The organism is Bacillus sp. CCB-MMP212 (assembly GCF_022748145.1).
GTDB lineage: Bacteria > Bacillota > Bacilli > Bacillales > Bacillaceae_G > Bacillus_A > Bacillus_A cereus.
Genome location: NZ_JALDQE010000017.1, coordinates 1 through 57,671, shown reverse-complemented (window position 1 = coordinate 57,671; position 57,671 = coordinate 1). Strand labels below are relative to the sequence as shown.

Genomic DNA, 57,671 nt, shown 5'->3' with positions numbered 1-57,671 from the left:
CCATGCATAGTTTCCTGCAAACTCAAATAATTTACATTCATCAATCCAGTACGTCTTTTCAAATAACTTATTTAAAAAATAACGATCATGTGAAACAGCTAGGATTGTTCCATTATATTGCTCAAGGGCTTCCTCTAAAACTTCCCTTGATTCAATATCAAGATGGTTTGTCGGCTCATCTAGAATTAGAAAATTGATGTCTTGATACATAAGTTGCGCAAGTCTTAACCTCATTTTTTCTCCACCGCTCAGTTGCGTTACTTTCTTAAATACTGCTGGACCATAAAATAAAAACTTAGCCAATATATGTCTTGCTTCTCCTTCGGTTACAGCTACATACTCTCTAAACGCTTCTAATACATTACTCTTCACATTTCCATACGTATGCTGTGATAAATAACCAATTTTGACACTACTACCAATTCGAATTTCACCAACGTCTGGATTTATTTCTTCTAATAGTAGTTTTAATAATGTAGTCTTTCCTGTACCATTACGACCAACGATAGCCGCACGCTCTTGAAAACGAACATGTAAATTCGCTTGTTCAAATAAAGGTCGTCCAGCAAAACCTTTACTCACTTCTTTCATTACAACAACATCTTTCCCGCTTCTCTCTTGCCCTTCAAACTGAAGACCCATCTGTTTTCGTTCTAAAATTGGCCTCTTTAATTTCTCTATACGTTCTAACGCACGTTCCATATTTCTCGCTCTTTTATGCAATCCTTCATTCGGAGGGTTCGCTTGATTTGCCCATTCACGTAGACGCTTAATTGCTTCTTTCATTTTCTTTATTTTCTTTTGTTGCTCCTGATAAGCTTGAAACTCTTGAAGTAATCTTTCTTCCTTCTCCTCAACGAACTGAGAATAATTCGTATGGTACACGTGAATCTCTCCATCTTCCAAATCAAAAATTTTCGTTACAACTTCATCAAGGAAATAACGATCATGTGAAATAACCATAACTGTTCCAGTGTATTCTTTTAAAAATTGCTCTAACCATTCAACTGCAAATAAATCTAAATGATTTGTTGGTTCATCTAATAGAAGTAAATCTGGTTTCTGCAATAGCATATATGCAAGGCTTACTTTCGTCTGTTCTCCTCCACTTAATTCCGTAAATACTCTTGAAAATAAGTCTGTCACTTGTAAGCCATTTGCTACCTTCATTATATTTGCCTCGATTTCATAACCACCGAGAAACGCAAATTTTTCTTGAATGACTCCGTACCTCTCCATTAGCTTTTCCAAAGCAGATTGTTCCTGTTCCACCGCCATATTTTTTTCTAAAGCATGCATTTCTTTTTCTAATTCCTTTTCTACTTTAAAAGCAGAACTCAATACATCATATACAGTCATAGCCTCATCAAACTTCGGAATTTGTGCGACATGACCAATACGTGTACCTTTCTTCATATGAATGGCTCCTGCATCCAAACTCTCCATTCCCGTTAGAAGCCCAAAGATTGTTGTCTTCCCACTACCGTTACGACCAACTAATCCAACACGTTCACCATTCTTTATTTCAAGCGATATATTTTCAAATATAGTGTTTCCACCAAAAGATTTCGTTACATTATTTACACTACAAATAGTCATTTTCCGTACTCCTTTCAATATAAAAAACCATGAGAAAGAAACATTCCCCATGGTTTTCGGCATAGAAAAAGGAAGCCAAATAGCTCCCTTTTCACACGTTTATTAAAAATGGGTGAAGAGATTTCTATCGTTCAATAGTCACTATGCAATTGTTAAAAAAGGGCATACGTATCCCGTTAACAACTACATCATGAAAAATCGCACGACAAAAATAGATAAAATCTAAAAATTTGGCACGTGCAGCTAAAGAACGTTTCATCTCATTCACCCCTTTCGTACGGAATTTAATACTTACTTCTTTATTATACTTTCCAATTTCATGTTTGAATAGTCATTTTTCTGAAAATAATGAAGATAGACTAAACATTTCAATAAGTGACATCAAATCTTACAAAACTGTTATGTTCACGTAATGGAAAGCAATAGTACGAAAAGATGCCTCCCTATACAATAAAGATGTAAACAAGAGAGACAAACAAAAGGAGGAAACAAACATGATGAAAGAAATCGTAAAAGCAATCTTTGAGGTATTAGTGAACGGACAAGCAGTTGTAAAAGAACTAAATGAACTATAAAAAGGAGTGAAGAAATATGATGAACATGGTGAAAATGATTTTACACGCTTTAGTCGATGCAAAAGCAGTTAGCCAAGAATTAAACCAACAATAAAAAGGGGTATATGAATATGAAGAAAGCCATTATTATCATTGCAAGCACAGCAATTACTTTATACACAATAAAAAATAGAAAAAAGAGAAATAATGAAAATGTTCTATATTATCCATACACACTATTAGAGAAAAAATAAAAGACAAGGTACCCTATCGTAATGAGGATATCTTGTCTTTTATTTTTTCTATATTGCCTTTAGAGGATTTCCTTCTCCTTTTCCCGAATGTATTAAGCGGGATTTTTACACATATTTTAAAGGGGCATATATATAAATGGATACACAACAACTATATTTTTTAAACGATATCGGTAAACAAAAACCAGAAAGTATTCGGAATAGAAGCGCTGCATGTCCATTTTGCGATAAAGAACATTTAACGGATATTTTAGCAACTGATGGTTCTATTATTTGGTTAAAAAATAAATTTCCTACATTACAAGATACATTTCAAACAGTGTTAATTGAAACCGATAATTGCGAAGATCATATCGCAACATATACAGAAGAACATATGCGGAAATTAATGCAATTTTCTATTCAACATTGGTTACACTTACAGAAGAAAGAAGAGTTCGCGTCTGTGATTTTATACAAAAATCACGGTCCATTTTCAGGTGGAAGTTTGCATCATGCACACATGCAAATTATCGGAATGAAACATGTAGATTATCTTGAAAATATTGAAGAAGAAAATTTCCAAGGGGTAATTGTTCAAAAAAACGAACGCATTGAGCTTAACATTTCAGAGCGTCCCATTATTGGCTTCACTGAATTCAATATAATCATTGATAATATTTCATATATAGATGATATGGCAAATTACATTCAGCAAACTGTACGTTACATACTGACAGATTTCCATAAAGGATGCAGTAGTTATAACTTATTCTTCTATTACTTAAATGGAAAAATTATTTGTAAAGTTGTTCCTAGGTTTGTCGTTTCACCGCTGTATGTAGGATATAAAATACCTCAAGTTTCTACAAAACTAGAAGACGTAAAAATACAACTAGCGGAGTATTTCACAAAATGACACGATTATCAAAAAAAATAGAGTAGGTTAAAACCTACTCTTTTATTACACCTTTATTTCGATAGTACACATCTTCTAATCCGATGTTATACTTCATGTTATTATCCGTCCACTCTGGCCCTAAATTCCCTGGCCATCCAGATGTATTCGCTATATATTTCAGTAATGCAAAATCAGTCAAACCTTTTTGCACCCCGCGCTTATATCCTTTCAGTAAATGCGGCATTGCAATTTGTGCATTTGTACGTGGATCTTTTAGCTCATCATCAGTTAAATGTTCTGGTGCAAGCCCGCCGCCGCGGTGCAGTTGAAACAATCCGAATGAAGTTCCATTATCTCCAACACTCCTTGGATTTAATCGACTTTCATGCTCAGCAATTGCAAGAGGTATCCATTCCGGAAGATTTACTTTCTTCGCTTCCTCTATAATGATTTGTTTCACCTGTTTTGCTTCTTCTGAATCAACATAGCTTGTTCCATTCACTAGCTTATCCATTCCTTCAGACTTTCCTTGGAAATATAAATATACTCCAAGAACAACTAAAAATCCTACAAAGAATTTCTTCACTACCTCTACCTCTTTCTCCGCTGAAATTTTTCCCCTTTCAGCCTTCCCTTTACAATTACCTACATTCTATTACTCTTTTATCATAGCAAATAACTATACATATTATCATCATGCTTTAGACCGATTTTGTGAAAAAACAGCTGGTAAATACGTGCAAAAATGTAACTTTCATAGACTATAACGCATTTATTGTATATAATTGTAAATTGAATTCTAAATATAAACTAGGAGAATAATAATATGAAAAAATGGCTGTTACTCTTATTTAGTTTACTACTATTAATTCCTGTCCCTATTTCCGCACAAAAAACTGAACAACCAAAAACCCTTATTTTATATAGTTCAAACGATGATCAAATTACAAGCGATATCCAAATACTTAATACACAAGTAGGGCATTTCACTAATAATATAACAATTAAAAACATAAAACAGTTAGCTGAAATAACTGATAAATCTTCGTATACACATGTTATTTACATGGGTGAAAAACAAGAAGAACTTTCTACTGAAGCAAAGGAATTTCTAGAAGGCTTCCCAGGACCATTACTAGTTTTAGGTCAAAATATAGAACAGTTATCTACTCGTTTTTCATTTATCACACTTAAAAATGAAGATATAAACTCTGATACAATTGAATATCCAACACGTAAACTAAAGAATATATTAGAAGAAGAAAGATCAATTAAACAACTTGATACAAACGGAACAATTCTCGCACATGCTTTAAGAGGAAATAATACTTATCCATTAATTGTACAGCAAAATAATTCTTATTATGTAGCTACTTCTAACCTCTTTGATTGGATATCTTATTATATTGGCGAAAGCCTATTTTCTTATTTTCAGCAAAAACCCGAAACCAATAAAAAATTAGCTTATTTACGTCTTGAGGATGTTCACCCAGCAGCAGATATAAATCAATTGAAAGAAATTGCTGAATTACTAAAAGAGAAGAAGATCCCTTACATGATCACTGTTATTCCTGTATATACAGATCCAGATACAGGTAAAACACTACATTTAAAAGATAAATCCGAACTAGTCGATCTTTTACGCTCTATGCAAGATGATGGCGCAGCGATTATTATGCATGGTTACACTCACCAATTTTATGATAGTGAAACTGGGGAAGGTTTTGAATTTTGGGACGTAAAGACGGATCAACCAATTCGCCAATCGAAACATGAAAAACCGAAGAGAAAAGATGAATTTCCAAATATAGAGTCATATAACCAATATGTAAAAAAAGGGGAAGAGTTTGAGGAAAAATATACGACAGATCATATCGAAAAGGGGATTCAAGAACTTGTAGATGCTAAACTATATCCTGTCGCCTTTGAAGCACCTCATTACACAATGTCTCAAAAAGGGTATGAAATATTATCAAGATACTTTTCAACTTATGTAGGACAACTACAGTTAAGTGATACAACTTGGAAATCCATGCACTCTCCAGCATATAGAAGTACACCATCATTTCTACATGGAATGAAATTAATGCCTGAAACAGTCGGTTTTATTGAAGAAGATAAGCCACAAGCTATTGCTAAAATGAAAGCAAATGCTTTATCTGTTGCTAAATTATCCGATGGGATTATTGGAGCATTCTATCATCCTTACTTAGGTGTGAAACCATTAAAAGAAGTGTTAAAGGATCTAGAGAGTATTCCAAATATAGAATGGATTGATTTACAAAAGGAAAAGAATGAAATAAAAATGAAAGATATTCATATTACTACGAATAAAGACGGCATTCACGTTAAAAAACCAACAAGTGCAAATGACATAATTGATTATATAAAGCAATATGGCTTCTTCCTTATACTAGGATTCGTTATCATTGTCTTTCTTTTATTATTAAAACGTGCGAAAAAATTAGAATCCTAATACAAAACCACCGAGCGGAACGCTTGGTGTTTTTTTGTCATATATCAAACCGTGGCATTTTACTAAATAAATTCAACTTTTACTTTTTCCGTTACATGATTAAAACTATAATTCCCCTATCCTTTCAAATAAAATTGACTTGTATTTTCATATATTGTTTTTGCGACCTTATCAATGGATATGTTTTTTATAGAACTAATTTCCTTTAATACCTCTCGAATCATTCTTGGGTGCGTTATAACATCCTCTTGAAATTCCCACGGACCATCTGTTTCTACCATCATATATTCAAGCGGATAATACGAAACGATTTTTCTAATCTTCTCCTTATGTAAAACATCCGGTGTAATCGAAATATAATAACCATTTCTCATCATCCGTTTCATTGTTTCATCGCTTCCTTTAAACCAATGGAAGTGTGCACGTGAAACTTTATATTTCTCTAGCAAATCACATACAATGTCAGCATCTTCATAAACTGCGTGTAATACAATCGGCAAATTATACTTACTAGCTAGTTCTATAAATTTTTTCAATACAGCTATGTATGGATCTGCAGCAATTCTTTCATCTTCTTTTCTCAAATAATAGGGCAAACCTACTTCACCAATCGCAACAATTTCCTCTGCGTTCTGTTCAATAAGTTGATAAATCTGTTCACACTCTTCTTTATGAATCTGTTGCTCTGGATGAAACCCTATCGCTGGATATATAAAGGAATACTTCTTCGCTAAAGATAACGTTTCCTTACAAGATTGATAATTCATAGATACCGCAATAAGCCCCTTTATTTCTTTACTATTTTCCACCTCTTTTAGTAATCTGCTCTTCTCTTCATCCTTATATTGATCAACATGTATATGACTATCAATCCATTTCATCTTTATGCCCCCATAAAAAAAACAAGAAAGGACTTCCTTTCTTGTTTTAGCATCTATATTATTTAACAATTAAGTTTGTTATGATATCAAATAATCCAATACACACTACGGCAACAGTAAAGTAGCTACAGAAATCTTTAATTGGTAACTTCACTACTTCTTCTTTACGCATCCCATTTTTCTCCCTTCTTACTAGATCCCTAATTATTTTTCTATCTGTATCTATTATGCAAAAAATATGACAAATTTACTATCGAATTAACTTACGTAAACCTTACAATGTTGTAAGGTTTAAAAAAGATCCCCATCTTTATTCAGATGAGGATTATTAAAAATTAGTTGGTTTTTCATTCTTCATTACAAACAGAAAGTAATACATTGATACTTTCTAGTTACACTATATGAAAATTACTATCTTTTAACTATCGAATTACATTACAGAAGGCTTACATGTTTGTAAGTTATGTGTAATGTAATTCGATAGTTCTCCTTACTTATATTTCGTACAATAAAGTTAGAAAGTAAGCCAAATAAGAAGAACAATCACATAACCAAATTACATTGCTAGTAGCTACTCTTCTTATACCTTTCACCCATGCTACTACAATGTACCCCCTTCCCCTTTATATAACAAAAAAGCCTTAGTCTATATGGACTAAGGCTTTTTTGTTAACCTTAAAAATACCCTTACCCAGTATTTTTATTTTCGACAAAAAATAGCTGGGGGTATATTTCGCTATCTCACCGTTAAAAGTTTACTCTTCGCATTTATAGGAATATTTGCAACCTCAATCTCTTCAATGGACTCACCGTAACGCCCTTTTGCAAAAACCTTTAATGCTTCATCTCTCTTTAACATATGCTTAACCGTTTTCTTTATTTTCTGCTCTCTACCACGTTCATCGAATGCAATAAATTCATATTCATACCACTCATCACCGATATGCTGACCAATTGTATTCACAACCGTATAGTATTCTTTCGTCTTATAAAATGGATTATATTTATCGATAACCGGTCCAAGTTTCGTAGGCAGTAACATTACTACTATCACTATCATCGCTATTATAGTAGTGATCATTTTTTTCTTCATAATAAACATTCCTCCTCTGCAGGATATATATACATCCATTTTAAAAAGGGGGAATAAAATCTACTATTGAATCTCATTACATTACACTTACATTTTTGTAAGAATTAAAAAAGGTGAACGAATTTACTCGTTCACCTTTTAGCTTGCTTTAAAGCCACCGCCAAGTACATCACGTACATCATGTATAACAACGAAAGCATCTTCATCTACCCGGCTAATAACTTGTTTTAACTTAACAAGCTCTTGTTTATTAATAACAACATATAAAACTTCTTTATTTTTACCAGTATATCCGCCGCGCCCTTCTAATACAGTAACACCGCGTGTCATATTTTTCGTAATAGCTTCACGAATTAAATCTGGTTGATTCGAAATAATCGTAACAGCCGTTTTTGTGTCCATTCCTTCTACAATGAAATCAATCACCTTCGCTCCAATGAACACAGCCACAAGTGTATACATCGCCTTTTCTTGCCCTATTATAAATACAGAACCAGCAATTACAACAATATCAATAATTAGTACGCCTTTACCTACACTCCAACCTAAATATTGATTTGCTAACTGAGCTAAGATTGCTGATCCTCCCGATGTACCTCCGGCTTTGAACATACAGCCTAATCCAATGCCCACAAATAAACCAGCAAATAAAGCTGCTAATAATGTATCACTATTTACATGATACTCAATATGTTCTGTAACGTATAAAAACAAAGATGTTTCTACAATCCCTAAAATTGTATAAATCATTGTTTTCTTATCAAAAAATTTATAACCAACAGCTAGTAAAATTGCATTTATAGCAAAGTTCACAATTCCTGGTGACCAATCAAATAAGTAGTACGTAACAACCGTTAAACCAATAATTCCACCTTCCGATAAACGGTTTGGAATTGCAAAGTAATTAATACCAATTGCGAATAATAATGAACCAATTGTAATTAGTGTTATTTCCTTTATACGTTGATTAACCATAGTTCATACCCTCCCCCCATTTGACATTGTATCACTATCTCCTAGAGGTTTAGAAGTGGTTTTTATTCCGCATTTTCCCTCTTAAAAATTGAAATATTATGTTTAAACAGAGGGTTGATTAATTATTCATATTTGCTCTAACTGCACGGACAAATCGCTCCACATTCCCTTTCTGAATATACTTAGCGCGAATGGTTTCATGACTACAAGTAAATTCAAAATACGGATGAAAATCTATGCTATCTATATGCAAATATGAATACTCTTTAAATGTTGAAGAATAGTACGGAAATTTCCCGTAAAAAAGGAGACGTCTAGTAGTGGCAACAAAAACCCCATGTTGATACGATAATATAAAATTATCCTTCTCAAATATCCCTACCACAAAAGCCAGAATCTTTTCATCATCATCTACATACTTTTTCATACTCGATAAAAGTTCATTCATGCATATTCCTCCAAATTCTATTCACTGCATTAACACTTGAAAAGAATCCATGGATTATTACAGACCGGTTTAACTCCTTTATAAAGTATGAAACGCGTTTCCTGTCAAAGATATTTCAAAAAAATAATCCGTTATGCGATTATACACATAACGGATTACGATTAAACTGTAGAGCGTTCCACAAGTTCGTATGGAATTTCCAGCTTTTCTTGTTCAGAACTCTCGTCATTCACTTTTCTATGCAACATTTCAAAAGCAGTTTTCCCTATCTCCTTTAAATTTTGATCAATAGTTGTCAATTGTAACACTTGCGAGATAGGTTGATTATCAAAGCCAATAATCGCTAAATCCTCAGGAACTTGAATCCCTAATTTTTCAACCTCTGTCATAACCCCAATCGCAACTTCATCACCTGCTACTATTAATGCTTCAGGAAGATCCTGCATCTCTTTTAACTTATGAGCCACTTTTACACCATCTTCTAGTGTAAAACATTCTGTAAAGATCCATTCTTCATTAACCTCTTCGTCTATAGATTGCAATTGCTGTTTATAAACATCAAAACGTTTTTGGCTACTTGGCCCTAATTTCCTTCCCGTGCAATAACCAATTTTTTTATAACCTTTCTCAATCAAATAATCCATTCCTAATTGAAAGGCCGCTGAATGATTCGTATATACACTTGAGATGTTTGAAATATCATTGTCTTCACAAGCAATTATTGCGCCGTAAGAAGCATACGGTTCTATCGTTTCCCAATCATTTGCACGTGAACAAATAATAAGACCATCCAATTGTTTTGTTTTTAACATATGTAAACTTTTCATTTCTTCTTTTTTATTATAATTCGTTTGGCAAAGTAGCACCCTGTAATTATGCGCTAACGCAGTCTCCATCATTCCGCTCACCATCGCATCAAAACACGGATGATTAATATACGGTAAAATCACACCAACAATATTCGTTTTTCCTTTTGATAAATGAACAGCATTTGCGTTTTGCGAGTAATTCAATTTCTCAACTATCTCTATAACCGCTTTCCTTTTTTCTTCACTTACATATGGGTGATCATTCAACACTCTCGAAACAGTCGTAACTGAAACTCCCGCCATCTTTGCAATATCTTTAATATTAGCCATACACTCACCTCTACCTTTAACTTAATGAATCTCATGAACATATGTCAAATCTTCTTATCATTACACCTTCATTCGTTTCTCTTACAAAAGTGTAATTTTTCTGTAAGCTAATTCGATAGTTACTTTCCGCAACATTTCATACAATGGAGTCAGAAACAGGGTAACAACTATTCGAAAAGGAGCGGATTAATATGCTGAACAAAATGAAAACGAACAATTTCTTAAATACAATGGGCATGTTATTTTCCGCTCTTATCGACGCAAAAGCTGTTGCTTCTACATTAAACAAGTAAGGAGAATATATTATGAATAACATCACTTTTAACAAATTAGATTTTTTAGGACTAGCTAGTGGCTCGCTTCTTCTTACTGCTTTTATTTACGCCGCTACGCTTGTATAACTTTGTGTCCCCTTTCCCCTTTATTATAAATAGTAATAGAAAAGACGACCGTCTATGCCCGGTCGTCTTTTCTTATTTTTGATTTGATTGCAAAGCTTCTTTTAACTCCTCAAACTTCTCATTTAATTGATCTGTCATCATTTTCATAGCGGTTTTTCGATCTATTTGTTCTCCAGCCTCAATTTGAATTGGATCTCCAAAAATCAATTGTGCCTTTTTCCCCTTTATTAATTCTTTTACACTTGATGGACCAACATAAGCTGCCGGCACTAAAGGTACATTAGAACGCATCGCAATTGTCACAGCACCCGCTTTTAATGAAACATCTTCCGCTGATCTTGTTCCACTCGGAAAAATCCCTACTACCTTTCCTTCTTTTAATAAACGTGATGGAATTTTAAGTGTACTTGGTCCTGGATTCGCACGATCTACAGGGAATGCATTTACATTTTTAAAGAACCAATTTTTGAATTTCCCTTCAAATAATTCTTTTTTGGCCATGTAATGAATTTGAGTTGGATACATCCCTGTAGCTAACATTAATACATCCATAAAACTTGTATGTGTACATGCAACAACATACGGTCCACCTTCTGGTAGCTTTTCTCTTCCTTGTACTTCTACTTTCCCAGCTGTTTTAAATATATATTTCAACAAAAATGTAATTGGTTTATACATTTATTTCGTTCCTTTCTAAACATCCGAAGTATAATCATATTCTTATAATAATTATAACACTAAGTTTTAGGAGTTGGTAATAAAATTAAGGATGAATTGTTAAATTTCAATTCTTACAAAAGTGTAATTTTCTTGTAAGCTAATTCGATAGTTACTTCTTACTATATTTCATACAATTAAGTCAGAAACAGGGCAACAATTATTCGAAAAGGAGTGGATCAATATGATGAACAAAATGAAAACGAACAATTTCTTAAATACAATGGGCATGGTATTATCGGCTCTTTTCGATGCAAAAGCTGTTGCTTCTACATTAAACAAGTAAGGAGAATGTATTATGAATAACATTGCTTTTAACAAATTAGATTTTTTAGGATTAGCTAGCGGCTCTCTTCTTCTTACTGCTTTCATTTACGCTGCTACGCTTGTATAACTTTGTGTCCCCTTTCCCCTTTATATAGAAAAAGACGACCGTCTATGCCCGGTCGTCTTTTTAATTTTTTCTTTCTTTCAATTCTTTTAAAAGCTGTATCAGCTCAGCTTGTTGTTTTATCTTTTTACGACCATTTCGATTAATTGCTGCAAGCTCACAGGCAACTCCGACGGCGAAGAAAAACAATAAACTTTCTAACATGTGAAATCCTCCATTTGCCTATTAAACAGCTTGACGTAATTGCTCTTCTTGTAAAACTCTCTTATTTATATTTTCTTCTTTTCTCTGACAAACGTTATTGCGAATAAGCGCTGCAATAACAAGTACAGTCCCTATAATATCAAACATTGTGATCTGATACCCTTGCATCATCATAATAACTAAAGTCGTAATTGGTACAAAATTAATAAATAAAATCCCATTAATGGATGATAAAATTTTCACACCATAGTTCCAAGCAAGTAGCGCTACAATACCTGGCAATGTCATCATAAATAACAAATCGTACTTCACAATAGAAATCGTTCCCATACTAGGAACTGAAACATATCCAAGCGACGTAATAATTACCGTTATAATTCCTGTAACAGTCGTACCGAATACACACGTCAACGTAGAATAACGTAATGTTGACCAATCACTACACGTTTGACCACCCATCGTATAAATAACCCAGCCTACAACACCAATAAATATAAATGCTAATGAGAACATATTATCTTTCAATGTTACAAAGAAACTCATGTCACCTTTTGTAATAACAAACACAGCTCCTACAAAAGCAATAACCATACTCGTTATCATATACTTCTTCGGTTTTATATGCTTATATCCCCATAAAATACAAATAGAAATCATCGGCATAAGTGATTCCATAATGGAAGCTACCATTACACCCGACTTACCCATTAACATTTGCCCTAAAAATATGAGGACATTATATACTGTAAATGCCATCGTTCCAAAAAAGACGAGTAACTTTCCTCTTCCCTCTAAACGAAATGCCTGTTTTCCTTCTTTCATTAACAACAATACAATCAGCATTATCGCCACTGCTCCATAACGAATAAGCGAAAAATAAAATGGATCTATGTATTCTAGCGCATGATCAGCAACTGGAAACATCGCTCCCCATGACATACTCGCAATTAAACACGCTAAAGCCCCTATTATCATTTGACCTCTTCTCACCGCAATCCCCCGTTTCTTTCTATTTGCACAAAAAGAATTGTAAAAGAAAAAATATATCACGTAAAATGATTCAAAATGATGTTAACTATCATTTATAATGATAGTTAACATCAAGGGGGATTACAAAATGGAATTACGAGACTTACAAATCTTTAAAAGCGTTGCCGACCAGGGTAGTGTAAGTAGCGCAGCAAAGGAATTAAATTATGTACAATCAAATGTAACTGCACGTATTAAACAACTAGAAAACGAATTAAAAACCCCACTCTTTTACCGCCATAAACGAGGAATGACTTTAACAGCTGAAGGAAGAAAAATGCTCGTTTATGTTAGTAAAATTTTGCAAGATGTCGACGAACTAAAACAAGTATTTTTAGATAGCGAAACACCCTGCGGTATATTAAAAATCGGTACAGTCGAAACAGTAAGTACACTGCCTACCATTTTATCTTCTTACTATAAAAGCTATCCGAATGTCGATTTATCATTACAAGCGGGTCTAACAGAAGAATTAATTAGAGAAGTACTTGATCATCAATTAGATGGCGCCTTTATATCAGGTCCTATTAAACATCCACTAATCGAACAATACGATGTTAGTACAGAGAAATTAATGCTTATAACACAAAATAAAGCCTTTCATATAGAAGAATTTACAACAACGCCTCTACTCGTTTTTAACCAAGGATGCGGATACCGTTCCAAACTAGAACGTTGGCTTAAAGACGAAGGTTTGCTACCAAAAAGAATTATGGAATTCAATATATTAGAGACAATATTAAACAGCGTTGCACTCGGCCTCGGAATTACACTCGTACCACAGTCTGCTGTCCATCATCTTTCTAAAGCAGGTAAGGTACATTGTCATGCAATCCCTGAAAAATACGGCAGTATTTCAACGGTTTTCATACGCCGTAAAGATAGCTATATGACGAATTCAATGCGTAGTTTTTTAAAAACAATTGAAGAACATCATCATATCAATATGCTGTGAAAGACATTCTTACATGAATGTCTTTTTTTCTTACAAAAGTGTAAGTCTTTCGTAAGCTAATTCGATAGTTGCAAGTGGACATATTTCCTATAATTAAGACATAAGCAGGGCAACAACAATTCGAAAAGGAGCGGATACGCATGATGAACAATATGAAATCAAATAAATTTTTAAATACAATGGGCATGGTGCTATCCGCACTTGTCGATGCAAAAGCTGTTGCAACTACATTAAACAAATAAGGAGAGATTATAATGAACAACATTACTTTCAACAAATCAGACTTTATCGGACTTGCAAGTGGAGCTACTCTTCTTACGGCTTTCATTTATACACTTGCTCAAGGTCTTGTTTAACACTTTGTTTCCCCAAACCCCTTTATATATAGAAAAAGCTGCTCGTCTTATAGACAAGCAGCTTTTTAGTTTGTTTCATATATAATTTGACCTGTTTTCGTAATATCATATCCGCCAATCGCATTTAATTCATTATGAAATTCTTCCGATTGCAGAATGTCTTTCACGACTTCAATCAGCTCTTCATTTTCTTTATTCTTCAAAATTACTAAATCATACTGTTCTTTCATGATTGGAATAAAGTCCACATTTACAATTTGCGAAAACTTTTCTGAACCTACTCCTACATCAGCTTTTCCATTTGCAACTTGCGTGGCAACACCCAGATGATTCGATTCTTCCCATTCATATCCACTAATATCAGTTTTATTTAATTTTCGGATTCGTAATTGTTCATCCACTAACACTCTAATACCAGAACCCTTTTCTCGATTTACAAACTTTATAGTGGATCTGGATATGTCGGCCCATGTCTTTATTTTCTTCGGATTTCCTTTTTGGACATAAAATCCTACATTTCTGGACAATAAATTAATCATAATACATGGCTGGCCTACTAAAATGCGTTTTACATAAGGAACATTATATGTACCCGTTTCACCATCAAACAAATGCAAACTAACGATACTTCCTTCTCCTTGATACATTTTCACTAAACTTGTTAAGCTACCTTGATACGCCCTTAAAACATTAGAACTCGGCAAACGATTTTCTATACGTTTAGCTAACATATCTAACGTTAGTTCTTGACCACTAATAATACACGTGTTCAAGATACTACTACCATCGTTTTTTACAGGAGTAACTTGTACCTTTCCTGTTTTCATTTGTTTTATATATTGATCTAAATCTGCTGCATCAATGCGCATCTGTCTACCAACTCTATAAGAAGGAAGTTCTCCTTTTTTAATTAAGTCGTATACAGTTAATTTTGATACTTTTAATCGCTTTGCTACTTCTTCCGTTGTGTAGGAATGATGATCCATAGACGATTCCTCACTTTCTTCTTTCATTGTAACAAAGAAAAGAATATTTCTCCTATTTTTTAAAAATAGATATATGTTCAAATTATATTCAATTATAACTAGTTATAATTAGTTATATTTAGTTATAATTAGATGTGTCAAAACGAAAGGGGATTTTTTTATGAATAAATTTACATTACGTTCGATTGGGGCACTTATACTTTCTTTTCTTCTTATATTTAGTGTTGCATGTACAAACGGAGATAAGAAAGAGAAATCAACTGCTAAAGAAGGAAAAGCAGTTGAACTTACTATCTCAGCTGCTGCAAGCTTACAAGATGCATTAAAAGAAATTGAAAAACAATATAAAGAAAAAGAACCAAATATTAAACTTTCTTTTAACTTCGGTGCTTCTGGAGCACTTCAACAACAAATTGAACAAGGTGCACCTGCTGATTTATTCTTCTCTGCTGCAGAAGATAAATTCCAAATCCTTGTAAAAAAAGGATTCATTAATGAAAAAGAAGGGAAAAATCTTCTTGGAAATGAACTAGTTCTAGTCATCCCTAAAGATAGTTCTCTTACAAAATTTCAAGATTTAAAAGATGAGAAAATCAAAAAAATCGCACTTGGTACACCTGAATCTGTACCTGCTGGCAAATATGCAAAGGCCTCTCTAACACACGAAAACCTTTGGAATGATGTTCAAAATAAAGTCGTATTTACAAAAGATGTTCGCCAAGTGTTAACATATGTAGAAACAGGAAATGTCAATGCTGGTATCGTATACAAAACAGATGCTCTCATTTCAGATAAAGTAAAAATTGGTGAAACAGCAGCAGCTACTTCTCATGAGCCAATCCAGTATCCTTTAGGTGTTATAAAGGAATCTAAACATAAGAAAGAGGCGACTTCATTTTATGAGTATTTGCAGTCAAAAGATGCACAATCTATCTTTAAGAAATATGGATTTACAGTCCTGTCGTAATTACTATGAGCATTGATGCTATTATATCGCCTGTCTTTCTATCTTTAAGAGTAGCTGCGTGTGCCACTATTCTCGTTACAATTTTAGGGACGATTGTCGGGCGAGCACTAGCTCGCTCCTCATGGCGATATAAAGTACTATTAGAAACCATATTTTTATTACCAATGGTACTTCCACCAACTGTTATCGGCTTCTTTCTCATTATCATCTTTGGAAACAACAGCCCGATCGGAAGGTGGGTTGAATCATTATTTCAGCAGTCTATTATGTTCACATCTACCGCTGCGATCATCGCTTCTACAGTTGTTGCATTTCCACTTATGTACCAATCAGCGAAAACGGGATTTTCTATCGCAAATGTACAAATTGAAGAAAGTGCTCGTGACCTTGGCGCAAGTGAATATCAAGTTTTTCTGCACGTTACACTTCCGCTCGCATTTCCTGCATTACTAAGCGGGATGATTTTGAGCTTTGTCCGCGCGCTCGGTGAGTTTGGTGCTACACTCATGTTTGCCGGGAATATCCCTGGTAAAACACAGACAATCCCGACTGCAATTTACATGGCCATTGACGCAAGTAATATGCAACTCGCCTGGACACTTGTGGTTATCACTATTAGTATGTCACTCCTATTTCTGCTATGTATTCAGCTTATTAACAAAAGAATTACTAACCCTTAAAGCAGCTTTTTTGGAAGCTGCTTCTTTATTTCTTAGGAAATAAAATATACCACCGGGAAATAACTGAATTTTACCTCTTATTTAAATATACATTTTATTTGAATTCACTTTCTAAAATAGGCAATTTCCTGTTATTATATGGAGGTGTTTCAAAAAATGAAGAAATGAAAACGCATTTATATCGTGAATTCTTCATCCTGTTTTAGCGATCGGTAATCTTCTACTCTATTAGTGGGGCATTACCGATCGTTAGAACGATATGTAACTATATTGGTATAGCAAACCGAAGGGAGTCTTGTAATGGACATTTTATTAGCGCTTCTTCCTGCAATTGCATGGGGAAACATCTTATTAGTAAGCGTAAAAATGGGCGGTGGTGCATATAGCCAAACGGTAGGTATGACAATCGGTGCTCTATTCTTCGCAACAATTATGTATGTATTTACTCAACCAGCTTTAACAATGACAGTCTTAATTGTTGGGTTTATTTCAGGTTTATTCTGGGCTTTAGGACAAGTAAACCAATTAAAAACAGTTGAAAAACTAGGTGTTTCAACTACCGTAACAATTTCTACTGGTATGCAACTTGTTGCAACTTCTATCTTTGGGGTTATCGCTTTCCGTGAGTGGACTACTACTACAACGATTATTCTGGGAACGATTGCAATCCTATTAATCGTAGTTGGTGTTGTATTCACATCACTAGATGATAAAGAAAATGCTCAGCCACCAGGACAATTGAAAAAAGGACTTCTTACTTTAATTGTTTCTACTTTCGGCTATCTTGTATATGTAATTATTATTCGTTGGTATAATATCGATGGTTGGTCTGCTATTTTACCACAAGCAGTTGGTATGTTTGTTGGTGCGGTTGTACTGACATCTAAACATAAACCATTTAACAAATATGCAATCCGTAATGCTTTATCTGGTTTACTATGGGGAACTGGAAACTTATTCTTACTTCTTTCATTACCACGTGTTGGAGTAGCAACAAGCTTCCCATTATCTCAAACTGGAATCGTTATCTCAACATTCGGTGCGATTGTATTCTTAGGTGAAAAGAAAACAAAACGGCAATTGATCTTTATTGCACTAGGTAGTGTTTTAATTATCGGCGGCGCTGTATTACTTGGTATGACAAAAGCATAATCTTATATTCTATTAGTAAACCCCTGAAGCATATGTACTTCAGGGGTTTTTTAATTCTAATTATTTTCTAGATATAATTATTTGTATGTTCTTGCCCCTTATAATTGCTCTTCCACTCTAGCAAACCAGCTACACATATAAAGAGATTAATAATAGCTAATATTAGCATGACGTATAAACCAGTAGAAATATAAATTACAATGCTAACTACGTTATATAAAATCCATAAATGCCAGTTTTCTAATATTTTTCGACTTAACATAAATTGAGCCACTAGTCCCAATACGGCATTTAAAGCGTCTAAATAAGGACTTGTTGACTCTAAATAACGGACTTGATAATAACCCCAGCCAATCCAAGCAACTAAAATAAAACTTATATAAAAAGTCCACCCTTTCAAATCTAAACGAACTGTTGCTTTTACTTCTCCCTCCCCACTTTGTGCAATCCAATAATACCAACCATATACATTAAATATAAATTGAAAAGCGGCTAATACTGCCATTGCATATAAACCTTGTGTAATAAAAATGTATAGAAATACCGCAACAGTAATCATGCCAAATAAAAAGTTGGATACTTTTTCTCTCGCTAATAACCAAACATTAATGATTCCCATAATTGATGCGAAAATTTCAATATAACTCGATTGAATATACAATCCAACTAATACACAAATAATACTAGAAACAAGTAAAAAAAGTGGACTTCTAACCATATTTATCTCTCCCCAGATGTGTAATAAATTCCCTATCACCAGTATAAGGAATAGCCCTTTCCTTTACCATGAATTTCCTCCTTCTCATTATCCATTCCATCTACGGTAAGTCTTTTCTTTTTACAAAATTCTCTTAAAGATGATATCGTTTTTATAACATATCTCTACTAGAAAGGAATAAAGGATATGCCTAACAAACATCGAATTTTATTTATTGGTGCTGGTCGTATGGCAGAAGCTATATTTTCCGGATTACTTAAAACAAGCAAAGAATACATCGAAGAAATTATCATCTCTAACCGAAGCAACGTAGAAAAGTTAGAACAATTACAAAGGCGATATAATGTGTCTATTACAACGGATTGGAAGCAGCATATTACATCTGTCGATACGGTTGTTTTAGCAATGCCACCTTCTGCTCATGAAGAATTATTAGCTGAGCTATCTCCGTTAATATCAAATCAACTTGTCGTAACAGTAGCAGCTGGCATTGGACCATCTTATTTAGAAGCTAGACTCCCAAAAGGCACACCTGTTGCTTGGATTATGCCTAATACAGCTGCTGAAATTGGAAAGTCTATCTCCTTATATACAATAGGACAATCAGTAACCGAGATGCATCAAGAAACCCTGCAACTGCTTTTAAGAGGTATTGGTACTTCGCAACTTTGTACTGAGGAAGAAGTTCATCAGCTTACTGCAGTTACTGGAAGTGCACCAGCCTTCCTTTATTACTTTGCTGAAAGCTTAATTGAAGCAACAAAAAGTTATGGAGTCGATGAAGAAACCGCAAAACATCTTGTCATTCAAATGATTTCTGGCTCTGCTTCTATGCTCGAGCAAACGCAAAATCCAGCTAACCTCCGCGAACAAGTAACAACGCCAGGTGGTTCTACAGCTGAGGGTCTCAAAACTTTATACGAATATAATTTTTCAGAGACAATTCAAAAAGCAGTAGAAGCAACAAACAAAAAAGCTAGGGGGAAATAATATGATTTTAACAAGTTTAAAAGATTATACAACATTACATAACGGTGTAAAAATGCCTTGGTTTGGTTTAGGTGTTTTTAAAGTAGAAGATGGTTCAGAAGTAATTGATTCTGTAAAAGCAGCAATTAAAAATGGCTACCGCAGCATCGATACTGCAGCAATCTATCAAAATGAAGAAGGCGTTGGACAAGCGATTCGTGAATCCGGTGTTTCACGTGAAGAATTATTTATTACCTCAAAAGTATGGAATAGCGATCAAGGATATGAAACAACACTTCAAGCATTTGAAACTACATTAGAGAAATTAGGTCTAGAATATTTAGATTTATATTTAGTACATTGGCCTGTAAAAGGGAAATATACTGAATCATGGAAAGCATTAGAAAAACTTTATAAAGATGGCCGTGTTCGCGCTATCGGTGTGAGTAATTTCCACATTCACCACTTACAAGACGTATTTGAAATTGCTGAAATTAAGCCAATGGTCAACCAAGTGGAATATCACCCACGTTTAGCACAAGAAGAGCTACATGCATTCTGTAAAGAACATAATATCCAGCTTGAAGCTTGGTCACCATTAATGCAAGGACAACTACTAGATAATCCAACGTTACAAGAAATTGCGACAAAATATAATAAATCAACTGCGCAAATTATTTTACGCTGGGATTTACAAAACGAAGTTGTAACAATCCCTAAATCAATTAAAGAACATCGCATTATTGAAAATGCAAACATCTTCGACTTTGAATTAAGTGCTGATGATATGAAAGCAATTCAAGCTTTAAATGAAGATCGTCGCGTTGGTCCAGATCCAGATAACTTTAACTTCTAGTAGAAAAACCACTGCCATATGCAGTGGTTTTTTTGTTTAAGAAAACTGAAAATTTAAACTATATTTCATTTGGTTGACACTTCATTATTCAAGGTGTAAGATTTTGAATTATCAAAGAAACACAAAAATTAATAAAATTTATTCGTTTACTCATTGTATCAAGAGAGGTGGAGGGACTGGCCCTTTGAAACCTCGGCAGCAGGTTCATTTTGAATACTGTGCCACTTCCTGCAAGCTTTATGCTTGAAAGATAGAATGAGGGACTTCGTTTATATACGGGTGCATAACTTGTACGTAAAAATCCCTCTTTCTCAATATGAAAAGAGGGATTTTTTATTTTTCATTTCCCTCATCATCATCCAAACTTAATTATTTAGGAGGAAAATCAAATGAAAAAGAAGTTTGTACCCGGTATTGCATCAGTTGTAGGAGTAAGTATTTTATTAACTGGTTGCGGTAGTTATAAAAACGAAGCAAGCGGAGCAAATGCAAAAGACGAGGCACCTAGTAAACAGGTTTTAAACTTATCTTCACCTACTGAAATACGAACAATGGATACGGCTCGTGCTACAGATACTGATTCTGGTCAAGTAATGAGAAACGTATTTGAAGGTTTGTATAATCTTGGTGAAGGTAACAAACCTGTTCCTGGTGTTGCAAAATCTCATGAAGTAAGTGGCGATAAAACGAAATACACATTCCATTTGCGAGATTCAAAATGGTCAAACGGCACTCCTGTTACAGCGAAAGATTTTGTGTTCGCTTGGCAACGTGCCGTAGATCCAGCAATAGCCTCTGAATATGCATTTCTATTCTTTGATATTAAAAATGCAACAAAAATTAACAACAAAGAACTTCCAGCCGACCAACTTGGTGTAAAAGCAGTTGATGACCATACGTTTGAGGTAGAATTGGAGCGTCCTGTTCCGTATTTTATTAGCTTAACAGCGTTCCCAACATTTCTACCAATTAACGAGGAATTCTTTAAAGCACAAGGTGATAAGTACGCTTTAGAAGATAATACAATCTTGTACAATGGAGCTTTTACACTAAGCGATTGGAAGCACGAACAAAGCTTTAAATTTAAGAAGAACCCTACCTATTGGGATAAAGATACTGTCAAACTAGAAGAAATCAATTTTAACGTCGTAAAAGAAAAATCAACAGAAGTCAATTTATTCGAGTCAAAACAATTAGACCGTATAAAACTAACATCTGACTTCGTTGATAAATATAAAAAAGATGCCAACTTTAAAGAACGTCCAAACGTAGGCGTACAATTTTTACGTATGAATCAACAAAACAAAGTACTTCAAAACGTTTCTGCACGCCAAGCAATTGATCAAACAATTGATAGAAAATCCTTTGTAAATACGTTATTAAATGATGGCTCTACACCAACATTTGGTCTCGTTCCAAAAAACTTTGCAAAAGGACCTGAAGGAAAAGACTTCCGTACTGCAAACGGCGATTTAACAAAAGTTGATACAAAATCTGCACAAGAATTATGGAAAAAAGCTAAACAAGAGCTTGGTTCTGAAAAGATAACATTAGAATTATTAACGAGTGATGCTGACCTTGATAAGAAAACTGGTGAATTCTTAAAAGGGCAACTAGAAAAGAATCTAGATGGATTAACAGTAAATATAAAACCGCAACCGCGTAAGCAACAAGTTTCGCTTTTATTAAAAGGTGACTACGAAATCGGAATTGACGGCTGGAGCCCTGACTTTGCGGATCCAATTACATTCCTTGAGCTATTTACAACGAATAACCCTTATAACTTAGATCATTACTCTAATAAGGAATTCGATGAAACAATAGCAAAAGTGAAAACAACTTTAGCTGGTGATGAAAAAGCTCGCTGGGAAGCATTACTAGAATCCGAGAAAATATTATTTAAAGACTCTGTTATCGCTCCTCTTTACCAAAAAGGCGAATCTTATTTAGAACGTTCTTATGTGAAAGGAATTGTGCAAGTAGACTTTGCGGGTCAATTAAACTTCAAGTGGGCAAAAATTGAAAAATAAAGTAAAACCGTAATAAGTGGGGGTTCTTCATCCCCACTTATTATTAGCCCACACCAATTGTTTTTTTAGCAAAATATATTAAAAGTAGGTTCTCTCACACAAAAGAATCTACTTTTTTAATATATTATTCTAAGAAATTAACATTCTATTTTTATTATTGACATATAGTTCTTTCCAGTGTTAATATTCTAAATAATCAAAGAAACAAAATATTTCACCATCAAAATATAATGTCTACTAAGTTGAAACATATAACGATAGATTATAGCTCAACATGTATATACATATAGAACACCTGATTACCTATAAACAAATATTTATAATAGGTTCTATCTCCTTCTATAGCTACTTCAAGACATGGACATTATGACGTTACGAACAACACATTTAGGGAGGAACGAACAATGAAGAAAAAAGTTGTACCTGTTGTTGCATCTGTTTTAGGGACAAGTCTATTACTAACTGCTTGCGGGGGAAATAAAGATAATGCCGGCGGAGCGAAAGCAAACGATAAAGTACCTGATAAACAAGCAATTAACTTATCATTCGCTTCAGAAATTCCAACAATGGATGTTGCAAAAGCAACGGATGGGGAATCCATGAATGTAATGCGCAATGTTTTTGAAGGCTTATATGCAATGGGAGAAGATAATAAACCGATTCCTGGTGTTGCTGAGTCGGTTGACATTAGTCCCGATAAAACAAAATATACATTCCATCTGCGTGATTCAAAATGGTCAAACGGTACTCCTGTTACAGCAAAGGACTTCGTCTTTGCTTGGCAACGTGCCGTAAATCCTGATACAGCAGCTGAATACGCATTCTTATTCTTCGATGTACAGAATGCGAAACAAATAAACCAAAAACAATTACCAATTGATCAACTAGGGGTCAAAGCTGTTGATGACAAAACGTTAGAAGTACAACTAGACCGTCCTGTTCCTTACTTCTTAAGCTTAACGACATTCTCAACATTCTTGCCAATTAATGAAGAGTACTTAAAGTCTCAGGGCGATAAATACGGTTTAGAAACAAATCATTTAATTTACAACGGTGCTTTCACATTAGATAACTGGAAACACGAACAAAGTTTCCAATTGAAGAAAAACCCTAACTATTGGGATGCTAAAACGGTAAAATTAGAAGAAATCAACTTCAATGTCGTTAAAGATAAGTCTACAGAAGTGAACTTATATGATTCAGGACAAATTGATCGCGTTGCTTTAACTGCAGAGTTTGTTGATAAATATAAGAGCGATCCAAACTTCAAGGAACGCGCTGAAGTCGGCATTCAATTCTTACGACTAAATCAGAAAAATGAAACATTAAAAAATCAACATGCACGCCTTGCTATTAACGGCGCAATGAATAAAAAGGCTTACGTAGAAACAATTTTAAATAACGGTGCTATTCCAGCTGAAGGAATGATTCCTGCGAAATTTGCAAAGAGTCCAGAAGGCAATGACTTCCGTAAAGAAAATGGAAATCTAGTCAAGGATGATGTGAAAACAGCGAAAGAAAACTGGAAAAAGGCAAAACAAGAACTTGGTACTGACAAAGTAACAATCGAACTATTAACAAGTGACAATGCTTTAGCTAAAAAGACTGGTGAATATTTAAAAGGTGAATTAGAAAAAAACCTAGATGGATTAACAGTGAATTTAAAACCACAACCACGTAAACAACAGTTGAAACTACTATTAAGTGGTGACTATGAAATTGGTATTGACGGCTGGGGCCCTGACTTCGCTGATCCAATTACATTCTTAGATTTATTTACAACAGATAGTGCTTATAACTTCGATAAATACTCTAACAAAGAGTACGATGAGCTAATTCATAAAGTGAAAACAGATTTAGCTGGCGATGAAAAAGCACGCTTTGAAGCAATGAAGCAAGCTGAAAAAATTCTATTACAAGACGGCGCTGTCGCTCCTTTATACCAACAAGGTCGTTCTTACTTACAACGCTCTTTCATTAAAGGACTTGTAACGACTGACTTCGGCGGTGAATTTAACTACAAGTGGACAGAAGTTGCAAAATAACAAAAGTAAAAAGGTATCCTACGAAGGATACCTTTTTACTTTTATACAACTTTAACTACAGAGCTTCTTCTTCCCTTTATCATTCCTTTTATAGCTAAAGTCTTCACTGCTACTAATTGTGTAACCAATACAATGACTAATAATGAAATAATATTTCTCTCTAAACTAACTCCTCCGAATATTATTGTATAATAGCCATTTGCTGCATATGTTACTTGAAATGGTTTGATACGTTTTAGAAAGCATTTCAGTACCTCCCTCACAACTTCAATTTACCATATACATACAAATCATTTTTGATTTAAATTGCGGATTAATCCTTGAAGCTACAAGTCAAAATTTTATTTTCAACACATACATAATTACATGATTTTAGGAAAAACTTGTATAGAACAAATTTACATAAGGAGGAATTTATAATGAGAATTTTACTATCAGTTTTATTAGCTCTTATGCTAGTACCTGCATTAACAGGATGTAAAGCTCCTGCAAAGGAAGACACGACTTCTAATAAAAAGACTACAGAAGAGGCGAAGAATGAAGCCCCTGCTGATTTAAAACTAAATTTCAATGAATTCGATTTAAAGGCAGACTACCAAGATACTAAGAAAGACTACGAAGCAGACTATAAAAATGTAGCAGCTGATAAAAAAATGGAAGCAAAAATTGAAGATCATAAAGCAGATGTAAAATTAACAGGAGATGAGGCTGTCACAAAATTAAGCCCACTTCTACAAGAATTAAAATTTGATAAAGATACTGCTGACCAAGAAGTAATCGATCAAGTAGTGAACGTGTTCAAACTTGATAAAGACTACCAAAAATTCGATTTAGAAGTTGTCTTCTCTGATGGAACGAAAAAAGAATATAAAAGAGAAATAAAATAAAGAAGTAGGCAATTGCCTACTTCTTTATTTTTTAATTTTTGCGTATCTTAGTTCTGGACTAGAACCGATAATGAACTGAACACCAGATACTGATGGTTTTTGTAAATATGAAGCACTTGGGAAAATAATTGGGATTAATGGTGAATCTGTAAACATAATATCTTCCGCTTTATGCAATAAGTCAAAACGCTTATCTTCGTTTTGTTCAACTTTTGCTTCTTTTACTAAAGCGTCAAATTCTTTATTATGCCATTTTGCATAGTTATTCGGACCATCACCTGCATATAAATCTAGTTTAGTAATTGGATCTAATAAAGAGCCGCCCCATCCCATATAAGCTAATTGGAAATCACTTTGCTTGTATGTGTCGATGTAACTCTTCCACTCTTTATTTTCTAATTTAATATCTACGCCAAGATTTTTCTTAAACATTTCTTGCATTGCTTCTGCTACTTTTTTATGTTGTGTATCTGTAGTGAATTTTAATGTTACTTCAGGTAATGTAGACCACCCTTGTTCTTTCATACCTTCTTCTAATAATTTTTTCGCTTCTGATGGATCAAATTTAACGTAACCACCTTTTTCTTTACGGAAATCACGCCCACTTTGTGTTTTTGCTCCTTCTGGAACGAATGCATTTGCTTCTTGTGCATTGTTTTTATACAGTTTTTCAACGATAAATTTACGATCAACCGCTAATGAAAATGCTTTACGTACCTTCGCATTTGTGAAAGGCTCTTTTTCTACGTTAAACGAATAAATATAAGATGAAAATCCTGCAACACGTTTATATTCTTTATTTCCTTTTTCTTTTTCAATCATCTCTTGTGGTAAACCACTTAGTAAATCTAATTCTTTTGATTTAAATAATTGATACGCTGTTTTAGAGTCTGGAATAATACGAAACTCAATTTCTTTTAATGTTACCTTTTTATCGTAGTATTCTTTATTTTTTTGTACTGTAATAGCCTGGTTATGCTTCCACTCTTTTAACTTGAATGGTCCATTCGTAATTAACTCTTTTGGATCTGTTTTTAATTTATTATTATCATCAATCGACTTTTTAGCTAATGGAATAAATAATGAGCTTGCTAATTTCTGTTTAATAGAAGCAACTGGATGTTCAAGAGTTACCTTTAATGTTTGAGGATCAACGACTTGAATACCAACTTGTCCCTCTTCACCTTTTCCAGTATTATATGCCTCTGCCCCTTTAATGAAATACATTTCTGTCGCATTCATAGAACCCGTTTTTGGATTTAATAATCGCTTCCATGCAAATTCAAAATCATTTGCCGTAACAGGAGAACCATCTGACCATTTAATATCTTTCTTCAAATGGATTGTATATTCAGTTCCATCAGCATTTACTTCTTCTTTCTCTGCTAATTCATTTTGATATTTCCCATCACTATCTTGCGTATATAAACTTGAAAACAACTGCCCAATGATATAACCTGACGTGCTATCTGTTGCAATAGCAGAATCAAGTGTGTATGGATCACTACTAATATTCGTTACTAATCGATCTCCTTCTCCCTTACCAGCACTCGCCTTTTGCGTCTCTTTCTTACCGCAAGCGACAGAAGTAATTGCTAAAACAGTCATAATGACAAACAGTAAAAACTTCTTCATCCTACATTCTCCTTTAACCCGAAATTTTTGGTGTTGATGCTAATAATGTTTTTGTATAAGAATGTTGTGGATTACGGAAGACTTCGTCCGTATTTCCAAATTCAACAAGTTCTCCTTTGTATAAGACAGCTACTTTTTCACATAAATAGTGAACCATCGGTAAATCGTGCGCGATGAATAAATATGTATAACCTTGTTCTTTTTGGATTTTTTGCAGCAGATGTACAATTTGAATTTGCAATGAAACATCTAATGCTGAAATTGGTTCATCAAGAATTAATACTTCTGGCTCACACAATAACGCTCTTGCAATAGCAATTCGTTGACGTTGTCCTCCGCTAAATTCGTGCGGATAGCGATCAATATATCGTCTATCTAATCCCACACGTTCTAGCGCATCACCTGCTACTTTATCCTTTAATCCTTTATCACCTAAACCGAATGAAATATAACCTTCCGTTACGCTATCGTGTACTTTCCAGCGCGGATTTAATGCTGCTGTGGAATCTTGAAAAATAAACTGTACTTTCTGTAAGAAATCACGTTTATGAGCTGCCTTCAACTTGTGAACGACTTGACCGTTATAATCAATTTCACCAGACGTTGGGCTCTCAATCCCAGCTATGAGCTTACCAAGTGTTGTTTTTCCTGAACCACTTTCACCAATAATGCCAAGTGTTGTTCCTTTCGGAATAGAAAGTGATATGTCTTTTAACGCTGTGATTTCTTTACTTTTACTTCCGTACGTTTTCATTACTTGCTTTACAGTAATTAAATCTGTCGTCATGAGGCATTCACCTTCTCTTTTGATTTCGCTTTATTATGCTCTAGAACATGTTGCCAACAATGTGAACTATGCTCCTTAGAATATGTTGTTCTCTCTGGGAAACGATGAATACATTCTTTTATCGCTACTGGACAACGATTTACAAAAGGACAACCAAAGCTATTTAATGTTTCAATGGAAGGTGTCGTTCCTTCTATAGCACGTAATACCTTTTCGGAATCATCCATATTCGGAATTGCTTGTAATAAACTTTTCGTATATGGATGTTTAGGAGAACCTATTACCTCCTGTATCGTTCCTTTTTCAACGACACGTCCCCCATACATAACAACTACTCGATCAGCTACTTCACGTACAAGTGCCAAATCATGTGTAATTAATAAAATACTCGTATTTTGTTTTTCTTTTCTTTCTTTTAATAGCCCCATAATTTGTTTCTGAATCGTTACATCTAACGCTGTTGTCGGCTCGTCTGCAATTACAAGCTTTGGATGACAAGCAAACGCAATTGCTAAACAAATACGCTGCCTCATACCTCCGCTTAATTGATGTGGGTACTGTTCAAAGCGTTTCTCTGCTTCATGTATCCCTAAATCTGTTAACAAGTTAATCGCAATTTCCTTTGCTTCTCTTTTCGATTTTTTCTCATGTTGCAAAACTACTTCTGTAATTTGTTTGCCTACCTTCATCGTTGGGTTTAAAGATGAAAGCGGATCTTGAAATATAAAGGAAATATCTTTTCCGCGAATTTGATTCCATTCTGACTCTTGTAAATTCGTTAATTCCTTTGCTTGGAAAGCTATATTTCCATCATCGATATGAATTGATTCTTGATTCAAGCCGATAATGGATTGTGCTGTGACACTTTTTCCTGAACCACTTTCTCCTACAAGTGCAACTATTTCACCTTCGTTAATAGAAAAGGAAACATGTTTCACAATCGCTTGCTTACTATTCTCTTTTTCAACGGCTAACGTTACGTTTTCTAAAGATAAGATTTGTGCCATGTTTTTTCTCCTTTCGATTCCGTTTGACGATTTTTGGATCAATCGCATCTTGCAAACCATCACCAATTGCATTAAATGCGAACATAATGAGTGCAATCATGATTGCCGGGAAAAATAGCTGCCACCATTCTCCGCTCAATAATGTCCCGAGTGCATCATTCGTCATCGTCCCCCAACTTGCCGCTGGTGATTGTACTCCAAGTCCTATAAAGCTTAAAAATGATTCTGAAAAAATAGCTGCTGGAATTGTAAATGATAAATTTACGATAATAATCCCTGTTAAATTCGGAATTAAATGCCCATATATAATTTTCATATGTGATGTACCTAATCGCTCTGCTGCAATAACAAACTCTCGTTGTTTTAAAGACAATACTTGTGCTCGAATGAGACGAGCCATTCCAATCCATCCCGTTAATGCAAGAGCGATAATAATGGTGAAAAGACCTGGTTTCATAACAATTAATAGTAAAATAACAATTAATAAATATGGGATGCCGTATAATACTTCAATTCCTCTTATAATCCACTCATCAATTAACGTTCCAAGGCGATTACGTCCTCTCACATATCCACTAAATCCACCAATCAGTACACCAAGACCTATATCGAGGGCAGCTGCTACTAATCCAACTGTTAGTGAAATCTTCCCACCAGCCCAAGTACGTGCCCAAATATCTCTCCCTAGATCATCTGTTCCAAACCAATGTTCACTACTCGGCGGTAAATTTGTTGCCTCTTTTACTTGTTCACTCGCAGTAAATGAAGTTAAACTTTCGCCAATAAGCGAGAAAACAATAATTAGCAATAACGTCACTGTTCCTAAAACTGCGATTGGATTCGATATAAACTTACGAAACACTTCTTTCTTTCTGCTAATCTTTTGCTGATCTTTATTTATCGTTAATTCTTTTTTCTCTTCTTTCGTTAATAACTGTTCATTAATCTCATAAGCCCCCATTTAAATATCCCCCCTCCTTATGTAATAGAACGAATACGCGGATCAACAATGCGATGAATAATATCTGTAATGAAAATACAAGCAATTAATAATGCACTATAGAAAATCGTTGTTCCCATAATCACCGGATAGTCTCGGTTAAAAATACTATCTACAAAATATTTTCCTAGGCCAGGAATTGAAAAGATTTTTTCAATAACGAAAGTCCCTGTTAAGAGTCCAGCCATTAACGGTCCAACAAATGTAAGTACTGGAACAATCGCATTTCGAAGAGCGTGCCTTATAATAATCTTCTTAATTGGTATACCTTTTGCTCTTGCTAGCTTAATATAATCACTCTGCAGTACTTCGATCATATTAGAACGAACAAACCTTGTAATAACTGCGATTGGCCCTAACGCTAACGCAAAGGATGGCAATACCGTATGTTCGAATGTTCCCCAAGAGGCTACTGGTAAAAACTCAAATTGGATAGCGAATACTTGTATAAATAGTGGCGCTAAAATAAAACTTGGAATAGAAATACCTAAAATTGCGAGCAAACTCACACTATAGTCAATTACTCTCCCATGATAGAGAGCAGCAAATGTCCCTGCCGCAATTCCTACTAACAATGAAATAACAAGTGCTTGTAGACCAATAATTGCTGATGGACCAAAGCCAGTTGTTATAATTTCTGATACACCTTGCCCGGTTGATTGAACAGATTCACCAAAATCAAAATGAACTACACCGTCTAAATAAGCAACATATTGATTCCATAACGGTTCATCAAGGTGATACTTCGCTCTCATGTTTTGGATCACTTCTTCAGGAAAGATTTTTGCATCTGATGAAAATGGATCTCCCGGAATAATATGCATAATTAGAAATGTCACTGTCGTAATAACCCATAGTGTAAACACCATAACCGATAATTTTTTAATTACATACACTTCAATAACCCCCTAAACGCATGAATTTACTTTGTTTTATGGATGTACTTTTCCATTACTTCCTTTTCTCTTTTTAGAATACAAAAAGCCTTGATCTTAAAAAATAAGATCAAGGCTTAACAAACAAAGGCCCATCACTTATCTTTCAAGACTTGCTTGCTGGAATTAGCACGGTGTTCCTATTACAGAACCCGCTGCTGAGGTGTCATAGGGCCAGTCCCTCTACCTCTCTGGATAAGTAAATTGCTATATTATTATTTGGTTCAAATTGTATATTTCGAATTATAATTCTGAAAAATTGAAAAGTCAATCAAATTGGATAAATTTAGAAAAATCAGTTTTTAATTCATTTATCGAAATTACAGTTTTCGGCTTATAATAAAAAGAAATAATGTTAAAGGAGTTATAAGATGGACCCCTTACTTCTTGGTACTATAGGATTACCCTTAACAATCGTTATACTTGTCATCATCGGCTCCTATAAACTCTTTATTAAAAAGAAACGTATTACTTCTTTTTATACTCCTTTCGATAATATTACCGGGCAAACTATTTCCGAATTTCACGAAGAACAGAAAATATTAGTATCTGAGGATGAAGACGGAGATGGCAAGAAGAAAAAATAACCCTGCACAGGCAAGGTTATTTTTTCGTTTCTGCTTGAAAACGTTTATAGTATGTCGATGCTGTTGCAAAATTAATTTCTATATCACGAATCAACGATGAATCTTCTTCTTTAGCTAACTTCTGTAATTTTTTCATCGCTTGTTCTGATTCATTCAAGAAACCAATATATACCTCATGTTCTTGCTCTTTCGACTTCGGAACACGAATTTCTTTACGTATATGATCAATATCTTCTAACATGCTCGTTGTTACCTTTTGCACGTCTTCTTTATATGTAGCATTCGTTATTTCCTTACCGCCCTTTTCTTTTGCCACTTCAAATAACTGCAGTGCTTTATTAATTTCTTTATTCATTTTTATATCGTATTTTTCATGTACTGCAAGGTATTCTTTCATCTCTTCTGTTTGTTCAGTAGATTGCTCTACCTTTTCTTTCGGTTCTTTCGTATCTTTATTTCCATTACATCCTGCTAGAAGGATCATACTTCCCATTACAGCAATACCCAAAACCTTCTTCATCTCTTCTTCTCCTTTTATCTACAGCTATTACTCATTATAGTTTCTTTTATCTCCACTTGTTATTATACCGAGAACGCCCTACTTTTTACACTTAAGACGACATCGTAATATATATACCAACATGTTTGTCACAGTATCGTCACTTTATACAAATAACTTTTGCAATGCTTTACTACATCACCTTACAAAACTGTAAGCACACATAAAGAACAAACCATGCTAGACTTACATATGCATAACGCAAACATATGTAAGGTTTTAAGGAGAATCATCTATGTACAACACAATGCCTTTTATGGGAGAAGATATTCGTGTCCTTATTCGCGAAAAATCACTTCATATCGAAAATACAGAGAGCCTTCGCCGCGTATTAAAGAAGAAGCATGCTCCATTTAAGTTAGCTCAATATTTAAAACAACAACATACAAATCAATTTCATACCGTGCTAAATATATCGGATAAATCATTAACAATCGAAATCATCGGTCATGTCTACATTGGAAACTTTGCAGATACCTTAAAGGAAATCCCACGTATACCGAAGATTGCTCCTATTATCGTTAAAAAAGCGTATAAAATTACTGACCATACCGATATTATCGACTGTGGGGAAAAAGAAGTCGATAGTAATCGCTGGGTGTGGGATAAACTTGCTGTTTTATATGATACGATCATGAATAATATGTATGAGGTATTTCAAAGAAATGAAAAAAAGAACTGATTCAAACATTCCCTTTGAATCAGTTCTTTTTTGTTAAGCCTCTAAATTTTGTCTTTGTTGCAGTTCAAACTGCTTCTCACTTCTTCTGGCCATAAATAGATAACATAATACTGCTCCTACTTCACAAAGCGCAATAACAACACCCATCGGTAACGCTGTATTACTCCCACCAATACCTACTAGCGGAGCGACAAGCGCTCCTGAAATGAACTGTAATAAGCCTAATAAAGCTGACGCTGTTCCTGCAGCTTGCTTCTGATTTCTCATCGCTAATGAGAACCCAGTTGTTGATACAACCCCGACACTTGATACAACAAGGAATAACGAACATAAAACACCGATTAAACCTATTCCTAGTACGATTGTCAGTAGTAAAGATAGGCCACCAACAGCTGCGATAATAATACCAGCAACAAATAATGTCTTCTCATTTACTTTCCCCGCTAAACGACCCGTTACCTGACTAGCAATAATAATACCGATGCCGTTAATCGCAAAGAATAAACTAAATTGCTGTGGTGATGCTCCGTATATGTTCTGCAACACAAATGGTGAGCCCGAAATGTATGCAAACATTGCCGCTGTTACTAATCCTTGTGACAACGCATATCCCATAAACAGACGGTCCTTTAACAATTTTCCGTACGTCGCCAAAGTCCCTGACAAACCACCCGTTTCTCTTTCTTCAGGAGGTAATGTTTCACGCAATACAAAAGTAGCTGAGATTAACATGAATACGCTAATTGCTCCAAGAACGATGAAAACACCGCGCCACGTTGTAAACTGTAATAATTGCCCCCCAATAATCGGTGCCAAAATAGGTGCTGCTCCGTTTACTAACATAAGCAGTGAGAAAAACTTCGTCATTTCAGAACCTGAGTACATATCACGTACCATTGCACGTGATATAACAATCCCGGCTGATCCTGAAGCTCCTTGTAGGAAGCGCAATAATACTAATGTCCAAATAGATGGCGCAACAGCACAAAGTAAAGAAGAAGCAACATAAATAATAAGAGCAATAATAAGTGGTTTGCGTCTTCCGTAAATATCGCTAATTGAGCCAACAAATAATTGTCCTACTGACAGCCCAAGCAAACAAGCTGTTAATGTAAGCTGCGCTAGGGATGCACCTGTTTGCAAATCATCCGTTAACTTCGGTAATGAAGGCAAATACATATCAATAGATAATGGCCCAATCGCCGTAAGTGTTCCTAATACAAGAATCATCCATAACCTGTTTGCCTTTACAGGTTTATATATTTCGTGATTAACTTCATTCACTTTTTCAATTCACCCTTTCCTATACACACTGAATCGTAACAATTATAGTTACATCATAAACATACGTCAAGTACAGCGCATTTTCCTCTTTCATAATGTAAAAAAAAGCGATAGAAATTCTATCGCTTTACTTTTTCACATTGCTATTCGCAAATTTAGATACCGAGGCCATCGTCTCTCCTGTATCTAAATATGTAATTTGAATTGGGTCTCCTACTTCTGTAAACATAGCATACGGGAATTTCTTCACTGGTATCATAAATACCTTTTGTTCATTCTCTAAAAGTACGTACACGATTGTATTTTCACCTGATTTCTCTTTATATACACGTTGTACAATACCTTCTTTTTGCGCTTCTTTTCCTGTTGAGGTTGGTCTAAAGGTATCACCATTACCGCTCATTACGTTTTTATAATTCTCAAGCGCTTCTTTCTGCGTCGAACCTGTCGCAAATATTTTTGCATTAGCAGCATATACAACTGTATGTGCACGTACTAGGCCTCCGTCATCAACAACCGGAATAATCCAAGCTGGTTTTCCGTATACGTTATAAATGACAGGCATTGTCCCATGCCATTTCTCTCTCTTAAAGGAATTATCCACTACTTCTGTAGCTGCTGAACCATCCATAATCCCCTTCACTTCTTTTCCATTATAGTAATATAGCTTGCCTGTGCGTGCATCTACTAATGAATAGCCTAGGGCTGAATCTACTCCTTCTTTTGGAGAAGTAAAGTCTGTAAAATAATACAGTGTTCCATCTTTACCAAAGATCGGGGTCACGCCTTCTTTCGTTCCCCACTCAGTCGGAATTTTCATATCTGTTTGTGAGAATTTCGTATTCCAAAATCCGTGAATATATTTACCAAAGTACGTATTTAACGTAGATGCAGTCTCATGATTTAATACACCATCAACAAATTTAGGTGCCTTTCCTTTATCATATCTTTTCACTTCACCTGTTTGTGCATCTACTACGACAACACCTTCTACCTCAAATCCAGATCTTCCTGAAATAAATTCACCATACGTCATTGTATAATATGGTTTTCCTTTATCATCAACCTCAAATTTAGGTTTTCCTTTAAAGATTAAATTTGGTTCTGCTTGCCTTACCACACGCTCTAAATTATTACCAAAAAACATGCTTGGCACATATTTCATTTTATAACCGAGGTGCAGTTTCGCTTCCGCATCAGGATTCGTACCTGACATCGTTACATACCCTGGAATTGTCTCAGCTTTACGCGCTTTAAAAAATCCTGAAACTTCAATCGGCGCTACATATAAAGCTTCACCGTTTACCATTTGTGGCGTTAATTCTCCTAGCTCAAAATAAGCTACTTTCGGAATATCACCAAATACTTTTTTCATCTTATTCTCCGCTGTCTTTGGCGGCACTGTAAACGGCTGATCATTTTCAGTAAATGGCTCTGAAATATCTTTCTCTATCTTAACAACAGAATCATATTTCTTTTGCGAGATTACTATATCGTGCAAATAACCAAAGTAGCCGTAACTTGCGAGTAAAATAAACATTAGAAGTCCTTTTAATGTACCTTCTAATTTCCCTATTTGATCTTGTGAAAATAAAACAAGCCCAATTAAAATTGCTACTGCAACAGAATAATGAGTAAGAATCGAGTCTACTCGATCATCAATTAGCCAAAAGTATTCATAGATTGCAATACCTATCCAAAATAAAACAGGAATAACTAAAATAGATGATTTCTTACCCTTTATAACCTTCTTATCTCCCTTCTTATCCACTGCTCGAAGCTTACTACTACTTCTTGTCCATGGAATCAAAAACAAAGTAAGAATAGCTAAAACTACAAATTTCATCAAAGGCACTGTCCCCTTTTCTTTTGTATTCCCTTTTAGTATAACAAATAAAGGGTATTAAGGTGAAAATAGGAATAGTTATATTTTTTTACTACTTAATACAATCCCGCTCACTACATATAGAATAGATGCAATATAAAAAATTGTACCGATCGTAAAGAAATCTACTAAATATCCCGTGGCAATAACCGCTACTGCTCCGCCAATGGATGTCCACACATGGTATTTTCCAATCTCATAACCAGCCTTTTCCTGCGCAACCTTTCGTGCTAATGAAGTCTTCTCAGTATTACGCTGCACAGCACCTAAAACTCCCATTACAATTTGAAGAATATACACATGCCATACTTCCGTGGCAATCGGAAAGCAAAGCATTAAGATTGCCATGGACCAAGCGTATATGATTAATAATTTTTTATCACCTACTTGATCAGATACCTTTCCCACTAGTGGATATACAAGTGCTGATGTTAAAGCAAATAAGCCATACGCCCAGCCAAATTGCGAGAAGCTATTTCCAACGTTTCGAAGTAATAATATATAAAAAGGAAATACCATACTTCCTGCCATCATGATAATACTTTGCGAAGCCACAAATCTTCTATATGTCATTTCGTATACTCCCTATAAAATAAATTAACAAATCTCTCTTCTGAATCTACTTCCTTCTTTTTCTTGAGAAATCCTTCAATACGAGGATATGCCCTTTTTAACTGCTCTTTCGTTGGATAAGAATAGTACGGCAAATAGTAACTACCGTTATGCTTTAAAGTAACATCAATCATCTTCCGAATGACATCCTCTGTTTTCTTTATCTCACTCTCTGAGCGTCCCTGGTTAATCAAAAGAACCAGCGCAAACATATCATCTTTCGCATAGGACAAAACTGCATTTTCATTCTTTTCCACGTAACGAATCGTAATGTTGAGTAAATTAAACTCTTCTTCATTTAATGCGTTACGTAAATCATCTATATACTCCGTGAAAGCATCTATAGGCACAAAGTATTCTTGTAACACTTCGGTCCTATTTGGATTTTCATATTCCATAAAAGCACTATCTGATCTCATAACATTATTACGCGTCTCATACTTTCCATCTGTACGTTCAAAATAACCTCTTTGTATATCCCAAAATGTATTCTTTCCCCAATCACTATAACGTGATAACCCAAGTAAAAATTTAGGTGCAGCTATAATATTTTCTTCCTTTAATTCACTGTACTCTTCTCTCATATTTTGATTTTGTGCCAAAGTATAATCCGTCACATACATCTCTTTTAAAAATGAATTTGGAGCAACAGAAATACGCGCTAAGTGCATACGAACATTCTCATCTCTTTTCACTTTCTCTTTGAAATAAGATGCGTATTCTTTATAATCTATCATTCTCGTGTGCATTTCATATAATTCATCATCTGTTAACTTCAGCGTCACATCTAAAATAACTCCAAATAAACCGTAACCCCCAATGACATATGGAAATAACTCTGCATTTTCTTCTCTACTTACATTACGTACCGTGCCATCTGCCATTAACAATCTAAATGAATCTACTGTATCAATTAGTGCCTCATGACGAATATCACGCCCATGTACATTTACACTTAATGAACCACCAACAGTAAAAATATTTTGAGACTGCATGACCTGTACCGCAAGGCCATATGGATTTATTTTCTTCTGAATATCATTCCACGTGACACCACTTTGAACTGTAATACGCTTCTTCTCTGGATCGAATTCTAATATTTTATTATATCCTTTCATATCGAGCATCGTGCCATTCGGATAATATGTCTGTCCTCCTTGGCTATGTTGCATGCCTGCAATGGAAATTTTCTCTCCTGAAACTTTTGCATCTCGCACTAATTTTATTAACGAGTGCTCTTCCGTAGCACTTTCAACACGTTTTATTTTTGTCGGAAGCAATTTACCTACATCACTCATAATAGGATGATCAATTTGTTTTTTATACGTATGTACAGACGTTGCAAGCAAAACCGTATATGCGACAATGACCACTACTATCTTTCTTTTTTTCAAAGGACACTCTCCTTATTAGCAACAAAAAGAGATACCCGTTCTTTCAGGTACCTCTCTTGACAGTGATTACTTTGCTGCTGGCAATTGTATTGGATCAAATTTATCATACGATGTAAACTTCGCATCCGTAATAATGTGCGCTTTATCCTCACCATTGCTACTCATAACCATATCTATCTTTGCTGATTCATATTTAAAATCTTTTGTAATAATATATTCTCCATCTATTTCTTCTATCTTTGCATTTTGGCCTTGTAGCATTTGTTTCTGCTTTTCATCCATACTAGCTAACATACTATCTGTCTCTTGCCCTTTTAATGCAAACTTCAGCTTATAATTATCTCCACTTTTCTCCATCTTCACTTTATTTAAAATTTCCGATGGAATCTCTAAATTATCTACCATTCCTTGAGTTGCATTCATTCCGTTAGCATTTAATTGTTCCTCTGGTACAGACATCACTTCACCCGTATTAGGATTTTTCAACTGACCAGCAATTTTGCCACCCACATCATAAACAACAACCTCTGTACCAGAAACATTCATTTCAGAACGAGAATTTTTTTGCTTCGGCTCTAATTGCATTTTGGCCTTTATTACATTCATCTCTGTTCCTTCAGCCTTTATTCCCACATCATATGTCATCGTTACATTTTCTTCGTTTTTAAAAGCTTCATTCGCTTTATTGAAAACATCCTTCGCTGTTAATTCCTTTTCTTTCTGCACAGCTTCTTTTTTCGGCTCATCAGTCTTTTTTGTTTTCTCATTACTACACCCTACTCCTAGACCGACTGCAAGTACTAAACTTGAAATTAAAATAAATTTTTTCATAACGTCCCCTCCTTCCCAAAAATAATATCATCTCTTTTCCTATGAAATCTATATAATTCGTAATATTCTTCTTTAAATTTATTTCCTATATAGCAACATGTTTGAGAAAAAGTTTAAATATGATGTAAATAATAACAACTCATTTCAGGAGGTCATTATGAAAGCTATTATTTGCACAAAGTATGGACCACCTAATGTTCTCCAGCTTCAAAATATAGAAAAGCCTAAACCTAAGAAAAATGAAGTATTAGTTAAAATTCACGCAACAAGTGTATCGACTGGAGATTGTAGAATACGTGGCTTTAATAGCCCCCTCTTATTTTGGATTCCTATGCGGATCATATTAGGTTTCAGAAAACCGAGAAAACCTATACTTGGCGTAGAGTTGTCCGGTGAAATCGAAGACATTGGATCAGATGTAACACAATTTAAAAAAGGAGATCCAGTTTTTGCATTAACAGAACTAAACCTTGGTGGTTATGCGGAATACACATGCGTGCATGAAAGTGGATTAATAGCATTAAAACCTACCAATGTGACATATGAAGAAGCTGCCGTTATTCCTTTTGGCGGAACTTCAGCATTGCACTTCCTTAGAAAAGGACAGATAAAAAAAGGGCAACGAGTACTTATATACGGCGCCTCTGGTTCAGTAGGGACAGCTGCCGTACAACTTGCGAAATACTTCGGGGCGACTGTCACAGCCATTTGCAGTAGTTCGAATTTCGATTTAGTAACAGCTTTAGGGGCAGACAACGTAATTGATTATATGAAAGAAGATTTTACTAAGCGGGGCGAGCACTATGATATTATATTTGATGCAGTTGGAAAATATAATAAGTCTCTTTGTACAGATGCATTAATGCCTAATGGAAAATATGTATCTGTGAACGGAATGATGGCAAAAGTCAGTAAAGAAGATATGAACCTACTAAAACAACTAGCTGAAACAGAAAAGCTAAAGCCTGTTATTGATAGAACTTACCGATTAGAAGAAATTGCTGAAGCTCATATATATGTAGAAAAAGGACATAAAAAGGGGAACGTTTCGATTACCTTAAAATAAAATATATTCTGAAAATATCATTGACAATTCTTTTTGTACGATTTACTATTAGTACCATATTCAAAACTACATACACATACTCTTATCAAGAGTGGCGGAGGGACTGGCCCGATGATGCCCGGCAACCGAGCTTATGACGTATAAGCTAAGGTGCTAATTCCTGCAAAACGAGTTTTCGTTTTGGAAGATAAGAGAGGAATCTATTTCGTCTATTCGGCACCTCTCTTATTTTTTGGGAGGTGCTTTTTATTTTGGAACGTATATGAAGGGGGATTTATAGATGAAAAAGGTATTATTAAGCATTGTAAGCGGAGCAGTATTATTATTAGGCGCATGTAGCGTGAGTTCAGATAAAGAGGTAAAAGCATTAGACGAGAAAAAGATTACTGTCGGTGTAACAGGTGGGCCGCATGAACAAATTTTTGAAAAGGTAAAAGAAGTTGCCGCAAAAGATGGCCTCGAAATTGATATAAAAGTATTTAATGATTATGTAGCGCCAAACGTATCTTTAGATGAAAAAAGCCTTGATGTAAATAGCTACCAAACAAAATCGTATTTAGATGTATTTAAAGCTGAACGCAATATGAAATTAGCTGAAGTATTTTCAACAGTAACATTCCCTATGGGCGTATATTCTAAAGATATAAAAGATGTAAAAGACTTAAAAGACGGCGATGCAATTGCTGTACCAAATGACCCAACGAATGAACTGCGAGCTTTAAAATTATTTGAAAAAGCAGGGGTTTTAAAAATTGATCCAAAGGCTACAGAAAAAGCGACTGCAAAGGATGTAATTGAAAACCCGAAAAATTTAAAGATTGTTGAATTAGAGGCATCTCAATTACCAATACAACTAAGTGAAGTGAAAGCAGCCGCAATCAATACAAACTTTGCATTAGGTGCAAAATTAAGTCCGGCGAAAGATTCTATTTTCCGCGAAGGAAAAGATTCACCATATGTGAACTGGGTCGTAGTTCGTACTGAAAATAAAGATGATGCCGTTGTAAATAAATTAAAGAAAGCTTATCAATCTAAAGAAGTAAAAGAGTTTATCGAGAAAAAATTTGATGGTTCAGTTTTACCATCTTGGTAGGAGCTGACGATAATGATTGAATTAAAAAACATATCCAAAGTATTTTCAACAAAAAAAGGGACTGTTGAGGCTCTTAAGTCTACTTCCCTTAAAGTAGAAAAAGGCGAGGTATTTGGAATCATTGGGTATAGTGGCGCTGGTAAAAGTACATTGATTCGATGTGTAAATTTATTAGAAAAACCAACGACAGGAAATATCATTGTAAACGAACAAGACTTAACAACGTTATCGACAAAAGAACTAGCAAAAGCGAGACAAAAAATCGGAATGATCTTTCAAGGATTCAATTTACTTAAAACTGTTAGCATCTATGAAAACATTGCATTACCTTTACGCCTTGCTGGTATTCCAAAAGTGGAAATTAAAAAAAGGGTAGAAAAATATTTACGCATTGTCGATCTTTTCAATCGAAAAGATGCTTATCCAAGTGAACTTTCTGGCGGTCAAAAACAGCGCGTTGCAATTGCACGTGCACTATCACATGAGCCTGAAGTGTTATTAAGTGACGAAGCAACGAGTGCTTTAGATCCAGAAACAACTGATTCTATTCTTGATTTGTTATTAAAGATTAACGAAGAAATTGGAATTACGATTTTACTCATTACACACGAAATGAACGTTATCCAACGTATATGCGACCGCGTTGCCGTTATGGAACATGGATCTGTAGTCGAAAGCGGGACTGTGAAAGATATTTTCACAAACCCACAACATGTAACAACGAAGAAATTTGTAAATAGCGCCTTTGCAGCTAAAATTCCAGAAGAGGTACAGAAAGAACTACAGAATACTGGAGAAATTGTAACACTTTCATTTATTGGCACTACTTCAGGTGAACCTGCCTTAGCTGTTGCCACAAAACGTTTCCAAGTGTATCCGAATATTTTATCCGGTAATATTACGCAGTTAAAACATGAAGCATATGGGAAACTAGTCGTTCATATGCAAGGAGAACAAAATGAAATCCACCGTGCTTTATCATTTTTACAAGAGCAAGGAATCATTGTAGAAGGAGGTAGAACAGATTATGGGAAACAAGTCCTTTTTGGATGAATGGGGTAAAGTCATATGGGAAGCCACAATTCAAACCTTTCAAATGACATCTATTTCATTACTCATCTCAATCCTTATTGCACTGCCACTTGGCGTCACACTTGTTTTAACGAGACCTGGTGGGCAGCGTGAAAATAAAATCATCTATCCTATTCTTAATACAATTATTAATATCATTCGCTCTCTTCCATTTATCATTCTATTATTCTTCATCTTACCTTTTACAAAGTTTCTAATGGGAACATCCATTGGCGTACAAGGTGTTATCGTACCTCTTGTCGTCTTCACAGCTCCTTATATCGCACGTTTAATGGAGACAGCTTTACTAGAAGTCGATCGCGGTGTCATTGAAGCCTACCAAGCGATGGGAGTCTCTACTATAAAAATCATTTGGCACGTCATGGTTAAAGAAGCTCGTCCCTCCCTTGTACTTGGATTAACAATCGCAACAATTGGCTTAATTGGCGCAACAGCAATGGCTGGCCTTGTGGGTGCTGGCGGGCTAGGGGATTTAGCATACCGCTTCGGACATTTACGCTACGAGCCTGAAGTAATGTATGCAACTGTCTTTATTTTAATTATCCTCGTTCAAGGATTACAGTCTTTAGGAAATGGTGTTGCACGAAGACTGAAGAAAGATTAAAAAAGAAGGTATCTCACTAAGGTGAGATACCTTCTTTTTTATCTTTTAAACCCACCTTCTGAATGAATAACTTGCCCAGTAATCCACTCAGCTTCTTCACTTACTAAAAATTTAATGAGTCTAGCTGCATCCTTTGGCTCACCAATTCTGCCAAAAGGAAACATCGGCTTTAACCCTTGTTTTATCTCTTCAGTCATCCATCCTGTATCAGTTGGTCCTGGATTAATTGCATTCACTGTTATTCCTAAATGAGCTACCTCTGCTGACAACGTACTAGTAAGAGCATCAATAGCTCCCTTCGTTGTCGCATAAGCTAGTTCTCCTGCCATAGGACCTTGAAATTGCCCCGAAGTCATATTAACAATTCTACCACCAGATTTCTTATCAAATCCTCGGGCAAATTGACTACTGAGCAATGTAGTCGCACGAATATTAACCATATAATGCTTATCTAATTCTTCAGCAGTCAACGTAGAGAAATCATTATTCGTAGAATATGCTGCATTATTAATTAATATATGAGGGTACCCTAATTGTTCAGTAACTTTATTTAAAAGCTCTTTCGGTGCATCATTCCGAGTTAAATCTAACTCCATGCTCAATACTCTAACACCTTTTTGTAATAGCTCTTCTTTTAATTGTATTTGTTCATTTTTATCAACGCCCCAAGGCATCTCTTTATCATAATCCGTCCAATACGTAAAAAATATATCGTATCCTGCCTCAGCTAATTCTTTACAAATCGCTGCTCCTATACCGTCTAGACGACTTACGCCTGTAACAACTGCTACTTTATTTTTTAATTGTTTCATCATATACTCCTCCAAGTTTAAAGGACGCATATTTTATATAAGAGATATAAATTTCCCCACCTAGACCTCTGTCCTTACAAAAGGGATGTACAAGCCAACTATGCAGTCCTTGCATGATTTACAAATAGCTAAATAAACCCTCACTTATGAGAGAAAAATTCATCTATCCAATTTCTAATCATTACAAGTTCATCCACATATCGAGTCCTTGTCTCCTTTCCATATATCTCTGTTTCTATCATACCAATATGATGTACTATTTCAAATGATAAAAAAATAAAAACCAATATTCCATTCCAAACTTCTATCGAATTTATTATATTATAATATAATAAATAATGGAAATAATTAGAAAAATACTGGTAAATATTGACTAACCTTCTTATAATAAAACGTGGGGCTAATGTGAGAATTTAGTTTTAAACAAATAGGGGGAAGAAATATGTCAAAAAAATTACTTTCTTTATTTTCTGCAGTAATCGTAGCAGCTTTTGTAATAACCGGCTGTGGTCAAAGCGATACGACAAATAAAGAACAAAAAGAGAATGCAACAAAAGAAAGCAAAACGGAAAAAACAGATACAACGAAAGAAAGTAAACCTACTGAAAAAAAATCCGAAGATAAAAAAACTGAAGATAAAAAGCCTGAAAATACAGCTACTGGATCAAGCGACTACTCTAAGCTGATTTCCTATATGGAAAAAGAAACAGGTGGTAAAACAAAAGTTCTTTTTGAAAATAAAGAACCACAAGTCTATAAAGCTGAAGATGTTTCAGTATCAATGAATAGTTACACATTAGTTGAATTAAATGGATTCCATACAAACTTCGATATTCCGTTTAATCGTCAAACAGAAGGCGGAGTTATTCTTGTGAACTACAGCGTAAAAAATAGTTCAGCTAAAGATATTTATTATATGCCAGCATTGGACATGTCATTTACTGGCGCGCAGAAAGCATATAGTAACTATAAAGATTTAATTCCAAAAGAAGATCAGCTCCCAACTAAACTTGCTCCAACGAATGATTACTTAGTAAAAGCAGGAGAAACTATTTCTGGTTATATCGCTTATCCATTCGGAAAAGATGATCTAGCGAAAATTTCAAGTCTCTCAACAGTCTCAGTCACAGTCCCAACTGCACAAGCTAATAAAGGAAAATTTGATGCTCCAATCGGAAATCCTGGAAGCTTTTCATTAAGTTTAAACAAACAGGGTGCTGAAAAAGTTGCAACAGATAATACTTTCTACCAAGATAAAGCTACAGCTAATAACATGGGCGATAAAAAAATGTTAAAAGAGAAATCAAGTATTAATAACAACCAAGAATTAGGCGCTGTTAATGTTACATTAGACGGATACCAATTCACTCAATTCACACCAAATTCCGTCGAAGCTCCACGCTTTGCAAATTTTAAAAACGGTCTTGTTCTGTTAACAGTAAAATTCAAGCTTGATAACAAAGATGTTCAAGACGTTTCACTATCTCCTATAAGCTCTACATTAAGAGTGAATGATGGTACACAATATACGATTAATGAAGGTATGCTATTAAATTATGACTATAATGCTGCAGTTAAAACTGGAACATCTGGAGAGTTACTACAAGTATATATTTTAGATCAAGAGCAGTATGAAAAGATTTGGAAAGACAAAAGCTTTGAGATTGAGTTAGGACCTATGAGAAATAAAGAAGCTAAAGATATTTCACAAGGTAAAAAAGCTAAATTTACATTACCTAAATAAGTTACTAAGTATATATTAGAAAAGGCATATAACATATGATTGTTATATGCCTTTTTCATTTTATAAAAACACCATTTTTGTTCACACTTTATCCATTGTGAATCTTTTCACAATGGATATATAATAAACTTGTAAATACAATATTGGAGGGATTTCAATGATTATCAATTTTTTAAGAACTGATAAACGTGCTGCTTTCATATTATTACTTTTACGGCTTTACATAGGGTATAAATGGCTCGCTGCTGGGATAGGTAAAGTTTTCGGACAATCTTTTGATGCAAGTGGTTTTCTAAAGGGCGCTATCGCTCAAGCATCAGGTGACCATCCTGCAGTACAAAGTTGGTGGGCAGATTTTCTTCAACATTTTGTTCTTCCAAACGCAGACCTATTTAGCTTTTTAGTTCAATGGGGAGAAATTTTAGTAGGTCTAGGTTTAATTTTAGGCGGATTAACAAAAACAGCTGCATTTTTCGGAATCATAATGAATCTTTCATTTTTATTAAGCGGAACTGTTAGTGTAAACCCAAATCTGCTTATTTTAACTATGTTCATTTTAGTTGCAGGGCAAAACGCTGGACGTATTGGATTAGATGGCTATGTTTTCCCTAAACTTTTCCGTAAAAATAACCACGGAACATATAAATTAAGTAAAACTGCGTAGTAACAGTTTACTTTTAAAATATAAATAAGAAAAAGAGCCTGAGTATAGGCTCTTTTTCTTATTTATCCTAATTTAAACTTTTAACGAGCCACGAAAACCTCTGGCAGCATAGTAAGAGTCTGCTCCATTGTGGTACACGAAAACATGTCCGAAGCGATAATCACAAAATAGAGCACCACCGAGTTCTCGAATATCTGAAGGTGTTTGTACCCAACTTGATGATTTCATGTCAAAATCCCCAAGTTGTTGCAATTCCCGATATTGTTCTTCCGTTAATAGTTCAATGCCCATAGCATTTGCAACATCAATAACATTATTTTCTGGTTTATGTTTTTTTCTTGATTCTAACGCTTCAAGATCATAACAAAGACTTCTGCGGCCTTTAGGACTCTCCTTTGAACAATCATAGAAAGTATATTCGTCCTTTTCTTCATCATAACCGACAACATCCGGCTCACCGCCAGTTACTTCCATTTCGTTAAGTGACCATAATTTTTCAGCATTAGCTTCTATCTTAGCTTCAACCTTAGCCCATTCAAGACCTTCATGGCGGTTCATATTTTTCTCAAAACGAGCTTGCAATACTTTCAATAACTCTTGACGTTTTTCTACTAGTAAGTCATTTTTATTTCCTGTCATATTAGTCCTCCCTGATGTGTGTACAGATATTAGTTTAAGTATATATTTTATAATAAATCATCTCAAGATGAAGACCGTTTCAACCTTATGTCTTGTACAAACATCCATTATAAAGTTCTAAAACCCTCCATACTTTCTCCAAGAATATAGTGTGAAAACCACATCAAATTCTGCTTCATAATAGCTACATTCATTCCCGGCTGATTAGGACTATATGCCATTCCTTTAAATATAATTAATTCTGTATCCACTTCCATATCCATTAATCCTTGATATAGATCATATGCATTTGTAATTGGAATTCTTGCATCCTTTTCTCCATGCTGAATTAAGGTAGGCGTACAAGCTGATTTAATATACGTCATAGGTGATGTCTTCGTATATATCTCTGGATCATTCCATGGAGTATTTCCTAAATACATTCTAATAAAGTAAGGTATATCTGTATTTACATAATGGGTACTCCAGTTAGTGATTCCACCGCCAACTGAAATAGCTTTAAATCGACTACTAAATGTAGAACAGAAAGCTGATACATATCCACCGTTGCTCCATCCCATAACTCCTACTCTATCCTTGTCTACCATCCTTTTTTCTACTAGTTCATCCACTCCAGATATAACATCATCGTAGTCAGCAATCCCCTGTTTTCTATAGTTAGCTTTTAAAAATTCATTACCATAACCTGAACTTCCTCTGTAATTTGGTTCTAAAACGATAAAGCCTTTTTCAATAAACTGTTCAATCGGATATTTCTCATTGAAGCAGTCTGAAAATATCGAAAAAGACGCCCAAGCCGGACCGCCGTGAATTACTACTAATAAAGGATATTTTTTATTAGTATCAAACTCTACTGGCGTTGATAAAACACCTTCTATTTCAAGACCATCGCTACTTTTCCATGAGATGATTTCTCTGTTACTTTTAAGTTTCCCTTTGAAAAAGCTATTTTCATCCGTTATTTTTTTATCGTCTAAATAGATTTCAAAGGTTTCATTTGTTCTAGCCTTATTATAGGATATATGTTTTCCATCCTTTGTTATAGAAGCATCCATTATAAAGCCATCTACTTTTTCGCCTAATATTTCCACAGTTCCATCTTCAGCTAGCAACCCAATAAGATAATTCGTTTTATTCTGCCATCTAATTAAAATCCCTTTAGCTGTCCACTGTAATGGCATAACCGTACTATCAAAATCTGTTAAAGGTTGAATTAGCTCTCCATTATGAATATCATATATCTCTAACGTACTATCTTGTATATAGTTTCTATAGTAATCCCTCTCTCTTATGCTTGCTGAGTAACAAATTTTGCTGCCCTCTGGAGAAAAGCAAACACTCCCTCCCAACAATTTATCCACATTCAGCTTTTGTAGCTCTCCAGCTTTAATATGGAGTATGTATAGATCTCCATTTATATAATCTGCCATATTTGAGCTTGGTGTCGCCATAAATACAACCTTTTTACCATCATTTGAAATATCAAATTCATGGATATGAAAATCCTTACCATCAGTTAATCGATAAACAACTCTGTTCTCATGTTCATCTGTATCACTTTGTATCACCTTTTCTATTTCAATGTAATATAAACAATTATTCTGGTGTTCCTTACTTACATGATGGAAATCTCCATATAATTCCTTACGTTTCTTTATTTCCTCACATTCTTTTGACTGTGCAACATAATAAAAACCTTTGCCAGCAGGATCCCATTTGAATGTACTAATTCCTTCCTTCTCATCAGTAATTTGAACCTCGCTATAACCATCTAGCGACTTAACAAATATCTGATTTTTCCCATCACCAACTGGACTAAGATATGCGATACACTTAGCATCTGGAGACCATAATGGGTGTGTACTATCTATATCCCCATTTGATAATGGGTAACTCTGCTTCTTATCTTTTTCATATATCCATACATGATTCCTATATGTATTGTCTTTCCAATCAGCCGTCTTCTTTACAAATGCTACGTTTTTACCATCATCACTTATGTTTGTACTTGATAAGGTTGGTAATGAAATAATCTCTTCTATACTTAGATATGTTTTTTTAATCGTTTTCATCAATATCCCCCCCTGAAATGTCCATAAATCTCTCGTCTCTTTTTGTCGTAATCAAAGAAATTATTCATGAATACTTAAAATAATAATGGAAAATTCAGATAAATAAAAGTGAATTCGATAAAGTAAAACTTTAATCTATAGGGTTCTATCCACTTACCAATTCTAGATGTTATTTTTCGACACAAAAACACCCCTTTAGATAAAATATCTAAAGGGGTACAAATTTGTAAATTTATTTTAAAGCTACAACTATATTTATTAACCTACCAATCTCCTACTCAACAGTAACAGACTTAGCTAAGTTACGTGGCTTATCAACGTCACACTCGCGGTGAAGTGCTGCGTAGTATGAAATAAGTTGTAATGGAATAACTGCTACTAGCGGTGCTAGTGCTTCGTGTACAGCTGGTAATACGAAGCTGTCTCCTTCCATTTCTAAGCCTTTCATTGAGATGATACATGGGTTAGCTCCGCGTGCTACTACCTCTTTCACGTTGCCGCGAATTCCAAGGTTTACGTGCTCTTGTGTAGCAAGTGCGATAACTGGTGTACCATTTTCGATTAAAGCGATTGTACCGTGTTTTAACTCTCCTCCAGCGAATCCTTCTGCTTGGATGTAAGAGATTTCTTTTAGTTTTAACGCACCTTCTAATCCTACGTAGAAGTCTACGCTACGTCCGATGAAGAAACAGTTACGCGTTGTCGCTAAAAATTGTTTTGCTAATGCGTCCATTTCTTCTTTTTGATCACAAAGTTCTATCATTGCATTTGCTACAAGTCCTAGTTCGTGTGTTAAATCGAAATCAAGAACTTCACCTTTTGCTTTAGCAATATCAGCTGCTAAAATTGAAAGTACTGCAAGCTGTGCTGTGTAAGCTTTCGTTGATGCAACTGCAATTTCTGGTCCAGCGTATAACGGAAGTGTATAATCAGCTTCACGAGAAAGAGTAGAACCAGGCACGTTTGTAATTGTTAATGCTTTATGACCCATTTCATTTGTTTGTACAAGTACTGCACGGCTATCAGCTGTTTCACCACTTTGTGAAATGTAAATGAAGAATGGTCTTTCTGTTAATAATGGCATGTTGTAAGAGAATTCACTTGCTACATGCACTTCAACTGGCATTTTTGCAAACTTCTCGATAAATTGTTTTCCAACAAGACCTGCATGATAACTCGTTCCACATGCAATGATGTAAATACGATCGCTATCTAAAATCGCATTGCGGATGTCTTGATTTAATTCAATTTCGCCATTTTCATCTTGATACTTTTGAATTATATTACGGATTACAAGTGGTTGCTCATCGATTTCTTTAAGCATGAAGTGAGGATATGTTCCCTTTTCAATATCACTTGCGTCTAATTCCGCTGTAAACGGTGCACGTTCAATCGTTTCACCTTGTAAGTTTTTAATTGTAATACTTTCTTTCGTTACGATTACGATTTCTTTATCCATTAACTCAATAAATTGATCTGTAACTTGTAACATCGCCATAGCGTCGCTTGCCACAACATTAAAGTTGTCACCAACACCTACTAATAGCGGGCTTTTGTTTTTAGCAACATAAATCATGTTTGGATTTTCAGCATCAAGTAATCCGATTGCATAAGAGCCATGTAAAAGAGATAGCGTATTACGGAACGCTTCTTCTACACTTAATCCTGTGCTCACTTGTTGTTCCATAAGCTGTACGATAATCTCTGTATCTGTTTCACTTACGAACGTTACATCTTGTAAATATTCCTTTTTCACTAATTCATAGTTTTCAATTACACCGTTATGAACTAGTGTAAAGCGTTTTGATGTACTTTGATGCGGATGCGCGTTTACTTTACTTGGAACACCGTGTGTAGCCCAGCGTGTGTGTCCGATACCTACGCTTGCTGCTACGTTCTCATCTACGATTTCACGAAGTTTTGCGATACGGCCTTTTTCTTTGTATACAACAACACCGTTCTCTGCTTGTACTGCAATACCTGCTGAATCATATCCACGATATTCTAGCTTTTCTAAACCTTTTAATAAAATTTCCTTTGCATCTTGCTCTCCAATAAATCCTACGATTCCACACATGTTTAGTCGCCGTTACAAATGCTTACACTGCTCTGCGAACATGTAACGACATAGTCCGATACCATTTTTATTTATACTAAAAAAACGGATTACATATTGCTAGCCCTGTAAGCTTGTAACGGCTTTCACCTTCCTCTCGATTGGGTTTAAGTCCGTATATACTTATACAGCTAGTTTTCATCCGTTCCTCTTCTCTCATCACACTTTCACCTTTGTCCACTAAGTCACCTTAATGATTTAAGTAAAAGTTTGCGGTTGTGATGAACAACCGGGAGTCATCCGCCGAAATCTCGATAAACCCCACCTCGTCAACTACACTATTTGTAGTTCTGGCGCTTTTATAATTTACAATATTTCCTTTGAGAAAAAGAACAAGACCATCTTATAACAAACATGGATAAACCGTCAATGAAATTTTTTTCATCGTCTATAAAACATATGAAAAAGGAGCACTTTTTGTGCTCCTTTTTCATATAAATTCAGCTAATTACTCAGCGCCAACTTCGGCTTTCACAACTTCTACAATGCGATGTACATATGCATCACAAACTTCTTGTGTTGGTGCTTCTGCCATTACACGAATAAGTGGCTCTGTTCCAGATGGACGAACAAGAATACGGCCATCACCGTTCATTTCTTCCTCTACAACACGAATAATTTCTTTAATTTTTTCATTTTCTAATGCTAATTTTTTATCTGTTACACGAACGTTTACTAGCAATTGTGGGAATTTCGTCATTTCTCCTGCAAGCTCAGATAATGGTTTTTTCGTCATTTTCATGATGTTTACAAGTTGAAGTGCACTTAACATTCCGTCACCAGTTGTAATGTAATCAAGTAAGATAATATGGCCTGATTGTTCTCCACCTAAGTTGTAACCACCGCGTTTCATCTCTTCCATTACATAGCGGTCACCAACTGCTGTTTTATCACTTGTAATATTGTTTGCTTCAAGTGCTTTGTAGAAACCTAAGTTACTCATAACAGTTGAAACAACTGTATTATGTTTTAATTGACCAGTTTCTTTCATGTACTTCGCACAAATAAACATAATTTGATCACCGTCAACGATGTTTCCTTTTTCGTCTACAGCAATTAAACGGTCGCCATCGCCATCAAAAGCAAGTCCGATATCCGCTCCTTTTTCTTTTACCAATTCAGCTAAGCCTTCTGGATGTGTAGATCCTACACCCTCGTTAATATTCATACCGTTTGGAGAAGTTCCCATTGTTGAAATATCAGCTTCTAGGTCTGCAAATAAGTATGGAGCTAGAGAAGAAGTTGCACCATGTGCACAATCTAAAGCGATATGTAGGCCAGAGAAATCTTCTTCAACAGTTTGTTTAATGTACTGTAAATATTTTTGTCCACCTTCAAAGTAATCGCTCACTTGTCCAAGATTAGTACCTGTCGGACGTGGTAGTTCATCAACTTCTTTGTCTAATAAAGCTTCAATCTCAGCTTCTTGCTCATCTGTTAATTTAAAGCCGTCTGAACCAAAGAATTTAATACCGTTATCTTGTACTGGATTATGAGATGCAGAAATCATAACACCTGCTTGTGCATCTAGTGCTTTTGTTAAATAAGCAACACCCGGTGTAGAAATAACGCCAAGGCGCATTACTTCTGCTCCAGTTGATAATAGACCTGCTACTAAAGCTCCTTCTAACATATGGCCAGATACACGTGTATCACGACCGATAATTACTTTTGGACGATCTGTATCTTTTGTTAATACATAACCACCAAAACGCCCAATTTTGAAAGCTAATTCAGGTGTTAACTCCTTATTTGCAACTCCACGTACTCCATCTGTACCAAAATATTTACCCATTATGATTCGCTCCTTTTTCTTGCTCTTTTTGATTATGGTTATCTACCGTTGGTTCTTGACTATTTTCTTTATCTTTATCTTGATTTTGATTATTTTCCTGTTCCGTTTCTTTTTCTTGATTGGATTCAGGATTTTTTGGCTTCTCATTTTGATTTTCTTGATTGGTGTTTGAATCCGGTTGTTGACCGTTACCCTGTACTTCTTTATCTGGTTTTTCTTTCTTTACAATAGTAACTTTAGCACTTTTTTGTTTTGGCTCTATTGAAATATTACCAGGACCACTCACTTGAATAGAAATATCTTTCGTCCCTGAAGATACATTTTGCAAATTAATTACCGCTGTGATTTGGGCAGCTGTTATTTTATCTACTATACTTGCTTCTCCTGAAATATCAACACTTATCTTTCCATCTTGCGGCGAAATTAGCTGAGCCGTAACATCTTTAGAAAGTCCATTTTTTTGGATTGGGATGCCATCAATCGTTTTTGTTTTCGTTTGTTTTATTTTTTGCACTCCCACTGAAACCTTCACTTGATTCGGTTTTGCACTGGTTACACCCTTGGGTAATAAAACAGAGGCATCGAATGTTGTAGACTCTGTCAATTGACTAAGATCTACTTCGACCCCCTCTAGCGATTGTATATTATCCAAAATATCTTTTGGACCAGCTATCGTTACCTCTCTCGGCTCGACACTGATATTTGTAACTGCCAATCCTTCTGCTAAACTCCCCTTCTTCGTATACGTTACAGGAACAGTTTTTTCAGTATTATTGGCTGTAGTTTGCGTTGCCACATTCAACGTTACACTAATTTTAGATGGACTTGTTCTTACATTTAAACGTTTTCCTTCTTTATTGTATAATGTAACTTCGGGCGTTTTTGTAACAGTTTTATTAACACCTTTTAAATCAACATACGCTTTGGCAGATGAAATGCTTTCAATTTCTTCTTTCGTCCCAACTACCTCAACAGTATCCGGTTTAATGCTTGATTTTTCGAGAGTAGCCCCCGCTGGCATTTGATCCTCATTTGATAATTTCAAATCTACATGAACATATTTTCTCGCCTTTTCATGAAGAGTAACTTTAATTGTTGATGGCTGAACTGTTCCTTTCACATCGTCTGGAAGCCCGTTCGTTTTTAAAGAAATCTCATAAGTTCCTTTTGGACTATCTCGCAAATCAATTGGTATGTCAAATTGTTTTTTTGCTTTTGCTGTAGCAACTGATGCTTTTGGGCCTTCTAACTTCACCTTAACGCCCTCTGCTGGAATACCACTTACAATATATTTCTCCTCATCATACTTAAGATTAATCTCATAATTAGTTAATGTTTCTTTCGTATCATTTGCAAAAGGTAATATACCTGATGTCGTATTTTTCTCAGTTAACGTCGCTGACATAAAAAGCATACACGCCAATAGTAATGAGATCCCTTTTAAAAACCAATGATTCTCCATTAACTTATCCATGACGCTTTCTCCTCCAATTCCATAAAGACGAAGAAGTCGTTTTTTCGTTCCCACTAAATTCAGCTAATAACATATCCTTCAGCTGTTCTGTCTTCAAATCACGATGCAACTTACCATTTTTCGTTAAAGAAATTTGACCAGTTTCTTCAGACACAACTACTGTAATACTATCAGTAACTTCACTAACTCCCATTGCAGCACGATGTCTAGTTCCTAATTCTTTAGAAATAAACGGACTTTCTGATAATGGAAGATAGCATGCTGCTGCTTTAATTGTACTTCCTTGCATAATTACCGCTCCGTCATGAAGAGGTGTATTTGGAATAAAAATATTAATAAGTAATTCCGATGATACGTTTGCATTCAGCGGAATACCCGTTTCCACATAATCACCCATACCGGTCTCTTTTGACAAAGTAATTAATGCACCTATTCTACGTTTCCCCATATATTCGGTTGCTTTTGCTATCGCTGTTGCAACCATTTCAGGTTCATCATCCTCATGCGGTCCAACACGCGAAAATAAACTCCCGCGCCCTAGCTGCTCAAGTGCTCTTCGCAATTCTGGCTGAAAGATAATAATAACGGCTAAAAATCCCCATGTTAATACTTGTTCAGTTAGCCAAGATAACGTATGCAATTCAAGGAAAATACTAATCATCTTAACGACAATGATAACTGTAATCCCTTTTAAAAGTTGAACAGCTTTCGTCCCTCGGATTATGAGAATCAGCTTATATATAATAAACCATACAATGGCAATATCTAATGCCGTACTAAGATATTTCAAAATGGTCGTATCTTCAAAAGGCATGCTATCCCTTCCTCCTACTTACGAGCAATTCTATCCATATATTGAAATATTGTTTTATGCTCTATCTGTATGTATTTCCAACAACTAGTTAATTATACCATACATGAAACAAACGACAATTACAAACAACCCCCTTTAGCTCAAATTGGTAAGATGTCAAACATTTTTATCTTACAGTATAATATAAATCATTATTATACGCCTATTTTCAAATAAAAAAAGCAACTTCTCAGTTGCTTTTCTTACATTTATTTTAGTTTTTCACCGAATAAAGAACCCATTAAAGCAACTGCTGTTGTTGCCGTTCTATTTCTCTCATCTAAAATCGTATTTACCTCAACAAATTCAGCAGATGTGATAATATCCGCTTCTGCTAACATTTCCATCGCCAAGTGACTTTCACGATAAGATAGACCACCAATTACAGGCGTCCCAACACCTGGTGCATCATGAGGATCAAGACCATCTAAATCTAATGATAAGTGTACACCATCAGTATGAGATAAATATGCGATTGTTTCTTCCATAACAGCCGTCATCCCCATACGATCAATTTCATGCATTGAGAACACTTTAATACCTTCATTGCGAATGAAATCTTTTTCTCCTTCATCCAATGCACGCGCACCGATAATTACGACATTCTCTTTTTTCACCTTTGGATATGCTCCATATAAATCTACAAGTGAAGAATGTCCATAACCTAAACTTGCTGCAAGTGACATACCGTGAATATTTCCAGATGGTGAAGTTTCCTCTGTATTTAAATCACCGTGTGCATCATACCAAATAACACCTAAGTTTTTATAATGTTTTGCTACACCAGCTAATGTACCGATAGCAATACTATGGTCACCACCTAATACAAGTGGAAAACGACCTTCTTCTATAATATGATCCACCTTACTTGCTAATTCATTACATACAGTTGCAACTTGTGTAAGGTTTCTTAATTTTGTATTTTCATCTATCTCTTTTTCTCTCTCTATACGTATATCTCCCATATCTTTAACGTCATATCCAATTTCTTCAATTCTTTCAATTACCCCTGCATAACGGATTGCGCTCGGTCCCATATCAACGCCACGACGCATCTGCCCTAAATCCATTGGAACTCCAATAACTGAGATTTCTTTTTTCATAGATAGTATCCCCCTTCTGTGCCTTCACTAAATATTTTAAATCTTTTATATAGTCTGACTCAACTCGACATTTTTCTGTATGGATATACAAATTATTCACTTATATTCACGTTCAAAATCAAATTTCAAGACTATTCTATGTATAAAGTTAACTTAATGAAACAATCACAATCACTATTATTAAATAATAATAAAAAAACACCCCTACATTTAGAAGTGTTTTTCTGACGCTATTTTCCATACTGTTGCAATATTCTTCGTTGTCATTTCAATATTTTCTTCTGCTACTCTATATGCTTCTTCTAGTGTCATCGGTCTCGTTGTAATACTAAATACCGCATCTATTCCTTTCTCGTACACGGCTGAATAATCAGATGATACAGACCCTCCAATGGCAATTACAGGCACAGAAAAACGTTTCGCACGCCCCGCAACACCAACAGGAGCCTTCCCATATGCAGTTTGTTCATCTATTCTACCTTCACCAGTTATAATGAGGTCTGCATCTTCTATATGTTTATCGAAATTTGTATAATCCAATACAATTTCAATGCCCCTTCGCAAGTCTCCCTTTAGCACTGAAATAACAGCCGCCCCCATTCCTCCTGCTGCCCCTGCACCAGGTATTTCAGATACATCAGAAGATACATATCTTTTAAGGATATTCGCATAATGTTTTAAATTCTCATCTAGCTCTTTCATCATCTCTATATTCGCACCCTTTTGTCTCCCAAATACGAAAGATGCTCCCTGCATTCCGACTAATGGATTATCCACATCACATGCCGCTTCTATCTTTACCCCCTTTAAGCGTGGGTCCATTTGTGAAAAATCAATAGCAACAATCGAATGTAACGTACCTCCAGATGGATCTATTACTTCACCCTTATCATTTATAAATCTTACTCCTAAAGCTGCTAACATGCCTGCCCCACCATCATTTGTAGCACTTCCTCCAAGTCCTAAAATTATGTACTCCGCCCCTTGATTTAGCGCATGTAATATAAGTTCTCCTGTTCCTTTTGTCGTTGTAATAAGTGGGTTTCGCTTTTCAACTGGAACGTGCTGTAATCCTGATGCTGCTGCCATTTCAATAAACGCTGTCTTTTTATCTTTAGACACGCCATAAAAAGCTTGCACACTTTCTCTAAGCGGTCCTGTCACACTAATTGATATAATTCTCCCCCCTGTAGCATCAACAAGCGATTCAACCGTCCCTTCTCCTCCATCTCCAATTGGTATTCTCACATACTTTGCATTAGGAAAAATTGCTCTAAAACCTCTTTCAATAGCTTCACATACTTCTATAGCTTTTAGGCTTTCTTTATATGAATCAGATGCAATAACAACTTTCACAATTATCCCCCATCCCTTATTTTTACGTTTTCTTCATTTTAAACGATAAATATAAAAGTTGTCTTTTTAAACACAAAAAAGCTTACATCATATGATGTAAGCTTTTTCTATTTAGATGGAGCCTAGCGGGATCGAACCGCTGACCTCCTGCGTGCAAGGCAGGCGCTCTCCCAGCTGAGCTAAGGCCCCTTAGTAATAAAGCGGAAGACGGGATTCGAACCCGCGACCCCAACCTTGGCAAGGTTGTATTCTACCACTGAACTACTTCCGCGAAAATGGTGAGCCATGAAGGATTCGAACCTTCGACCCTCTGATTAAAAGTCAGATGCTCTACCAACTGAGCTAATG

The 57,671-nt window shown here is 35.1% G+C and carries 56 protein-coding genes, 2 tRNA genes, 2 pseudogenes and 3 riboswitches (1 of these 63 running past the window's edge); of the genes and pseudogenes, 23 read left to right on the top strand and 37 right to left on the bottom strand.

The features are described from left to right. Together abc-f and MRP26_RS31000 are read right to left on the bottom strand one after the other, a co-directional pair. Positions 1-1,650, bottom strand: partial view of a ribosomal protection-like ABC-F family protein gene (abc-f, locus tag MRP26_RS28560; protein WP_242807369.1) — the 5' portion only. 282 nt of this gene lie to the left of the window's left edge; only the first 1,650 of its 1,932 coding nucleotides appear in the window; the start codon lies at positions 1,648-1,650; the stop codon falls past the left edge of the window. A gap of 73 nt (positions 1,651-1,723) precedes the next feature. Next, positions 1,724-1,858 carry an RAxF-45 family protein gene (locus MRP26_RS31000; protein WP_000830643.1) on the bottom strand — a complete coding sequence of 45 codons (135 nt, stop codon included), beginning with the start codon at positions 1,856-1,858 and terminating at the stop codon, positions 1,724-1,726. Between the two features lie 420 nt (positions 1,859-2,278). Here MRP26_RS31000 and MRP26_RS28550 point away from each other — a divergent pair, with 420 nt between their 5' ends. Together MRP26_RS28550 and MRP26_RS28545 are read left to right on the top strand one after the other, a co-directional pair. Beyond that, the gene (locus MRP26_RS28550; RefSeq protein ID WP_053565418.1) at positions 2,279-2,407 is read left to right on the top strand and encodes a hypothetical protein; all 129 of its coding nucleotides are present in this window, start codon (positions 2,279-2,281) and stop codon (positions 2,405-2,407) included. A 136-nt stretch (positions 2,408-2,543) separates the two neighbouring features. Then, entirely contained in the window at positions 2,544-3,305 is a 762-nt protein-coding gene (locus tag MRP26_RS28545) for a DUF4931 domain-containing protein (RefSeq protein WP_053565419.1), read from the top strand. A 34-nt stretch (positions 3,306-3,339) separates the two neighbouring features. Here MRP26_RS28545 and MRP26_RS28540 read toward each other — a convergent pair whose 3' ends face one another. Next, on the bottom strand, positions 3,340-3,873 hold the full coding sequence (locus MRP26_RS28540) for a transglycosylase SLT domain-containing protein (RefSeq protein WP_000713252.1): 534 nt from the start codon (positions 3,871-3,873) through the stop codon (positions 3,340-3,342). 240 nt (positions 3,874-4,113) lie between these two features. Here MRP26_RS28540 and MRP26_RS28535 point away from each other — a divergent pair, with 240 nt between their 5' ends. Next, positions 4,114-5,763, top strand: a complete 1,650-nt coding sequence (locus MRP26_RS28535; protein ID WP_197242008.1) for a DUF2334 domain-containing protein — start codon at positions 4,114-4,116, stop codon at positions 5,761-5,763. Positions 5,764-5,879: 116 nt separating this feature from the next. On the opposite strand, the gene MRP26_RS28530 is transcribed toward MRP26_RS28535, so the two are convergent. From MRP26_RS28530 to MRP26_RS28510, 5 genes are all read right to left on the bottom strand, one after another. Beyond that, on the bottom strand, positions 5,880-6,644 hold the full coding sequence (locus MRP26_RS28530) for a TatD family hydrolase (protein ID WP_000871103.1): 765 nt from the start codon (positions 6,642-6,644) through the stop codon (positions 5,880-5,882). Positions 6,645-7,380: 736 nt separating this feature from the next. Continuing rightward, positions 7,381-7,737, bottom strand: a complete 357-nt coding sequence (locus MRP26_RS28525; protein WP_000728423.1) for a YxeA family protein — start codon at positions 7,735-7,737, stop codon at positions 7,381-7,383. Positions 7,738-7,875: 138 nt separating this feature from the next. Then, on the bottom strand, positions 7,876-8,712 hold the full coding sequence (locus MRP26_RS28520; protein ID WP_000248045.1) for a YitT family protein: 837 nt from the start codon (positions 8,710-8,712) through the stop codon (positions 7,876-7,878). 118 nt (positions 8,713-8,830) lie between these two features. Continuing rightward, complete coding sequence (locus tag MRP26_RS28515; RefSeq protein WP_001004245.1) at positions 8,831-9,160, bottom strand: PH domain-containing protein; 330 nt, start codon at positions 9,158-9,160, stop codon at positions 8,831-8,833. A gap of 161 nt (positions 9,161-9,321) precedes the next feature. Continuing rightward, positions 9,322-10,299 carry a LacI family DNA-binding transcriptional regulator gene (locus tag MRP26_RS28510; RefSeq protein ID WP_001273903.1) on the bottom strand — a complete coding sequence of 326 codons (978 nt, stop codon included), beginning with the start codon at positions 10,297-10,299 and terminating at the stop codon, positions 9,322-9,324. A gap of 305 nt (positions 10,300-10,604) precedes the next feature. Here MRP26_RS28510 and MRP26_RS28505 point away from each other — a divergent pair, with 305 nt between their 5' ends. Further along, positions 10,605-10,700, top strand: a complete 96-nt coding sequence (locus tag MRP26_RS28505) for a DUF3948 family protein (protein WP_001060007.1) — start codon at positions 10,605-10,607, stop codon at positions 10,698-10,700. A gap of 72 nt (positions 10,701-10,772) precedes the next feature. Here MRP26_RS28505 and MRP26_RS28500 read toward each other — a convergent pair whose 3' ends face one another. Continuing rightward, positions 10,773-11,378, bottom strand: coding sequence for a lysophospholipid acyltransferase family protein (locus MRP26_RS28500; protein ID WP_000277778.1), 606 nt, complete (start codon positions 11,376-11,378; stop codon positions 10,773-10,775). 337 nt (positions 11,379-11,715) lie between these two features. Between MRP26_RS28500 and MRP26_RS28495 the strand changes: the two genes are divergently transcribed. Continuing rightward, complete coding sequence (locus MRP26_RS28495; RefSeq protein ID WP_001059387.1) at positions 11,716-11,811, top strand: DUF3948 family protein; 96 nt, start codon at positions 11,716-11,718, stop codon at positions 11,809-11,811. Between the two features lie 60 nt (positions 11,812-11,871). Here the strand turns inward: MRP26_RS28495 and MRP26_RS28490 are convergent, their stop codons facing one another. Both MRP26_RS28490 and MRP26_RS28485 read right to left on the bottom strand, forming a co-directional pair. After that, positions 11,872-12,012, bottom strand: coding sequence for a YrzO family protein (locus tag MRP26_RS28490; protein WP_000894065.1), 141 nt, complete (start codon positions 12,010-12,012; stop codon positions 11,872-11,874). A gap of 21 nt (positions 12,013-12,033) precedes the next feature. After that, positions 12,034-13,002, bottom strand: coding sequence for a DMT family transporter (locus MRP26_RS28485; RefSeq protein WP_002004285.1), 969 nt, complete (start codon positions 13,000-13,002; stop codon positions 12,034-12,036). A gap of 127 nt (positions 13,003-13,129) precedes the next feature. On the opposite strand from MRP26_RS28485, the gene MRP26_RS28480 reads away from it, so the two are divergent. Further along, the gene (locus tag MRP26_RS28480) at positions 13,130-13,996 is read left to right on the top strand and encodes a LysR family transcriptional regulator (RefSeq protein WP_064531607.1); all 867 of its coding nucleotides are present in this window, start codon (positions 13,130-13,132) and stop codon (positions 13,994-13,996) included. A gap of 254 nt (positions 13,997-14,250) precedes the next feature. Beyond that, the gene (locus MRP26_RS28475) at positions 14,251-14,352 is read left to right on the top strand and encodes a DUF3948 family protein (protein WP_001060018.1); all 102 of its coding nucleotides are present in this window, start codon (positions 14,251-14,253) and stop codon (positions 14,350-14,352) included. Between the two features lie 65 nt (positions 14,353-14,417). Here the strand turns inward: MRP26_RS28475 and MRP26_RS28470 are convergent, their stop codons facing one another. Further along, positions 14,418-15,338: a substrate-binding domain-containing protein gene (locus tag MRP26_RS28470; RefSeq protein ID WP_197242026.1), complete on the bottom strand. Its 921-nt coding sequence runs from the start codon at positions 15,336-15,338 to the stop codon at positions 14,418-14,420. Positions 15,339-15,498: 160 nt separating this feature from the next. Between MRP26_RS28470 and modA the strand changes: the two genes are divergently transcribed. From modA to MRP26_RS28455, 3 genes are all read left to right on the top strand, one after another. Further along, the gene (gene modA, locus MRP26_RS28465) at positions 15,499-16,305 is read left to right on the top strand and encodes a molybdate ABC transporter substrate-binding protein (protein ID WP_088025498.1); all 807 of its coding nucleotides are present in this window, start codon (positions 15,499-15,501) and stop codon (positions 16,303-16,305) included. A 5-nt stretch (positions 16,306-16,310) separates the two neighbouring features. Continuing rightward, on the top strand, positions 16,311-16,985 hold the full coding sequence (modB, locus tag MRP26_RS28460) for a molybdate ABC transporter permease subunit (RefSeq protein ID WP_002152004.1): 675 nt from the start codon (positions 16,311-16,313) through the stop codon (positions 16,983-16,985). Positions 16,986-17,285: 300 nt separating this feature from the next. Further along, positions 17,286-18,137: a GRP family sugar transporter gene (locus tag MRP26_RS28455; protein ID WP_000353546.1), complete on the top strand. Its 852-nt coding sequence runs from the start codon at positions 17,286-17,288 to the stop codon at positions 18,135-18,137. Positions 18,138-18,204: 67 nt separating this feature from the next. Here the strand turns inward: MRP26_RS28455 and pnuC are convergent, their stop codons facing one another. Then, the gene (gene pnuC, locus MRP26_RS28450) at positions 18,205-18,855 is read right to left on the bottom strand and encodes a nicotinamide riboside transporter PnuC (RefSeq protein ID WP_089170283.1); all 651 of its coding nucleotides are present in this window, start codon (positions 18,853-18,855) and stop codon (positions 18,205-18,207) included. A 186-nt stretch (positions 18,856-19,041) separates the two neighbouring features. Between pnuC and proC the strand changes: the two genes are divergently transcribed. The 4 genes from proC (at position 19,042) to MRP26_RS28430 (ending at position 24,755) form a co-directional block, all read left to right on the top strand. Continuing rightward, the gene (gene proC, locus MRP26_RS28445) at positions 19,042-19,845 is read left to right on the top strand and encodes a pyrroline-5-carboxylate reductase (protein ID WP_095689895.1); all 804 of its coding nucleotides are present in this window, start codon (positions 19,042-19,044) and stop codon (positions 19,843-19,845) included. A gap of 1 nt (position 19,846) precedes the next feature. Continuing rightward, on the top strand, positions 19,847-20,680 hold the full coding sequence (locus MRP26_RS28440; protein WP_000604196.1) for an aldo/keto reductase: 834 nt from the start codon (positions 19,847-19,849) through the stop codon (positions 20,678-20,680). A 152-nt stretch (positions 20,681-20,832) separates the two neighbouring features. After that, positions 20,833-20,937, top strand: a riboswitch (SAM riboswitch). Between the two features lie 132 nt (positions 20,938-21,069). Further along, the gene (locus MRP26_RS28435; RefSeq protein WP_242807368.1) at positions 21,070-22,710 is read left to right on the top strand and encodes a peptide ABC transporter substrate-binding protein; all 1,641 of its coding nucleotides are present in this window, start codon (positions 21,070-21,072) and stop codon (positions 22,708-22,710) included. Positions 22,711-23,114: 404 nt separating this feature from the next. Further along, positions 23,115-24,755 carry a peptide ABC transporter substrate-binding protein gene (locus MRP26_RS28430; RefSeq protein ID WP_242807366.1) on the top strand — a complete coding sequence of 547 codons (1,641 nt, stop codon included), beginning with the start codon at positions 23,115-23,117 and terminating at the stop codon, positions 24,753-24,755. Positions 24,756-24,796: 41 nt separating this feature from the next. Here MRP26_RS28430 and MRP26_RS28425 read toward each other — a convergent pair. Continuing rightward, a pseudogene (locus tag MRP26_RS28425) lies at positions 24,797-25,001 on the bottom strand (hypothetical protein). A gap of 173 nt (positions 25,002-25,174) precedes the next feature. Between MRP26_RS28425 and MRP26_RS28420 the strand changes: the two are divergent. Beyond that, positions 25,175-25,642, top strand: coding sequence for a YusW family protein (locus MRP26_RS28420; RefSeq protein ID WP_197242014.1), 468 nt, complete (start codon positions 25,175-25,177; stop codon positions 25,640-25,642). 24 nt (positions 25,643-25,666) lie between these two features. On the opposite strand, the gene MRP26_RS28415 is transcribed toward MRP26_RS28420, so the two are convergent. Genes MRP26_RS28415 through MRP26_RS28395 form a run of 5 tightly spaced genes read right to left on the bottom strand, consistent with a single transcriptional unit; the run spans position 25,667 to position 30,967 of the window. Beyond that, positions 25,667-27,277 (bottom strand): peptide ABC transporter substrate-binding protein, encoded by a 1,611-nt coding sequence (locus MRP26_RS28415; RefSeq protein ID WP_197242015.1) that lies wholly within the window; start codon positions 27,275-27,277, stop codon positions 25,667-25,669. A 13-nt stretch (positions 27,278-27,290) separates the two neighbouring features. After that, positions 27,291-28,064, bottom strand: a complete 774-nt coding sequence (locus MRP26_RS28410) for an ABC transporter ATP-binding protein (RefSeq protein WP_197242016.1) — start codon at positions 28,062-28,064, stop codon at positions 27,291-27,293. After that, positions 28,061-29,071, bottom strand: a complete 1,011-nt coding sequence (locus tag MRP26_RS28405) for an ABC transporter ATP-binding protein (protein WP_000057270.1) — start codon at positions 29,069-29,071, stop codon at positions 28,061-28,063. The genes MRP26_RS28410 and MRP26_RS28405 overlap by 4 nt, the downstream gene beginning before the upstream one ends. Continuing rightward, positions 29,028-30,032: an ABC transporter permease gene (locus MRP26_RS28400; RefSeq protein WP_053565433.1), complete on the bottom strand. Its 1,005-nt coding sequence runs from the start codon at positions 30,030-30,032 to the stop codon at positions 29,028-29,030. Before MRP26_RS28400 ends, MRP26_RS28405 begins: the two co-directional genes overlap by 44 nt. A 17-nt stretch (positions 30,033-30,049) precedes the next feature. Continuing rightward, positions 30,050-30,967 carry an ABC transporter permease gene (locus MRP26_RS28395; RefSeq protein ID WP_000289326.1) on the bottom strand — a complete coding sequence of 306 codons (918 nt, stop codon included), beginning with the start codon at positions 30,965-30,967 and terminating at the stop codon, positions 30,050-30,052. 135 nt (positions 30,968-31,102) lie between these two features. After that, positions 31,103-31,208: riboswitch (SAM riboswitch) on the bottom strand. Positions 31,209-31,377: 169 nt separating this feature from the next. Between MRP26_RS28395 and MRP26_RS28390 the strand changes: the two genes are divergently transcribed. After that, complete coding sequence (locus MRP26_RS28390) at positions 31,378-31,593, top strand: DUF3951 domain-containing protein (protein ID WP_088025488.1); 216 nt, start codon at positions 31,378-31,380, stop codon at positions 31,591-31,593. A gap of 16 nt (positions 31,594-31,609) precedes the next feature. On the opposite strand, the gene MRP26_RS28385 is transcribed toward MRP26_RS28390, so the two are convergent. Then, positions 31,610-32,113, bottom strand: a complete 504-nt coding sequence (locus MRP26_RS28385) for a hypothetical protein (RefSeq protein WP_000756522.1) — start codon at positions 32,111-32,113, stop codon at positions 31,610-31,612. Positions 32,114-32,387: 274 nt separating this feature from the next. Between MRP26_RS28385 and MRP26_RS28380 the strand changes: the two genes are divergently transcribed. Next, positions 32,388-32,834 (top strand): hypothetical protein, encoded by a 447-nt coding sequence (locus MRP26_RS28380; protein ID WP_000282869.1) that lies wholly within the window; start codon positions 32,388-32,390, stop codon positions 32,832-32,834. Positions 32,835-32,867: 33 nt separating this feature from the next. On the opposite strand, the gene MRP26_RS28375 is transcribed toward MRP26_RS28380, so the two are convergent. From MRP26_RS28375 to MRP26_RS28355, 5 genes are all read right to left on the bottom strand, one after another. After that, positions 32,868-34,127, bottom strand: coding sequence for a multidrug effflux MFS transporter (locus MRP26_RS28375; RefSeq protein ID WP_223266695.1), 1,260 nt, complete (start codon positions 34,125-34,127; stop codon positions 32,868-32,870). 118 nt (positions 34,128-34,245) lie between these two features. Next, on the bottom strand, positions 34,246-35,964 hold the full coding sequence (locus tag MRP26_RS28370; RefSeq protein ID WP_197242018.1) for a DUF3981 domain-containing protein: 1,719 nt from the start codon (positions 35,962-35,964) through the stop codon (positions 34,246-34,248). A gap of 78 nt (positions 35,965-36,042) precedes the next feature. Then, positions 36,043-36,576 (bottom strand): MFS transporter, encoded by a 534-nt coding sequence (locus tag MRP26_RS28365; protein WP_000222367.1) that lies wholly within the window; start codon positions 36,574-36,576, stop codon positions 36,043-36,045. Next, on the bottom strand, positions 36,573-38,009 hold the full coding sequence (locus tag MRP26_RS28360; protein WP_242807364.1) for an FAD-binding oxidoreductase: 1,437 nt from the start codon (positions 38,007-38,009) through the stop codon (positions 36,573-36,575). Before MRP26_RS28360 ends, MRP26_RS28365 begins: the two co-directional genes overlap by 4 nt. 66 nt (positions 38,010-38,075) lie before the next feature. Then, positions 38,076-38,840 carry a DUF6612 family protein gene (locus MRP26_RS28355; RefSeq protein ID WP_064531587.1) on the bottom strand — a complete coding sequence of 255 codons (765 nt, stop codon included), beginning with the start codon at positions 38,838-38,840 and terminating at the stop codon, positions 38,076-38,078. A gap of 157 nt (positions 38,841-38,997) precedes the next feature. Here MRP26_RS28355 and MRP26_RS28350 point away from each other — a divergent pair, with 157 nt between their 5' ends. The 4 genes from MRP26_RS28350 (at position 38,998) to MRP26_RS28335 (ending at position 42,695) form a co-directional block, all read left to right on the top strand. Continuing rightward, complete coding sequence (locus MRP26_RS28350; protein ID WP_053565437.1) at positions 38,998-39,906, top strand: NAD(P)-dependent alcohol dehydrogenase; 909 nt, start codon at positions 38,998-39,000, stop codon at positions 39,904-39,906. Positions 39,907-39,985: 79 nt separating this feature from the next. Further along, a riboswitch (SAM riboswitch) is annotated at positions 39,986-40,100 on the top strand. Between the two features lie 86 nt (positions 40,101-40,186). Further along, positions 40,187-40,999 (top strand): MetQ/NlpA family ABC transporter substrate-binding protein, encoded by an 813-nt coding sequence (locus MRP26_RS28345; protein ID WP_197242020.1) that lies wholly within the window; start codon positions 40,187-40,189, stop codon positions 40,997-40,999. 12 nt (positions 41,000-41,011) lie between these two features. Then, entirely contained in the window at positions 41,012-42,052 is a 1,041-nt protein-coding gene (locus MRP26_RS28340) for a methionine ABC transporter ATP-binding protein (RefSeq protein ID WP_088022856.1), read from the top strand. Then, positions 42,027-42,695, top strand: a complete 669-nt coding sequence (locus MRP26_RS28335; protein WP_000527151.1) for a methionine ABC transporter permease — start codon at positions 42,027-42,029, stop codon at positions 42,693-42,695. The genes MRP26_RS28340 and MRP26_RS28335 overlap by 26 nt, the downstream gene beginning before the upstream one ends. A 38-nt stretch (positions 42,696-42,733) precedes the next feature. On the opposite strand, the gene MRP26_RS28330 is transcribed toward MRP26_RS28335, so the two are convergent. Continuing rightward, positions 42,734-43,510: an SDR family oxidoreductase gene (locus tag MRP26_RS28330; protein WP_069354750.1), complete on the bottom strand. Its 777-nt coding sequence runs from the start codon at positions 43,508-43,510 to the stop codon at positions 42,734-42,736. 439 nt (positions 43,511-43,949) lie between these two features. Between MRP26_RS28330 and MRP26_RS28325 the strand changes: the two genes are divergently transcribed. Both MRP26_RS28325 and MRP26_RS28320 read left to right on the top strand, forming a co-directional pair. After that, positions 43,950-45,251 (top strand): DUF5068 domain-containing protein, encoded by a 1,302-nt coding sequence (locus MRP26_RS28325; protein WP_071731284.1) that lies wholly within the window; start codon positions 43,950-43,952, stop codon positions 45,249-45,251. 157 nt (positions 45,252-45,408) lie between these two features. Continuing rightward, a complete protein-coding gene (locus MRP26_RS28320) occupies positions 45,409-45,915 on the top strand; it encodes a DoxX family membrane protein (protein ID WP_064531583.1) in 507 nt (168 codons plus the stop codon). A gap of 72 nt (positions 45,916-45,987) precedes the next feature. Here MRP26_RS28320 and MRP26_RS28315 read toward each other — a convergent pair whose 3' ends face one another. From MRP26_RS28315 to MRP26_RS28265, 11 genes and pseudogenes are all read right to left on the bottom strand, one after another. After that, the gene (locus MRP26_RS28315; protein ID WP_000147403.1) at positions 45,988-46,554 is read right to left on the bottom strand and encodes a DUF4256 domain-containing protein; all 567 of its coding nucleotides are present in this window, start codon (positions 46,552-46,554) and stop codon (positions 45,988-45,990) included. A gap of 107 nt (positions 46,555-46,661) precedes the next feature. Beyond that, complete coding sequence (locus MRP26_RS28310; RefSeq protein ID WP_161114410.1) at positions 46,662-48,626, bottom strand: S9 family peptidase; 1,965 nt, start codon at positions 48,624-48,626, stop codon at positions 46,662-46,664. A gap of 274 nt (positions 48,627-48,900) precedes the next feature. Continuing rightward, a complete protein-coding gene (gene glmS, locus MRP26_RS28305) occupies positions 48,901-50,703 on the bottom strand; it encodes a glutamine--fructose-6-phosphate transaminase (isomerizing) (RefSeq protein WP_000334155.1) in 1,803 nt (600 codons plus the stop codon). Between the two features lie 12 nt (positions 50,704-50,715). Then, positions 50,716-50,902 (bottom strand): annotated as a pseudogene (locus tag MRP26_RS28300) (hypothetical protein). 288 nt (positions 50,903-51,190) lie between these two features. After that, positions 51,191-52,537 carry a phosphoglucosamine mutase gene (glmM, locus tag MRP26_RS28295; RefSeq protein WP_000521476.1) on the bottom strand — a complete coding sequence of 449 codons (1,347 nt, stop codon included), beginning with the start codon at positions 52,535-52,537 and terminating at the stop codon, positions 51,191-51,193. Then, positions 52,530-54,011, bottom strand: a complete 1,482-nt coding sequence (locus tag MRP26_RS28290; RefSeq protein ID WP_197242023.1) for a CdaR family protein — start codon at positions 54,009-54,011, stop codon at positions 52,530-52,532. Before MRP26_RS28290 ends, glmM begins: the two co-directional genes overlap by 8 nt. Then, a complete protein-coding gene (cdaA, locus tag MRP26_RS28285) occupies positions 54,004-54,825 on the bottom strand; it encodes a diadenylate cyclase CdaA (RefSeq protein WP_001115694.1) in 822 nt (273 codons plus the stop codon). Before cdaA ends, MRP26_RS28290 begins: the two co-directional genes overlap by 8 nt. A gap of 248 nt (positions 54,826-55,073) precedes the next feature. Then, positions 55,074-55,967 (bottom strand): arginase, encoded by an 894-nt coding sequence (gene rocF, locus MRP26_RS28280; RefSeq protein WP_000711574.1) that lies wholly within the window; start codon positions 55,965-55,967, stop codon positions 55,074-55,076. Between the two features lie 210 nt (positions 55,968-56,177). Then, positions 56,178-57,323 (bottom strand): glycerate kinase, encoded by a 1,146-nt coding sequence (locus tag MRP26_RS28275; RefSeq protein ID WP_197242024.1) that lies wholly within the window; start codon positions 57,321-57,323, stop codon positions 56,178-56,180. A gap of 116 nt (positions 57,324-57,439) precedes the next feature. Beyond that, positions 57,440-57,512 (bottom strand) — tRNA-Ala (locus MRP26_RS28270). Between the two features lie 10 nt (positions 57,513-57,522). After that, positions 57,523-57,594 (bottom strand) — tRNA-Gly (locus MRP26_RS28265). Positions 57,595-57,671: the final 77 nt, after the last annotated feature.

Bases quoted from the DNA above. Each gene is read 5' to 3' on its own strand.
- MRP26_RS28335 (WP_000527151.1), top strand. From the start codon at position 42,027: ATGGGAAACAAGTCCTTTTTGGATGAATGGGGTAAAGTCATATGGGAA.
- MRP26_RS28475 (WP_001060018.1), top strand. From the start codon at position 14,251: ATGAACAACATTACTTTCAACAAATCAGACTTTATCGGACTTGCAAGT.
- proC (WP_095689895.1), top strand. From the start codon at position 19,042: ATGCCTAACAAACATCGAATTTTATTTATTGGTGCTGGTCGTATGGCA.
- MRP26_RS28440 (WP_000604196.1), top strand. From the start codon at position 19,847: ATGATTTTAACAAGTTTAAAAGATTATACAACATTACATAACGGTGTA.
- MRP26_RS28405 (WP_000057270.1), bottom strand. From the start codon at position 29,071: ATGGCACAAATCTTATCTTTAGAAAACGTAACGTTAGCCGTTGAAAAA.
- MRP26_RS28380 (WP_000282869.1), top strand. From the start codon at position 32,388: ATGTACAACACAATGCCTTTTATGGGAGAAGATATTCGTGTCCTTATT.
- MRP26_RS28520 (WP_000248045.1), bottom strand. From the start codon at position 8,712: ATGGTTAATCAACGTATAAAGGAAATAACACTAATTACAATTGGTTCA.
- MRP26_RS28330 (WP_069354750.1), bottom strand. From the start codon at position 43,510: ATGATGAAACAATTAAAAAATAAAGTAGCAGTTGTTACAGGCGTAAGT.
- MRP26_RS28435 (WP_242807368.1), top strand. From the start codon at position 21,070: ATGAAAAAGAAGTTTGTACCCGGTATTGCATCAGTTGTAGGAGTAAGT.
- MRP26_RS28370 (WP_197242018.1), bottom strand. From the start codon at position 35,964: ATGAAATTTGTAGTTTTAGCTATTCTTACTTTGTTTTTGATTCCATGG.
- MRP26_RS28320 (WP_064531583.1), top strand. From the start codon at position 45,409: ATGATTATCAATTTTTTAAGAACTGATAAACGTGCTGCTTTCATATTA.
- rocF (WP_000711574.1), bottom strand. From the start codon at position 55,967: ATGAAAAAAGAAATCTCAGTTATTGGAGTTCCAATGGATTTAGGGCAG.
- MRP26_RS28490 (WP_000894065.1), bottom strand. From the start codon at position 12,012: ATGTTAGAAAGTTTATTGTTTTTCTTCGCCGTCGGAGTTGCCTGTGAG.
- MRP26_RS28500 (WP_000277778.1), bottom strand. From the start codon at position 11,378: ATGTATAAACCAATTACATTTTTGTTGAAATATATATTTAAAACAGCT.
- MRP26_RS28340 (WP_088022856.1), top strand. From the start codon at position 41,012: ATGATTGAATTAAAAAACATATCCAAAGTATTTTCAACAAAAAAAGGG.
- glmS (WP_000334155.1), bottom strand. From the start codon at position 50,703: ATGTGTGGAATCGTAGGATTTATTGGAGAGCAAGATGCAAAGGAAATT.
- MRP26_RS28550 (WP_053565418.1), top strand. From the start codon at position 2,279: ATGAATATGAAGAAAGCCATTATTATCATTGCAAGCACAGCAATTACT.
- MRP26_RS28510 (WP_001273903.1), bottom strand. From the start codon at position 10,299: ATGGCTAATATTAAAGATATTGCAAAGATGGCGGGAGTTTCAGTTACG.
- MRP26_RS28525 (WP_000728423.1), bottom strand. From the start codon at position 7,737: ATGAAGAAAAAAATGATCACTACTATAATAGCGATGATAGTGATAGTA.
- MRP26_RS28325 (WP_071731284.1), top strand. From the start codon at position 43,950: ATGTCAAAAAAATTACTTTCTTTATTTTCTGCAGTAATCGTAGCAGCT.
- MRP26_RS28480 (WP_064531607.1), top strand. From the start codon at position 13,130: ATGGAATTACGAGACTTACAAATCTTTAAAAGCGTTGCCGACCAGGGT.
- MRP26_RS28315 (WP_000147403.1), bottom strand. From the start codon at position 46,554: ATGACAGGAAATAAAAATGACTTACTAGTAGAAAAACGTCAAGAGTTA.
- MRP26_RS28470 (WP_197242026.1), bottom strand. From the start codon at position 15,338: ATGGATCATCATTCCTACACAACGGAAGAAGTAGCAAAGCGATTAAAA.
- MRP26_RS28430 (WP_242807366.1), top strand. From the start codon at position 23,115: ATGAAGAAAAAAGTTGTACCTGTTGTTGCATCTGTTTTAGGGACAAGT.
- MRP26_RS28410 (WP_197242016.1), bottom strand. From the start codon at position 28,064: ATGACGACAGATTTAATTACTGTAAAGCAAGTAATGAAAACGTACGGA.
- glmM (WP_000521476.1), bottom strand. From the start codon at position 52,537: ATGGGTAAATATTTTGGTACAGATGGAGTACGTGGAGTTGCAAATAAG.
- MRP26_RS28390 (WP_088025488.1), top strand. From the start codon at position 31,378: ATGGACCCCTTACTTCTTGGTACTATAGGATTACCCTTAACAATCGTT.
- MRP26_RS28310 (WP_161114410.1), bottom strand. From the start codon at position 48,626: ATGAAAACGATTAAAAAAACATATCTAAGTATAGAAGAGATTATTTCA.
- MRP26_RS28505 (WP_001060007.1), top strand. From the start codon at position 10,605: ATGAATAACATCACTTTTAACAAATTAGATTTTTTAGGACTAGCTAGT.
- MRP26_RS31000 (WP_000830643.1), bottom strand. From the start codon at position 1,858: ATGAAACGTTCTTTAGCTGCACGTGCCAAATTTTTAGATTTTATCTAT.
- MRP26_RS28385 (WP_000756522.1), bottom strand. From the start codon at position 32,113: ATGAAGAAGGTTTTGGGTATTGCTGTAATGGGAAGTATGATCCTTCTA.
- MRP26_RS28515 (WP_001004245.1), bottom strand. From the start codon at position 9,160: ATGAATGAACTTTTATCGAGTATGAAAAAGTATGTAGATGATGATGAA.
- MRP26_RS28530 (WP_000871103.1), bottom strand. From the start codon at position 6,644: ATGAAATGGATTGATAGTCATATACATGTTGATCAATATAAGGATGAA.
- MRP26_RS28345 (WP_197242020.1), top strand. From the start codon at position 40,187: ATGAAAAAGGTATTATTAAGCATTGTAAGCGGAGCAGTATTATTATTA.
- modA (WP_088025498.1), top strand. From the start codon at position 15,499: ATGAATAAATTTACATTACGTTCGATTGGGGCACTTATACTTTCTTTT.
- MRP26_RS28545 (WP_053565419.1), top strand. From the start codon at position 2,544: ATGGATACACAACAACTATATTTTTTAAACGATATCGGTAAACAAAAA.
- MRP26_RS28420 (WP_197242014.1), top strand. From the start codon at position 25,175: ATGAGAATTTTACTATCAGTTTTATTAGCTCTTATGCTAGTACCTGCA.
- modB (WP_002152004.1), top strand. From the start codon at position 16,311: ATGAGCATTGATGCTATTATATCGCCTGTCTTTCTATCTTTAAGAGTA.
- MRP26_RS28355 (WP_064531587.1), bottom strand. From the start codon at position 38,840: ATGAAAAAATTTATTTTAATTTCAAGTTTAGTACTTGCAGTCGGTCTA.
- cdaA (WP_001115694.1), bottom strand. From the start codon at position 54,825: ATGCCTTTTGAAGATACGACCATTTTGAAATATCTTAGTACGGCATTA.
- MRP26_RS28415 (WP_197242015.1), bottom strand. From the start codon at position 27,277: ATGAAGAAGTTTTTACTGTTTGTCATTATGACTGTTTTAGCAATTACT.
- MRP26_RS28535 (WP_197242008.1), top strand. From the start codon at position 4,114: ATGAAAAAATGGCTGTTACTCTTATTTAGTTTACTACTATTAATTCCT.
- MRP26_RS28365 (WP_000222367.1), bottom strand. From the start codon at position 36,576: ATGACATATAGAAGATTTGTGGCTTCGCAAAGTATTATCATGATGGCA.
- pnuC (WP_089170283.1), bottom strand. From the start codon at position 18,855: ATGGTTAGAAGTCCACTTTTTTTACTTGTTTCTAGTATTATTTGTGTA.
- MRP26_RS28290 (WP_197242023.1), bottom strand. From the start codon at position 54,011: ATGGATAAGTTAATGGAGAATCATTGGTTTTTAAAAGGGATCTCATTA.
- MRP26_RS28455 (WP_000353546.1), top strand. From the start codon at position 17,286: ATGGACATTTTATTAGCGCTTCTTCCTGCAATTGCATGGGGAAACATC.
- MRP26_RS28400 (WP_053565433.1), bottom strand. From the start codon at position 30,032: ATGGGGGCTTATGAGATTAATGAACAGTTATTAACGAAAGAAGAGAAA.
- MRP26_RS28350 (WP_053565437.1), top strand. From the start codon at position 38,998: ATGAAAGCTATTATTTGCACAAAGTATGGACCACCTAATGTTCTCCAG.
- MRP26_RS28495 (WP_001059387.1), top strand. From the start codon at position 11,716: ATGAATAACATTGCTTTTAACAAATTAGATTTTTTAGGATTAGCTAGC.